The sequence below is a fragment of the Aeromonas sp. ASNIH7 genome (assembly GCF_002903485.1).
Lineage (GTDB): Bacteria > Pseudomonadota > Gammaproteobacteria > Enterobacterales > Aeromonadaceae > Aeromonas > Aeromonas caviae.
This window is the reverse complement of sequence record NZ_CP026226.1, coordinates 4,182,868-4,240,538: the sequence shown is the minus strand read 5'-3', so window position 1 is coordinate 4,240,538 and position 57,671 is coordinate 4,182,868. Positions and strand designations below refer to the sequence as shown.

49 protein-coding genes and 1 pseudogene (2 of these 50 only partly in view) are annotated in these 57,671 nt (G+C 62.0%); 27 read left to right on the top strand and 23 right to left on the bottom strand.

Going from position 1 to position 57,671, the window contains the following annotated elements:
- From ycaO to pflB, 3 genes are all read left to right on the top strand, one after another.
- Positions 1-967: the 3' portion of a 30S ribosomal protein S12 methylthiotransferase accessory factor YcaO gene (gene ycaO, locus C2U47_RS19890; protein WP_010674506.1), read on the top strand. 794 nt of this gene lie to the left of the window's left edge; 967 of the gene's 1,761 nt are visible here — the last part of the coding sequence; its start codon lies off the left edge, out of view; its stop codon occupies positions 965-967.
- A 381-nt stretch (positions 968-1,348) separates the two neighbouring features.
- Complete coding sequence (gene focA, locus C2U47_RS19885; RefSeq protein ID WP_010674505.1) at positions 1,349-2,197, top strand: formate transporter FocA; 849 nt, start codon at positions 1,349-1,351, stop codon at positions 2,195-2,197.
- Positions 2,198-2,238: 41 nt separating this feature from the next.
- On the top strand, positions 2,239-4,521 hold the full coding sequence (gene pflB / locus C2U47_RS19880) for a formate C-acetyltransferase (RefSeq protein WP_010674504.1): 2,283 nt from the start codon (positions 2,239-2,241) through the stop codon (positions 4,519-4,521).
- 657 nt (positions 4,522-5,178) lie between these two features.
- On the opposite strand, the gene C2U47_RS19870 is transcribed toward pflB, so the two are convergent.
- Positions 5,179-5,634 (bottom strand): YcgN family cysteine cluster protein, encoded by a 456-nt coding sequence (locus C2U47_RS19870; RefSeq protein WP_010674503.1) that lies wholly within the window; start codon positions 5,632-5,634, stop codon positions 5,179-5,181.
- Positions 5,635-6,251: 617 nt separating this feature from the next.
- On the opposite strand from C2U47_RS19870, the gene C2U47_RS19865 reads away from it, so the two are divergent.
- Entirely contained in the window at positions 6,252-7,007 is a 756-nt protein-coding gene (locus tag C2U47_RS19865; RefSeq protein ID WP_010674502.1) for an NYN domain-containing protein, read from the top strand.
- Positions 7,008-7,168: 161 nt separating this feature from the next.
- On the opposite strand, the gene C2U47_RS19860 is transcribed toward C2U47_RS19865, so the two are convergent.
- The 10 genes from C2U47_RS19860 to sdhC all read right to left on the bottom strand — a co-directional run bounded on the left by C2U47_RS19860 (position 7,169) and on the right by sdhC (position 18,546).
- Positions 7,169-7,576, bottom strand: a complete 408-nt coding sequence (locus C2U47_RS19860; protein ID WP_125117235.1) for a hypothetical protein — start codon at positions 7,574-7,576, stop codon at positions 7,169-7,171.
- A gap of 142 nt (positions 7,577-7,718) precedes the next feature.
- The gene (locus C2U47_RS19855; protein ID WP_052815317.1) at positions 7,719-8,759 is read right to left on the bottom strand and encodes an IS481-like element ISAs19 family transposase; all 1,041 of its coding nucleotides are present in this window, start codon (positions 8,757-8,759) and stop codon (positions 7,719-7,721) included.
- 204 nt (positions 8,760-8,963) lie between these two features.
- Positions 8,964-9,836, bottom strand: coding sequence for a succinate--CoA ligase subunit alpha (gene sucD, locus C2U47_RS19850; RefSeq protein ID WP_005300222.1), 873 nt, complete (start codon positions 9,834-9,836; stop codon positions 8,964-8,966).
- Positions 9,836-11,002 (bottom strand): ADP-forming succinate--CoA ligase subunit beta, encoded by a 1,167-nt coding sequence (gene sucC, locus C2U47_RS19845; RefSeq protein ID WP_005300220.1) that lies wholly within the window; start codon positions 11,000-11,002, stop codon positions 9,836-9,838. The genes sucD and sucC overlap by 1 nt, the downstream gene beginning before the upstream one ends.
- Before the next feature lie 107 nt (positions 11,003-11,109).
- A complete protein-coding gene (gene odhB, locus C2U47_RS19840; RefSeq protein ID WP_010674499.1) occupies positions 11,110-12,303 on the bottom strand; it encodes a 2-oxoglutarate dehydrogenase complex dihydrolipoyllysine-residue succinyltransferase in 1,194 nt (397 codons plus the stop codon).
- An 88-nt stretch (positions 12,304-12,391) separates the two neighbouring features.
- Positions 12,392-15,202: a 2-oxoglutarate dehydrogenase E1 component gene (sucA, locus tag C2U47_RS19835; RefSeq protein ID WP_010674498.1), complete on the bottom strand. Its 2,811-nt coding sequence runs from the start codon at positions 15,200-15,202 to the stop codon at positions 12,392-12,394.
- 114 nt (positions 15,203-15,316) lie between these two features.
- The gene (locus C2U47_RS19830; protein WP_010674497.1) at positions 15,317-16,033 is read right to left on the bottom strand and encodes a succinate dehydrogenase iron-sulfur subunit; all 717 of its coding nucleotides are present in this window, start codon (positions 16,031-16,033) and stop codon (positions 15,317-15,319) included.
- 17 nt (positions 16,034-16,050) lie between these two features.
- Complete coding sequence (gene sdhA, locus C2U47_RS19825) at positions 16,051-17,817, bottom strand: succinate dehydrogenase flavoprotein subunit (protein WP_029314421.1); 1,767 nt, start codon at positions 17,815-17,817, stop codon at positions 16,051-16,053.
- A 1-nt stretch (position 17,818) separates the two neighbouring features.
- The gene (gene sdhD, locus C2U47_RS19820; RefSeq protein ID WP_010674495.1) at positions 17,819-18,163 is read right to left on the bottom strand and encodes a succinate dehydrogenase, hydrophobic membrane anchor protein; all 345 of its coding nucleotides are present in this window, start codon (positions 18,161-18,163) and stop codon (positions 17,819-17,821) included.
- Positions 18,157-18,546: a succinate dehydrogenase cytochrome b556 subunit gene (gene sdhC / locus C2U47_RS19815; protein WP_029314418.1), complete on the bottom strand. Its 390-nt coding sequence runs from the start codon at positions 18,544-18,546 to the stop codon at positions 18,157-18,159. The genes sdhD and sdhC overlap by 7 nt, the downstream gene beginning before the upstream one ends.
- A gap of 423 nt (positions 18,547-18,969) precedes the next feature.
- Here sdhC and C2U47_RS19810 point away from each other — a divergent pair, with 423 nt between their 5' ends.
- The 3 genes from C2U47_RS19810 (at position 18,970) to C2U47_RS19800 (ending at position 21,286) form a co-directional block, all read left to right on the top strand.
- Positions 18,970-20,256, top strand: coding sequence for a citrate synthase (locus C2U47_RS19810; protein ID WP_010674492.1), 1,287 nt, complete (start codon positions 18,970-18,972; stop codon positions 20,254-20,256).
- A gap of 93 nt (positions 20,257-20,349) precedes the next feature.
- Positions 20,350-20,664, top strand: a complete 315-nt coding sequence (locus C2U47_RS19805; RefSeq protein ID WP_010674491.1) for a DUF4377 domain-containing protein — start codon at positions 20,350-20,352, stop codon at positions 20,662-20,664.
- 97 nt (positions 20,665-20,761) lie between these two features.
- Entirely contained in the window at positions 20,762-21,286 is a 525-nt protein-coding gene (locus tag C2U47_RS19800; RefSeq protein WP_010674490.1) for a GNAT family N-acetyltransferase, read from the top strand.
- A 69-nt stretch (positions 21,287-21,355) separates the two neighbouring features.
- On the opposite strand, the gene fabB is transcribed toward C2U47_RS19800, so the two are convergent.
- Positions 21,356-22,567: a beta-ketoacyl-ACP synthase I gene (gene fabB, locus C2U47_RS19795; RefSeq protein ID WP_029314417.1), complete on the bottom strand. Its 1,212-nt coding sequence runs from the start codon at positions 22,565-22,567 to the stop codon at positions 21,356-21,358.
- A 90-nt stretch (positions 22,568-22,657) separates the two neighbouring features.
- Here fabB and mnmC point away from each other — a divergent pair, with 90 nt between their 5' ends.
- Entirely contained in the window at positions 22,658-24,673 is a 2,016-nt protein-coding gene (mnmC, locus tag C2U47_RS19790) for a bifunctional tRNA (5-methylaminomethyl-2-thiouridine)(34)-methyltransferase MnmD/FAD-dependent 5-carboxymethylaminomethyl-2-thiouridine(34) oxidoreductase MnmC (RefSeq protein ID WP_174217469.1), read from the top strand.
- 118 nt (positions 24,674-24,791) lie between these two features.
- On the opposite strand, the gene C2U47_RS19785 is transcribed toward mnmC, so the two are convergent.
- Complete coding sequence (locus tag C2U47_RS19785; protein WP_010674487.1) at positions 24,792-25,397, bottom strand: DUF922 domain-containing protein; 606 nt, start codon at positions 25,395-25,397, stop codon at positions 24,792-24,794.
- A 323-nt stretch (positions 25,398-25,720) separates the two neighbouring features.
- Between C2U47_RS19785 and dcuC the strand changes: the two genes are divergently transcribed.
- The 5 genes from dcuC to C2U47_RS19760 all read left to right on the top strand — a co-directional run bounded on the left by dcuC (position 25,721) and on the right by C2U47_RS19760 (position 32,204).
- The gene (gene dcuC / locus C2U47_RS19780) at positions 25,721-27,073 is read left to right on the top strand and encodes an anaerobic C4-dicarboxylate transporter DcuC (RefSeq protein WP_010674486.1); all 1,353 of its coding nucleotides are present in this window, start codon (positions 25,721-25,723) and stop codon (positions 27,071-27,073) included.
- A gap of 90 nt (positions 27,074-27,163) precedes the next feature.
- Positions 27,164-28,813: a bifunctional metallophosphatase/5'-nucleotidase gene (locus C2U47_RS19775; RefSeq protein ID WP_029314413.1), complete on the top strand. Its 1,650-nt coding sequence runs from the start codon at positions 27,164-27,166 to the stop codon at positions 28,811-28,813.
- Between the two features lie 279 nt (positions 28,814-29,092).
- On the top strand, positions 29,093-30,736 hold the full coding sequence (locus tag C2U47_RS19770) for a hypothetical protein (RefSeq protein WP_043154071.1): 1,644 nt from the start codon (positions 29,093-29,095) through the stop codon (positions 30,734-30,736).
- A gap of 131 nt (positions 30,737-30,867) precedes the next feature.
- Positions 30,868-31,371: a M48 family metallopeptidase gene (locus C2U47_RS19765; protein ID WP_010674483.1), complete on the top strand. Its 504-nt coding sequence runs from the start codon at positions 30,868-30,870 to the stop codon at positions 31,369-31,371.
- A gap of 83 nt (positions 31,372-31,454) precedes the next feature.
- A complete protein-coding gene (locus tag C2U47_RS19760; protein ID WP_010674482.1) occupies positions 31,455-32,204 on the top strand; it encodes a DUF2927 domain-containing protein in 750 nt (249 codons plus the stop codon).
- A gap of 230 nt (positions 32,205-32,434) precedes the next feature.
- Here C2U47_RS19760 and C2U47_RS19755 read toward each other — a convergent pair whose 3' ends face one another.
- Positions 32,435-32,689, bottom strand: coding sequence for a DinI family protein (locus C2U47_RS19755; RefSeq protein ID WP_010674481.1), 255 nt, complete (start codon positions 32,687-32,689; stop codon positions 32,435-32,437).
- A 225-nt stretch (positions 32,690-32,914) separates the two neighbouring features.
- Here C2U47_RS19755 and C2U47_RS19750 point away from each other — a divergent pair, with 225 nt between their 5' ends.
- Together C2U47_RS19750 and ykgO are read left to right on the top strand one after the other, a co-directional pair.
- Positions 32,915-33,184 (top strand): type B 50S ribosomal protein L31, encoded by a 270-nt coding sequence (locus tag C2U47_RS19750; RefSeq protein ID WP_010674480.1) that lies wholly within the window; start codon positions 32,915-32,917, stop codon positions 33,182-33,184.
- On the top strand, positions 33,181-33,306 hold the full coding sequence (ykgO, locus tag C2U47_RS19745) for a type B 50S ribosomal protein L36 (RefSeq protein WP_010674479.1): 126 nt from the start codon (positions 33,181-33,183) through the stop codon (positions 33,304-33,306). Before C2U47_RS19750 ends, ykgO begins: the two co-directional genes overlap by 4 nt.
- Before the next feature lie 68 nt (positions 33,307-33,374).
- Here ykgO and araC read toward each other — a convergent pair whose 3' ends face one another.
- From araC to C2U47_RS19725, 4 genes are all read right to left on the bottom strand, one after another.
- Positions 33,375-34,286 carry an arabinose operon transcriptional regulator AraC gene (gene araC, locus C2U47_RS19740; RefSeq protein ID WP_010674478.1) on the bottom strand — a complete coding sequence of 304 codons (912 nt, stop codon included), beginning with the start codon at positions 34,284-34,286 and terminating at the stop codon, positions 33,375-33,377.
- Positions 34,287-34,418: 132 nt separating this feature from the next.
- Positions 34,419-35,420, bottom strand: a complete 1,002-nt coding sequence (gene araH, locus C2U47_RS19735) for an L-arabinose ABC transporter permease AraH (RefSeq protein WP_010674477.1) — start codon at positions 35,418-35,420, stop codon at positions 34,419-34,421.
- Positions 35,421-35,468: 48 nt separating this feature from the next.
- Positions 35,469-36,965: an L-arabinose ABC transporter ATP-binding protein AraG gene (araG, locus tag C2U47_RS19730; protein ID WP_010674476.1), complete on the bottom strand. Its 1,497-nt coding sequence runs from the start codon at positions 36,963-36,965 to the stop codon at positions 35,469-35,471.
- A 66-nt stretch (positions 36,966-37,031) separates the two neighbouring features.
- Complete coding sequence (locus C2U47_RS19725; RefSeq protein ID WP_010674475.1) at positions 37,032-38,015, bottom strand: arabinose ABC transporter substrate-binding protein; 984 nt, start codon at positions 38,013-38,015, stop codon at positions 37,032-37,034.
- A 360-nt stretch (positions 38,016-38,375) separates the two neighbouring features.
- Here C2U47_RS19725 and C2U47_RS19720 point away from each other — a divergent pair, with 360 nt between their 5' ends.
- Genes C2U47_RS19720 through araA form a run of 3 tightly spaced genes read left to right on the top strand, consistent with a single transcriptional unit; the run spans position 38,376 to position 42,261 of the window.
- Positions 38,376-40,052 (top strand): ribulokinase, encoded by a 1,677-nt coding sequence (locus C2U47_RS19720; RefSeq protein ID WP_010674474.1) that lies wholly within the window; start codon positions 38,376-38,378, stop codon positions 40,050-40,052.
- Positions 40,049-40,747 (top strand): L-ribulose-5-phosphate 4-epimerase, encoded by a 699-nt coding sequence (locus tag C2U47_RS19715; protein ID WP_010674473.1) that lies wholly within the window; start codon positions 40,049-40,051, stop codon positions 40,745-40,747. The genes C2U47_RS19720 and C2U47_RS19715 overlap by 4 nt, the downstream gene beginning before the upstream one ends.
- A gap of 14 nt (positions 40,748-40,761) precedes the next feature.
- Complete coding sequence (araA, locus tag C2U47_RS19710) at positions 40,762-42,261, top strand: L-arabinose isomerase (protein ID WP_010674472.1); 1,500 nt, start codon at positions 40,762-40,764, stop codon at positions 42,259-42,261.
- A gap of 95 nt (positions 42,262-42,356) precedes the next feature.
- Here the strand turns inward: araA and C2U47_RS19705 are convergent, their stop codons facing one another.
- Positions 42,357-43,247 (bottom strand): LysR family transcriptional regulator, encoded by an 891-nt coding sequence (locus C2U47_RS19705; RefSeq protein WP_010674471.1) that lies wholly within the window; start codon positions 43,245-43,247, stop codon positions 42,357-42,359.
- Between the two features lie 115 nt (positions 43,248-43,362).
- On the opposite strand from C2U47_RS19705, the gene C2U47_RS19700 reads away from it, so the two are divergent.
- From C2U47_RS19700 to C2U47_RS19690, 3 genes are read left to right on the top strand one after another with little or no spacing between them, the layout of a single operon-like run.
- Positions 43,363-44,514 (top strand): methionine aminotransferase, encoded by a 1,152-nt coding sequence (locus C2U47_RS19700; protein ID WP_010674470.1) that lies wholly within the window; start codon positions 43,363-43,365, stop codon positions 44,512-44,514.
- 8 nt (positions 44,515-44,522) lie between these two features.
- Positions 44,523-45,338, top strand: a complete 816-nt coding sequence (locus C2U47_RS19695) for a carbon-nitrogen hydrolase family protein (protein WP_010674469.1) — start codon at positions 44,523-44,525, stop codon at positions 45,336-45,338.
- Positions 45,339-45,391: 53 nt separating this feature from the next.
- Complete coding sequence (locus C2U47_RS19690; protein WP_010674468.1) at positions 45,392-46,162, top strand: ABC transporter substrate-binding protein; 771 nt, start codon at positions 45,392-45,394, stop codon at positions 46,160-46,162.
- 91 nt (positions 46,163-46,253) lie between these two features.
- Here C2U47_RS19690 and C2U47_RS19685 read toward each other — a convergent pair whose 3' ends face one another.
- Positions 46,254-46,967 carry an AcvB/VirJ family lysyl-phosphatidylglycerol hydrolase gene (locus C2U47_RS19685; RefSeq protein ID WP_103261876.1) on the bottom strand — a complete coding sequence of 238 codons (714 nt, stop codon included), beginning with the start codon at positions 46,965-46,967 and terminating at the stop codon, positions 46,254-46,256.
- 10 nt (positions 46,968-46,977) lie between these two features.
- Positions 46,978-49,532 (bottom strand): annotated as a pseudogene (mprF, locus tag C2U47_RS19680) (bifunctional lysylphosphatidylglycerol flippase/synthetase MprF).
- 219 nt (positions 49,533-49,751) lie between these two features.
- Here mprF and C2U47_RS19675 point away from each other — a divergent pair.
- From C2U47_RS19675 to C2U47_RS19665, 3 genes are all read left to right on the top strand, one after another.
- Complete coding sequence (locus tag C2U47_RS19675) at positions 49,752-50,462, top strand: metallophosphoesterase (protein ID WP_010674465.1); 711 nt, start codon at positions 49,752-49,754, stop codon at positions 50,460-50,462.
- A 178-nt stretch (positions 50,463-50,640) separates the two neighbouring features.
- Positions 50,641-52,068 carry an exodeoxyribonuclease I gene (sbcB, locus tag C2U47_RS19670; protein ID WP_010674464.1) on the top strand — a complete coding sequence of 476 codons (1,428 nt, stop codon included), beginning with the start codon at positions 50,641-50,643 and terminating at the stop codon, positions 52,066-52,068.
- 148 nt (positions 52,069-52,216) lie between these two features.
- Complete coding sequence (locus tag C2U47_RS19665) at positions 52,217-52,723, top strand: hypothetical protein (protein ID WP_010674463.1); 507 nt, start codon at positions 52,217-52,219, stop codon at positions 52,721-52,723.
- A 58-nt stretch (positions 52,724-52,781) separates the two neighbouring features.
- Here the strand turns inward: C2U47_RS19665 and C2U47_RS19660 are convergent, their stop codons facing one another.
- Entirely contained in the window at positions 52,782-54,497 is a 1,716-nt protein-coding gene (locus C2U47_RS19660) for a glycoside hydrolase family 36 protein (RefSeq protein WP_010674462.1), read from the bottom strand.
- A gap of 130 nt (positions 54,498-54,627) precedes the next feature.
- Here C2U47_RS19660 and C2U47_RS19655 point away from each other — a divergent pair, with 130 nt between their 5' ends.
- The 3 genes from C2U47_RS19655 to cdd all read left to right on the top strand — a co-directional run bounded on the left by C2U47_RS19655 (position 54,628) and on the right by cdd (position 56,778).
- The gene (locus C2U47_RS19655; RefSeq protein ID WP_010674461.1) at positions 54,628-54,987 is read left to right on the top strand and encodes a CidA/LrgA family protein; all 360 of its coding nucleotides are present in this window, start codon (positions 54,628-54,630) and stop codon (positions 54,985-54,987) included.
- The gene (locus C2U47_RS19650) at positions 54,984-55,670 is read left to right on the top strand and encodes an LrgB family protein (RefSeq protein ID WP_010674460.1); all 687 of its coding nucleotides are present in this window, start codon (positions 54,984-54,986) and stop codon (positions 55,668-55,670) included. Before C2U47_RS19655 ends, C2U47_RS19650 begins: the two co-directional genes overlap by 4 nt.
- 226 nt (positions 55,671-55,896) lie before the next feature.
- A complete protein-coding gene (gene cdd / locus C2U47_RS19645) occupies positions 55,897-56,778 on the top strand; it encodes a cytidine deaminase (protein ID WP_010674459.1) in 882 nt (293 codons plus the stop codon).
- 605 nt (positions 56,779-57,383) lie between these two features.
- On the opposite strand, the gene C2U47_RS19640 is transcribed toward cdd, so the two are convergent.
- A protein-coding gene (locus C2U47_RS19640) for an AMP-binding protein (RefSeq protein WP_102948329.1) crosses the window boundary here: on the bottom strand, positions 57,384-57,671 show its end. It continues 1,377 nt past the right edge of the window; 288 of the gene's 1,665 nt are visible here — the last part of the coding sequence; its start codon lies off the right edge, out of view; the stop codon is at positions 57,384-57,386.

Sequence of the window (57,671 nt, the reverse complement as noted above, 5' to 3'; positions counted from 1 at the left end):
GAGCAATGGCACCTGCTTTGCCTCCTTCGGCGCCCACCCGCGCTTCGAGGTCGCCTTCGAGCGTACCGTCACCGAACTGCTGCAAGGGCGCAGCCTCAAGGATCTGGACGTCTTCGTGCCGCCGTCGTTCGACAACGAGCAGGTGGCGGATCACCACAACCTGGAGACCCACTTCATCGACTCCTCCGGCCTCATCAGCTGGGATCTGTTCAAGGAAGAGTCCGACTTCGAGTTTGCCGACTGGGACTTCCGTGGCACCTCGCAAGAGGAGTTCGACCACCTGATCGGCATCTTCCACGAGCTGGAGCAGCCGGTCTACATCGCCGACTACGAGCATCTGGGTGTCTACGCCTGCCGTATCCTGGTGCCCGGCATGTCCGACATCTATCCGGTGGAAGATCTGCTGCTGGCCAACAACACCATGGGGGCCCACCTGCGGGAGACCATCCTGGCGCTGCCGGCGCTCGAGTGGGACGCAGAGCAGTACATGGCCCTGTTCGACCAGCTGGATGAAGAGGGGCACGACGAGCGGACCCGGGTGCGCGAGCTGCTCGGCATCGCCGCCGCCAAGGGCACTGCCCTGCACACCCTGCGCGTCGGTGAGCTCAAAGCCATGCTGGCGCTGGCCGCTGGCGACCTGGAGAGCGCCCTCGACCTCATCGACTGGACCATGGAGTTCAACCAGTCGGTGTTCCCGGCGGATCGCGCTGCTTACTACCGCGCCCTGCGCGCCTGCGTCGAGCTTTTCCTCGACGAGGAACGCGACCCCGAGCAGTACCGCCCGGTGTTCGCCCGCATGTTCGGGGAAGAGACCCTGGCACAGGCGTGGGCCAACGCCCGCGGCGAGGCGCGCTTCCACGGTCTGGAAGCCGCCGATCTCTCCCTCTCCCAGTTCCCGCTGCACCAGAAACTGCTGGCCGCTTACGAGAAATTGCAAAAAGCCAAACGAATCCATACCTGGAACTGATATGCTAGCGTGACGAAGGGGCCTTATGGCCCCTTCTGTTTTATGGTCTACGCTTTGGCTGGCCGTGCCACAAAGATGAAATAAAAGACAAAAAATACCTCTTAGGGGGTTGTTAATTTGGCACTCATGGTGCAGTGCGGCTGCACAGGTGCCTTGCCGGTACGTTTTTCAGGGCGCCCTTTATAAGTTCTTAAAAATCATAAAATTAATAACAGACTCATTTCTGTTTCACCTGAAACCTGGTGTAAAGAAACGCTTCCGGATGGCGAAAAATCCTGTAGTAAAATTACATTCACAATCTGTAATTCTTGATCGGAGTCAATTTTGGGGATCAGCCCCTTTGTTATGATTTCCACAGGCAAAATATGCAGGTACTGAGAATTGAAAGCAGAATCTCCCTTTGATTGTCTGAAGCCCGAAGCCATCGCCGCCCTGGCCGAAGACATTACCTATGCCAAGGCCACCAAGCCCGCATACAAGGTCATTCCCCTGGCCATCACTGCTGGCGCCTTCATCGCCATCGCCTTCGTCTTCTATATCACCGTCACCACGGGCTCAAGCGGCATGGCCTGGGGCATGTCCAAGCTGGTGGGCGGCATCTGCTTCTCCCTCGGTCTCATCCTCTGCGTCCTGCTCGGCGCCGAACTGTTCACCTCCACTACCCTCACCCTGGTAGCCAAGGCGGCCAATCGCATCAGCTGGGCCCAGCTGCTCAAGAACTGGGGACTGGTCTACTTCGGCAACCTCATCGGCGGTCTCATCATCGTCGGCCTCATCATCATGTCGGCGGAATACACGGCAGCGGATGGTCAGTGGGGGCTGAACGCCATGAAAGTGGCCCAGCACAAGATCCATCACACCTTCTTCGAGGCCGTGGCCCTTGGCATCCTCTGCAACCTCATGGTGTGTCTCGCCGTGTGGATGGCCTTCGGCGCCCGCAGCGCCACCGACAAGGTGATGGTGATGCTGCTCCCCGTCGCCATGTTCGTGGCCTCCGGTTTTGAGCACAGCATTGCAAACATGTTTATGATCCCGGTCGGTATCGCCATCCACAGCGTCGCGAGCCCGGAATTCTGGCAGGCCATCGGCCAGGATCCGGCGACCTTTGCCGACCTGACCGTGTCCAACTTCGTCCTGCACAACCTCATTCCCGTCACCATCGGTAATATCATTGGTGGTGGCGTCATGGTTGGGCTGACTTACTGGTTTATCTTCCGTCGCCATCATTAAGGATGGCGGCAGACACATAAATACCTTGAGAGGTAATGAAAATGGCAGAACTTAACGAACAGTTCCAAAAAGCATGGGAAGGCTTCGCAGCCGGTGAATGGCAGACCTCTGTCAACACCCGTGACTTCATCCAGAAGAACTACACCCCGTATGAAGGTGACGAGTCCTTCCTGGCTGGCGCGACCGAAGCTACCACCAAGCTGTGGGACAAGGTCATGGAAGGCATCAAGATCGAGAACCGCACTCACGCGCCGGTCGATTTTGATACCGACCTGCCCTCCACCATTACCGCTCACGATGCCGGCTATATCGACCAGAGCCTGGAGCAAATCGTTGGTCTGCAGACCGACAAACCGCTCAAGCGCGCCATCATCGCCAACGGCGGTATCAAGATGGTCAAGACCTCTTGCGAAGTGTACGGTCGCCAGCTTGACCCCATGGTCGAGAAGATCTTCACCGAGTACCGCAAGACTCACAACCAGGGCGTGTTCGACGTCTACACCAAAGACATCCTGAACTGCCGCAAGTCCGGCGTCATCACCGGTCTGCCGGATGCCTACGGCCGTGGCCGTATCATCGGTGACTACCGTCGTGTTGCCCTGTACGGTATCGACTTCCTGATGGCCGACAAACTGGCCCAGTTCAAGTCCCTGCAGGCTGACCTGGAAAACGGTGTCAACCTGGAAGCCACCATCCGTCTGCGCGAAGAGATCTCCGAGCAGCACCGTGCCCTGGCCCAGATGAAGGTGATGGCTGCCAAATATGGCTGCGACATCTCCGTACCGGCCAAGACCGCCAAAGAAGCCGTACAGTGGACCTACTTCGCCTACCTCGCGGCGGTCAAGTCCCAGAACGGCGCGGCCATGTCCTTCGGTCGTACCTCCAGCTTCCTGGACATATACATCGAGCGTGACCTGCAAAAAGGCCTGATCACCGAGCAAGAAGCCCAGGAGCTGATGGACCACATGGTCATGAAGCTGCGTATGGTTCGCTTCCTGCGTACCCCGGAATACGATTCACTGTTCTCCGGCGACCCGATGTGGGCCACCGAGACCCTGGCCGGTATGGGCGTTGATGGCCGTACCCTGGTCACCAAGAACAGCTTCCGTATGCTGAACACCCTGTACACCATGGGCCCGTCCCCTGAGCCGAACCTGACCATCCTGTGGTCTGAGAAGCTGCCGGTCGGTTTCAAGAAGTACTGCGCCAAGGTATCCATCGAGACCTCTTCCGTTCAGTACGAAAACGACGACCTGATGCGTCCGGACTTCAACAACGATGACTACGCCATCGCTTGCTGTGTGTCCCCGATGATCGTCGGCAAACAGATGCAGTTCTTCGGTGCCCGTGCCAACCTGGCCAAGACCATGCTGTATGCAATCAACGGCGGTATGGACGAGAAGCTCAAGATCCAGGTCGGTCCGAAGACCGAAATGGTCACCTCCGAGTACCTCGACTACAACGACGTGATGGACAGACTGGATCACTTCATGGACTGGCTGGCCAAGCAATACGTTGCTGCGCTGAACATCATCCACTACATGCACGACAAGTACAGCTACGAAGCCTCCCTGATGGCGCTGCACGACCGTGACGTCTATCGCACCATGGCCTGTGGTATCGCCGGTCTGTCCGTAGCCGCTGACTCCCTGTCTGCCATCAAGTACGCCAAGGTCAAGCCGGTACGTGATGCCGATGGCGTCTCCATCGACTTCGAAATCGAAGGCGAGTACCCGCAGTTCGGCAACAACGACGCTCGCGTCGATGACATCGCCTGCGACCTGGTCGAGCGCTTCATGAAGAAGATTCAGAAGCTGAACACCTACCGTGGTGCCGTGGCTACCCAGTCCGTGCTGACCATCACCTCCAACGTGGTGTACGGCAAGAAGACCGGTAATACCCCGGATGGTCGTCGCGCCGGTGCGCCGTTCGGCCCGGGTGCCAACCCGATGCACGGTCGTGATCAGAAGGGTGCCGTTGCTTCCCTGACTTCCGTTGCCAAGCTGCCGTTCGCCTACGCCAAAGATGGTATCTCCTATACCTTCTCCATCGTGCCGAACGCGCTGGGCAAAGACATGGAAGCCCAGAAAGCCAACTTGGCCGGCCTGATGGATGGTTACTTCCACCACGAAGCCAACCTGGAAGGTGGTCAGCACCTGAACGTCAACGTGATGAACCGTGAAATGCTGCTGGACGCCATGGAAAACCCGGAGAAATATCCGCAGTTGACCATCCGCGTATCCGGTTATGCCGTTCGCTTCAACTCCTTGACCAAGGAGCAACAGCAAGACGTCATCACCCGTACCTTCACCGCTTCTCTGTAATAGAGTCTCGGAGAACAAAAACCGGCGCCAAGGCGCCGGTTTTTTTATGGCTGTTTGGCAGTGTGCAAGCCGCTTCCCACCTCCCAGGCCGGCTGGCTCGTGGGCTCTGAGCCGCAGGCTCGGCCAGACGTTAGCCTCCTAACGCCCCTCTCTATGATGCCCCTCTCCACTCCTCTCCTGCGCTTGATGCACGGATGTGCCCACCGGCACTCAGGCACTCAGGCACTCAGGTACTCAGGTACTCAGAACAGCAGAACAGCAGAACAGCAGAACAGCAGAACAGCAGAACAGCAGAACAGCAGAACAGCAGAACAGAGAAACGTTATCGTCGCGGACGCTGTAAAACATCCCCCGCCCCCTTCCCTCTCCCCTTGGGAGAGGGCCAGGCTGAGGAGAACAACACTACATCGCCAGAAGACGCCAGAAAGCAACAAGGGCAGCGGAGTGTGGACTCTGCTGCCCTTGTGTCTAAAAGCGATTGAACGAATACAGACGGCGTTAGAGACGGCTTCTCATCCCCCTCACTACGTTCATCTCACAGCAGAACTTTACACTACCTTTATCACAAAAACGCATCCCTTATATCCCAAAAACAACAGGGGCAGCGAAGTCTCACTCCCCTGCCCCTGTAGTAAGCAATAAACGGCGGATTAAGGCTTAGCTCGCCCAGGTAATGATATGGTCGGCCCAGTCACCAGCCTGCGCCTCGTGCACTACCTTGCCGCGCACCGACTGGCCAGCCTGGTGCATGGCGCTGCGGCTGCCGGTGATAAGCGGATGCCACTCTGGCAGGCCCTGCCCCTCCGCCAGCAGGCGATAGGCGCAGGTGGAGGGCAGCCAGTTGAACTCGGCAATCTTGTCGTGGGTGATCTGCAGGCAGTCCGGCTCTTTTTTAAAGCGGTTGCCGTAGTCGGAGCACTGGCAGGTCTTGGTATTGAGCAGGTTGCAGGCCACGTTGGTGAACACCAGCTCCTCGGTGTCCTCGTCGATCAGCTTGTTCAGACAGCACTTGCCGCAGCCGTCGCACAGAGACTCCCACTCCGTCATGGTCATCTGCTGCAGGCTCTTCGCCTGCCAAAAGGGGGCGGTCTGCACGGGTTCACTCTGCTGCATAAAAGTTAGCTCACTCAATACACTGACAAGCGCGTGGTTATACGCCCTATGGCCCGATTTTTCAAGGTTGGTGGCGGTTTCGCCTATGAACTCTAGGTCGGTATTCTGGAACAGATCAACGATCCCCACGTTACTCACATCGTCTTTTACAGCAAGACCGATTTACCCAATCAAGGCTAAGCCTGCCATGCACTGCGAGCAAAGCGAAATGCCGTAAGCCCGGCGCCTTTGCCTGCAACATGCAGACTATTGGGTCCGCATTTTTATGACGCGAGTGATAGCCAGCCCTGATAGCGAGGAACGTTGTGCAAGGGTCAATAAGCGGGAGCTAACCTGAGTTCGGCTTGGCACTTTGCCTCAAATCGGGGGGGCATTGGCCACCAGCGTGGCCAGCGGGTTGCCCCAAACAGCGGCAGGATTGATTCACCAGCGCAACAGCATTAGCCAACTTAGTTGCAGCAGCGTAACAATCTTGGGCTGTTTGTCACTGGTGGCTGGAGACGCTTGTGGCATAATACATTTCCCGAACGTCCGAATACGCTTCATTATTCGAACCTACGGCTAAGTAGTATAATGGAATCACTGCTCATAAAATAAATTTATGCACGGAGGCTTTCATGAAAGATAAAGAAAAAATAGCCGTATTTATTGATGCTGATAATGCACCGGCAGGTAAGATAGATATTGTTCTTTCAGAATTAGCTCGATACGGCGTTGTAAACATTAGAAAAGCATATGGTAACTGGAAAAACCCGAATATTAAACCATGGGAAGATGTACTACACGATTATGCTATACAACCAGTACAACAATTTGATTTAACAAAGGGTAAGAATGCTACAGACATGGCATTAGTCATTGATGTCATGGACGTCATATACACAAAACACATTGACATAATATGCCTTGTGTCATCAGATTGTGATTTTACACCTTTAGTTACTAGAACACTTGCTGATGGAAAATTCGTCATCGGATTTGGAGAGCGAAAAGCACCATTACCATTCGTCAATAGTTGCTCTCGATTTCTATATCTTGATGCAGAACCGGCTCTGGAACAACCCATTCAAAAACAAAGTAAAAATATAAAGGGGGACACAAAACTCATCAATTTACTCAGGCAAGCAATAGATGCTATTGGCGAAGATGATGGCTGGGCCATGCTTGGCGAGATTGGCAACCACATTTCAAACCATGCTTCATTTGATCAACGAAACTACGGATTTAGAAAACTGAGCGATCTATTCCAGTCCATCGATCTCTTCGAGATGAAAAAGACAAATGGTTCAGTTATTTGGGTTAGAGACAAAAGAAAAGCAAAACAACTGAATAAGTCCACGACGCCCTTACAATCCGCAGCAAGTAAAAACTAATCATAAGTCTCTATGGTCGAAGAACGAAACGAGCTCTGACACGCAAAATATACTCCCTAATAAATGCAGCCAATAAGTTGGCATCTTCGTTAGGGAGTTATCTGAAGTGATAAAATAAACCATCACCTCGCTAAAAGATACATTATTTGTCATTAAAAGCTTTAACGTGATTGAACCAACCCTAAAAACAATCTAACGCTAGGATAAGATATAATAGCTCCGAACACAGCGATACCAACCCCCAGCTCCCGACAATAACCAATCGACAGCATATAGTTTGAAAATATCCACAGGAGACCACTCGCTTTCCCACTAAATGTCATTATTTCACATGAATCAGCCAAAACAATATTGGTACCGATAAGCACAAAACCGGCGCCGGCAGAAAAGACCAGCAACGCATGACCAATGACAAAGAGCTGGGCCCGCTTATCGCCATCAGAAAAATAAATGCCAAACCAGAATAAAACCAGAGATAACGGGAACAGGTTAAATGCAATCCAATCAATCACTCTGGTAGAGGATGAACTATCAAAAATGACTGCATTGCCGGTAACAACAAGCAACATGATAAACAGCAGAAAAAACCACCTCATTGTTTCACCCAAGCACCAAGAACGACGATATGATTGTTATATCCTCATCTGCTGAACTTGCGAAGCTGTACAGATCTAGTTATCACCTGACACCGGCCTCAAACCGGTGTCTTGTTTACGCTACTTTAGTGCGCACTTCCTTCGGTATCAATTTCAGACCCTTTTTGAACATGCTGTAGGGGGTTTGACCCTCCATCATCCTGCCCTGATGTGGCCGCTGGGTGTTGTAGTGATCCAGATAGCTGTCCAGGTCTGTCTGCATCTGCTCCACTGATTCATACCAGATCGTCCTCCCCTTGATACGGAAGTGTTCATCCAGCAGGGTGCGATGTAGCCGCTCGATAAAGCCGTTGCTCTGCGGCCTGCGTACCTTGGTGGTCCGGTGCTCAATCCCCTCCAGTTGCAGGAACAGCTCGTAGGGGTGATGGTCAGGGCGCCCGCAGAACTCGCGCCCATTGTCCGACAGGATGGTATAGACCCGCGCCTCGTGAGCCTCGAAGAACGGCAGGACCGTTTCGTTGAGCACATGGACCGAGGTCACCGGCAGCTTGCTGGTGTAGAGCCGTCCCCAGGCGTGGCGGCTGTAGCAGTCCAGTACGGTTTGCAGATACACCTTGCCCACCCCCTTGAGTGCGCCGACGAAGAAGGTGTCGACCGCCACCAGTTCCCCGGTGTAGTGAACCTCAATTTGGCGTTCGCGAAACTCGGGGCTGAAGCGCTCGAGCAGGCGGATCTGCTCGTCATTGAGCTCAATCGTCTGTTCCCTATGGGTTTTCTCAAGGCGCAACAAGCGGTCATGCTTGGAGAGCAAGTCGTGACGTTGCCACACGCCACGCACACCGCCCGCACTGACGTTGATGCCTTGCAGAGCCAGTTCTTGCGCGACCCGCAGCGGGCCATGGGTTGGTCTGGTGAGGGAGTAATCGAGGATAGCCTGTTCAATCTCGGGAGCGACCCGGTTGGGATGCGCCCCTTTACAGCCGGGGAGTTTGTCGAGCAAGCCCTCAGCCCCATAGGTCTGGTAGTTACGGCGAATCTCGTAGAACTGCTGGCGGCTGTAGCCGATGAGCTTGCAGGCTTTGCTGACATTATTGAGCTCTTTGGCGAGCTCTAGCAGGCTGAGTTTGCGACGTGCTACTTTCTCGTTGGTGGTCATACGGTGACTCCGGATAACACGGTAGGGGTACCGTTTTGTTATCCGGTTTGAAGCCGTATGACCACTCCCTTTTGTGGGCAACTGTCAGGTGAATACCATCTCCATACATTCTGACATTCACGAACACCGATTACTATTTAAGATAGTCAGCCATAAAAAAGCCGCCCATTGGGCGGCTTTTTCAATTAGAGATAATAGGCTGACTTACCAGCCGGTCACTTCACGCAGGGCCTTGCCGATATCGGCCAGGGAGCGCACGGTTTTCACGCCGGCATCTTCCAGGGCGGCAAATTTCTCTGCTGCCGTGCCTTTGCCACCGGCGATGATGGCGCCCGCATGACCCATGCGCTTGCCAGCCGGGGCGGTGACGCCCGCGATGTAGGAGACCACCGGCTTGGTGACGTGGGCCTTGATGTAGGCCGCCGCGTCTTCCTCGGCGTTGCCGCCGATCTCGCCGATCATCACGATGGCTTCGGTCTGCGGGTCATTCTGGAACATCTCCAGGATGTCGATGAAGTTGGAACCCGGGATGGGGTCGCCACCGATACCGACGCAGGTGGACTGGCCGAAGCCCTCGTCCGTGGTCTGCTTGACCGCTTCGTAGGTCAGGGTGCCGGAGCGGGAGACGATGCCCACCTTGCCCGGCTTGTGGATGTGGCCCGGCATGATGCCAATCTTGCACTCACCCGGGGTGATGACACCCGGGCAGTTGGGGCCGATCATGCGCACGCCGGTTTCCTGCAGCTTCACCTTGACGTCCAGCATGTCCAGGGTCGGGATGCCTTCGGTGATGGTGACGATGAGCTTGATACCGGCATCGATGGCTTCCAGGATGGCGTCCTTGCAGAACGGGGCCGGTACATAGATGACGGAGGCGGTGGCGCCGGTGGCTTCCACGGCGTCACGGACAGTGTTGAACACCGGCAGGCCCAGGTGGGTGGTGCCACCCTTGCCCGGGGAGACGCCGCCGACCATCTGGGTACCGTAGGCAATGGCCTGTTCGGAGTGGAAGGTACCCTGACCGCCGGTAAAGCCCTGGCAGATCACCTTGGTGTCTTTGTTGATCAGAACGCTCATTATTTGGCCTCCGCTGCTTTTACCACTTGCTGAGCTGCGTCAGTCAGACTCGTTGCGGCGATGATATTGAGGCCGCTGTCGGCCAGTTTACGGGCACCCAGTTCGGCGTTGTTGCCTTCCAGACGCACCACCACGGGCACTTTCACCCCCACTTCCTTGACGGCGCCGATGATGCCTTCCGCGATCATGTCGCAGCGCACGATGCCGCCAAAGATGTTGACCAGCACGGCTTGTACCTTGCTGTCGGAGAGGATGATCTTGAAGGCCTCGGTCACGCGCTCCTTGGTGGCGCCGCCGCCGACGTCCAGGAAGTTGGCCGGGGAACCGCCGTGCAGGTTGACGATGTCCATGGTGCCCATGGCCAGGCCCGCGCCGTTGACCATGCAGCCGATGTTGCCATCGAGCGCCACATAGTTCAGCTCCCACTGGGCGGCGTGCGCTTCGCGGGGGTCATCCTGGGACGGGTCGTGCATCTCGCGCAGCTTGGGCTGACGGTACAGGGCGTTGGCGTCGATGTTGATCTTGCCGTCCAGGCAGTGCAGGTTGCCCTTGTCGGTGATGACCAGGGGGTTGATCTCCAGCAGGGCGAAGTCGCAGTCCAGGAACATCTGGCCCAGGCCCATGAAGATCTTGGTGAACTGCTTGATCTGATCGCCGACCAGACCCAGCTTGAAGGCCAGCTCGCGGGCCTGATAAGGCTGCGGGCCTACCAGGGGATCGATGGCAGCCTTGTGAATGAGTTCCGGGGTTTCGTGGGCGACTTTCTCAATCTCCACACCACCTTCGGTGGAAGCCATGAAGACCACGCGGCGAGAGCCACGGTCAACCACGGCGCCCAGGTACAGTTCCTTGGCGATGTCGGTGCAGGACTCCACCAGGATCTTGGTAACCGGCTGACCATTGGCGTCAGTCTGATAGGTCACCAGGTTCTTGCCGAGCCAGTTCTGGGCGAAGGCGCGGATCTCGTCCTTGCTCTTGGCCAGCTTGACGCCGCCCGCCTTGCCGCGGCCACCGGCGTGGACCTGGCACTTGACGACCCAGGTGTTGCCGCCAATCTTGTCGGCCGCTTCGGCCGCTTCCTGCGGGGTGGCACAGGCATAACCTTCGGAGACCGGCAGGCCATACTCGGCAAACAGCTGTTTTGCCTGATATTCATGCAGATTCATAGATGCTCTATCCGTGTTGTAGGTATTTCCGTCCGGGGCTCGTGTTTCTCAATCCCCTGTGAATGGGGGGCCTGGGCGGCCCCTCGTTATCTTTCAGTCACGCTTGCTCAGACATCCAGCAGCAGACGGGTCGGGTCTTCCAGGAGCTCCTTGATGGAGACCAGGAAGCCCACGGACTCGCGGCCGTCGATGATGCGGTGATCGTAGGAGAGCGCCAGGTACATCATCGGCAGGATCTCGACCTTGCCGTCGACGGCCATGGGGCGGTCCTGGATCTTGTGCATACCCAGAATGGCGCTCTGGGGCGGGTTGATGATGGGGGTGGACATCAGGGAGCCGAACACGCCGCCGTTGGTGATGGTGAAGTTGCCGCCAGTCAGTTCATCCACGGTCAGCTTGCCGTCACGGCCCTTGCCGGCCAGATCCTTGATGGCCTTCTCGATGTCCGCCAGGCTCATGTTGTCGCAGTCGCGCAGCACCGGGGTCACCAGACCACGGGGGGTGGAGACGGCGATGCTGATGTCGAAGTAGTTGTGGTAGACGATGTCGTCACCGTCCAGCGCCGCGTTCACTTCCGGGTAGCGCTTGAGGGATTCGACCACGGCCTTCACATAGAAGGACATGAAGCCGAGCTTGATGCCGTGCTTCTTCTCGAAGATCTCGCCGTACTGCTTGCGCAGCTTCATGATGGGCGCCATGTTGATCTCGTTGAAAGTGGTCAGCATGGCGGTGGTGTTCTTGGCCTCCAGCAGACGCTCGGCGATGCGCTTGCGCAGACGGGTCATGGGCACACGCTTCTCGGTGCGACCGGCCAGCGGCGCGACCGGTGCGGCAGCCACGGGAGTGGCAGCAGTCGGCGCAGCCACGGGAGCCTTGCCCAGATTCTTGATGAAGGCTTCCACGTCTTCCTTGGTGACACGACCACCCTTGCCAGTGCCGGTCAGCTTGGCGACGTCGATGTCATGCTCGGCCACCATGCGGCGCACGGAAGGGCTCAGGCCATCGGCTGCGTCATCGGCCACGGCTTCCACCGGCTTTTCGCTGGTCGCTTCACCGGCAACGGGGGCCGGCTTGAGCATGGCGATCAGCTGGCGGGAGAGCACGGTGGCCCCTTCGCTCTGCAGGATGTCGCCCAGTACGCCGGCTTCCGGCGCGGGCACTTCCAGCACGACTTTATCGGTTTCGATGTCAACCAGCACTTCGTCACGGGCAACCAGATCACCCGGTTTCTTGTGCCAGGTCGCGATGGTGGCATCCGCCACTGATTCCGGCAGGTCCGGTACCTTGATCTCGATAGTCATGTAATCAGTTCCTTGTTACTTCTTGGCCAGCAGGCTTGTTCCAGGTCAGAGAGGATCCCGACACGGGCCCTCCTCATCCACAACTCGTTCATTCCAGGGTAAGGGCGTCTTCCACCAGGGCTTTTTGCTGCTTGGCGTGGACGGACATGTAACCGACGGCCGGTGAGGCCGAGGCCGGGCGACCGGCATAACGCAGACGGGCATGGCTTGGCAGCACGCTGTCGTAGTGATGACGGGTGCTGTACCAGGCGCCCTGGTTCTGCGGCTCTTCCTGACACCAGACGAAGTCGGTGACATGGCTGTAATCGGCCAGGATGGCGCGCACTTCCTCTTCCGGGAAGGGGTAGAGCTGCTCGATCCGTACCAGGGCCACGTCCTGCTGCTCGGCCTTGCGACGGGCATCGAGCAGGTCGTAGTAAACCTTGCCGGAGCAGAAGACCACGCGCTTGACGCCTTTGGGATCCAGCGCATCGATTTCGCCGATGGCGTTCTGGAAGGTGCCCTCTGCCAGCTCTTCGAGCTTGCTCACCGCCAGCGGGTGGCGCAGCAGGGATTTGGGCGTCATCACGATGAGCGGACGGCGCATGGGGCGCACCACCTGGCGACGCAGCATGTGGAACACCTGCGCCGGGGTGGAGGGCACGCACACCTGCATGTTGTGCTGGGCGCACATCTGCAGATAACGCTCCAGACGGGCAGAGGAGTGCTCCGGGCCCTGGCCCTCGTAACCGTGGGGCAGCAGCATGGTCAGGCCGCACATCCGGCCCCACTTCTGCTCGCCGGAGGAGAGGAACTGGTCCACCACCACCTGGGCGCAGTTGGCGAAGTCACCGAACTGGGCTTCCCAGATGGTGAGACCGGCCGGCTCCGCGCTGGCGTAGCCATATTCAAACGCCAGTACCGCGTTCTCGGTCAGCACGGAGTCGTACACCTCGAACGGGCCCTGCTCGTCGTGCAGGTTGCACAGCGGGGTGTAGGTGCTGGCATCGGTCTGGCTGTGCAGCACGGCGTGGCGATGGAAGAAGGTACCGCGGCCGGAGTCTTCCCCGGTAAAGCGAATGCGGGATCCCTTGTCCACCAGGGTGGCGTAGGCCAGGGTCTCGGCAAAGCCCCAGTCCACCAGTTTCTCACCGGCGGCCATCAGGCGACGGTCTTCGTAGATCTTCTCGACCTGGCGTTGCAGCACATGGGTGGCCGGATACTGGCTGATGCGCTCGCCGAGGGCCTTCAGGTGATCCATCGGCACAGTGCTGTCATAGGCCATGGCCCAGTCGTGACCCAGATAAGGGGTCCAGTCCACGGAATGCAGCTCCATGGGGCGCCATTCCTTGCTCACCCGCTCGCCCCGATCCAGGGTATCGCGATAGTCGTTGACCAGGGTGGTAGCCAGCTCCGGTGCGATGGCTCCTTCGGCGATCAGCTGATCGGCGTAGATCTTGCGCGGGGTCGGGTGCTGCTTGATCTTCTGATACATCAGGGGCTGGGTCGCGCTCGGCTCGTCAGCCTCATTGTGACCGTGACGACGGTAGCAGACCAGCTCGATCACCACGTCGCGCTTGAAGGTGTTGCGGTAATCCAGGGCAATCTGGGTCACCAGTACCACGGCTTCCGGGTCATCCCCGTTGACGTGCAGCACAGGTGCCTGCACCGCCTTGGCGATGTCGGTGCAATATTCGGTGGAGCGCAGGTCACGGATATAGGAGGTGGTGAAGCCCACCTGGTTGTTGATGACGATGCGCACCGTCCCGCCCACGCCATAGGCACGGGTCTGGGACATGTTGAAGGTCTCGGCAACGACCCCCTGCCCCGCGATGGCGGAGTCACCGTGGATGGTGATGGGCAGGACGCTGGAGCCGTCCTTGTCACCGCGACGGTCCATACGGGCACGCACGGAGCCGATGACCACGGGGTTGACGATCTCGAGGTGCGACGGGTTGAAGGCGAGCGCCAGGTGGACGTTGCCGCCCGGGGTGGCGAAGTCGGAGGAGAAGCCCATGTGGTACTTCACATCCCCTGTGCCCCAGGATTCGCCGTGCTTGCCGGCGAACTCGTCGAACAGGTCCTGAGCGCGCTTGCCCAGTACGTTGATGAGCACGTTGAGGCGACCGCGGTGGGCCATACCGATGACGGCTTCCTTGCAACCCTGCTCACCGGCGCGGCGAATAAGCTCTTTGAGCATGGGCACCATGGCATCGCCCCCTTCCAGGGAGAAACGCTTGGCCCCCGGGAACTTGGCACCCAGGTATTTTTCCAGCCCTTCGGCGGCGGTCAGGCTCTCGAGGAAGCGGGTCTTCTCTTCGAGGGTATAGTTGCCCTTCCCTTCGATGGATTCCAGCCTGTCTTGCAGCCAGCGCTTCTCCTCGGTGGAGGTGAGGTGCATGTAGTCGGCGCCGATGCTGCCGCAATAGGTTTTCTTCAGCGAGGCATACAGATCGGAGAGCACCATGGTCTCGCGACCGATGGCGTAGGAGCCCACATTGAAGGTGGCCTCCATGTCTGCACCTTGCAGGTTGTGGAAGGCCGGATCCAGCTCGGCGACCGGCTCGCGCTGCCACAGACCCAGGGGGTCCAGGTTGGCGTTCTGGTGACCGCGGAAGCGGAAGGCGTTGATCAGTTGCAGTACGCGAACCTGTTTGGCATCCACCTGGGGATCGGAGACGGGAGCGCTGTAACGGGAGGAGTCCTTGGCCAGGCGGCGGAAATAGTCGCGAACCTGGGAGTGGGGTTGTTCTACTGCATGTCCGTTGACCTGGGGCAGCGACTGGAACAGGCTGCGCCATTCGTCGGCAACGGAGTCGGGGTTTTCCAGGAAGGATTCGTACAAATCCTCAATGTAGCTTGCATTCGCACCAGCCAGGTGAGATGACTCCAACCAGGCCTTCATCACGCCGTTATGCATTTCTATCCCTTGTACATCTTGTTCGCTGCACTGCAGCTTGTAGGGTCATAGCCATCCCGGGGCGGGATGGCTATCCAGAGGTCGGGCCCGGCGCAAGGCGCCCTGGCCCCGATACTACACGGCTCGGTTGAGCAACATCGACTTGATCTGACCGATGGCCTTGGTCGGGTTCAAGCCCTTGGGACAGACGTTCACGCAGTTCATGATGCCGTGGCAGCGGAACACGCTGAAGGCGTCATCCAGGTTGCCCAGTCGCTCACTGGCCGCAGTGTCGCGGCTGTCCGCCAGCCAGCGATAGGCGGCGAGCAGGCCGGCCGGACCGATGAACTTGTCCGGGTTCCACCAGAAGGAGGGGCAAGAGGTGGAGCAGCAGGCACAGAGTATGCACTCGTACAGGCCATCCAGCTTGGCGCGCTCTTCGGGGGATTGCAGGTGCTCACGCACGGGCGGCAGTTTTTCGTCGTTGATGAGGAAGGGTTTGACCTTCTCCCACTGGGTGTAGAACTGGGTCATGTCGATCACCAGATCCCGGATCACCGGCAGACCGGGCAAGGGTCGAATGACGACCTTGCTGCCCTTCTTCAAGAGATCGGAGAGCGGCGTGATGCAGGCCAGACCGTTCTTGCCATTCATGTTGAGACCGTCAGATCCACAGACCCCTTCGCGGCAGGAGCGGCGGAAGGCGAGCGTGGGATCCAGCTCCTTGAGCTGGATCAGTGCGTCGAGTACCATCATGTCGGAACCTTCAGGAATATCAAGACGATAATCCTTCATATACGGGACGTTATCAACGTCCGGATTGTATCTGTAGACAGAGAATGTGACGTTCATTGTGCTTGGCTCCGCAATCAGTAAGTCCGGACCTTGGGCGGGAACGCCTCACGGGTCTTGGGTGACATGTTGACAGCGCGACGGGTCATGGACTCGGTGTCCGGATGATAGAGGCTGTGGCACAGCCAGCTCTCATCGTCACGCTCCGGGAAGTCGAAGCGGCTGTGGGCGCCACGACTCTCGGTACGGAAGTTCGCCGCCACCGCGGTGGCATAGGCGGTCTCCATCAGGTTGTCCAGCTCCAGGCACTCGATGCGCTGGGTATTGAACTCCTTGGAGGTGTCGTCCAGACGGGCGTTCTTGAGACGCTCGCGGATGAGTTTCAGCTCGGCCAGCCCTTCTGCCATGGCATCCCCTTCCCGGAACACGGAGAAGTTGTTCTGCATGCAGCGCTGCAGGTCCTTGCGGATCTGTGCCGGGTCTTCCCCGTCACGGTTGTTTTCCCAGCGGTTGAAGCGCTCCAGCGCCTTGGCGATGTCGGCGTCGGTGGCTTCCACACCGTGCTCCATCGAACCAAGGGTCTCCACCAGGTGCATGCCGGCAGCACGACCGAACACCACCAGATCCAGCAGGGAGTTGCCGCCCAGACGGTTGGCACCGTGCACGGAGACGCAGGCGATCTCGCCCACCGCGAACAGACCGACCACCGGCACGTCGTTGCCATCCTTGTCCTGGGTCAGGCACTGGCCGTTCACGCTGGTCGGCACGCCGCCCATCATGTAGTGGCAGGTCGGGATGATGGGGATGGGCTCTTTGACCGGATCCACGTGGGCGAAGGTGCGAGAGAGCTCGCAGATGCCCGGCAGGCGGGATTCCAGCACCTCTTTGCCCAGATGATCCAGCTTGAGCTTGATGTGCGGGCCCCAGGGACCGTCACAGCCACGGCCTTCGCGGATCTCGATCATGATGGAACGGGCCACCACGTCGCGACCGGCCAGATCCTTGGCGTTTGGTGCATAACGCTCCATGAAGCGCTCGCCGTCCTTGTTCAGCAGGTAGCCGCCTTCACCACGGCAACCTTCGGTGACCAGTACCCCTGCCCCGGCGATACCGGTGGGGTGGAACTGCCAGAACTCCATGTCCTGCACGCCGACCCCGGCACGCAGCGCCATGCCGACGCCGTCACCGGTGTTGATGTGGGCGTTGGTGGTGGACTGGTAGATGCGACCGGCGCCGCCGGTGGCGAGCACGGTGGCCTTGGCCTTGAAGTAGACGACCTCGCCGCTCTCCATGTCGATGGCGGTACAGCCGACGATATGGCCATCCTGGTTCTTCACCAGATCCAGGGCATACCACTCGGAGAAGACGGTGGTCTTGTTCTTGACGTTTTGTTGATACAGGGTGTGCAGCAGGGCGTGACCGGTACGGTCGGCTGCCGCCGCGGTGCGGGCAGCCTGCTCGCCGCCGAAGTTTTTGGACTGACCGCCGAACGGACGCTGGTAGACGGTACCGTTGTCAAAGCGGGAGAAAGGCAAGCCCATGTTCTCCAGCTCATAGATGGCCTCGGGGCCGGTCTTGCACATGTACTCGATGGCTTCCTGATCACCGATATAATCGGAGCCCTTGACGGTGTCATACATGTGCCACTGCCAGTTGTCGTCGTGGGCATTGCCCAGGGCGACCGTGATCCCGCCCTGGGCGGAGACCGTGTGGGAACGGGTCGGGAAAACCTTGGATAACAGGGCGCAGCTCTTGCCGGACTGGGCAATCTGCAGCGCGGCGCGCATACCGGCGCCACCGGCACCGATCACGACCGCATCAAATTCACGAGTTGGAATAGTCACCTTACACACCCCACAGCACGACGAAACCAGTCATCACATAGACAAACAGCACCACCACCAGCACAAACTGCAGCGCACCGCGCAGTCCGACCGGCTTGATATAGTCGGTCAGCACCTGCCACAGACCGATCCAGGCGTGGATCAAGACGCATACGAGCGTCAGCAGGGTGAAGACCTTGGTGAAGGTGTTGGAGAAGAAGCCGGTCCACACCTCGTAGGTGATGTCGTTGAACGCGACAAAGCCAACCAGATAGAGGACGTAGCACGTCATGATGAGGGCGGTGGCGCGGATCAGGATGTAATCATGAACACCGCTGCGCCCGAAAGTTGCAGAATTGGTTACCATACCAGCACCCCCGCCAATACCGCCAAAACCGCGGTGATCACGAAGGCCACACGGGCACTCTGATTACCGGATTCCAGCTCTTCCCAATAGCCCATGTCCATGACCAGGTGCCGCAGACCGCCCACGATGTGGTAAGCCAGCGCGGTCAGGATCCCCCACAGCACGAACTTGACCAGGAAGTTGTCCATGATGGCAACGACCGATTCAAATCCTTCGGGAGAGGCGAGTGAAGTACCAAGCATCCACAGCAAGATGGCCAATGCCACAAAGGTGATGACCCCTGAGACACGATGCAAGATGGAAGCGATGGCGGTGACAGGAAAGCTGATCGTCTGTAGGTCGAGGTTTACAGGTCTCTGTTTGTTTTTCACGGCTTTGCCCACTCAGCTCCATTGAGCACGTTAGTTATTGTTTTCACACGCTTTGAGGGCGAGGAGTGGCATTTGTTAGGTTTTTGTTACCAAAACAACTCAGGAAAGCCAAAAATAACATTTTCGATATCACATCTGGCTTTGCGAAAGCGTTTCAAACACCGACGACCATCACCCACGTGGCGCAGTATATCGGCGGCCTTAACCAATGACAATCAAATAGCTACACAGAAAATCCAAAACCGTAAACCAGATCTCACAACAGCTTTAACAAGTCATTAATGATCATCCAGCAAAATTGACAAAGACATGGTTCTCTGGTTCAAATAAGGCGCTCCAGCCGCCGTGGTACGGGTAAGAACCTTTGCCAGCGTCATAACAGTCGTAATAAAGTAGGGCTGGAACCAAATTATAAAAGAGCAAAGGAGACGTGCTATGGCTGATAAGATAGCCACCCTACATCTGCCCGGAAAAGAGCCGGTTGAATTGCCGATCCTCTCCGGTACCGTTGGACCCGATGTGATCGATGTCAGAAAGCTGGGCACGCAAGGATATTTCACCTTCGACCCCGGTTTCATGGCCACCGGTTCTTGCAAATCATCTATCACCTACATCGATGGCGACCAGGGTGTCTTGCTGCACCGCGGTTACCCCATCGCCCAGTTGGCCACCCAGGCCAGCTACCTCGAAGTCTGCTACATCCTGCTGTACGGCGAGGCCCCCACCAAGACCCAATATGCGGAATTTGAACGTCTGGTCACCCGCCACACCATGGTGCACGAGCAGATCGCCTTCTTCTTCCGCGGCTTCCGCCGCGACGCCCACCCCATGGCCGTCATGTGCGGCGTGGTCAGCGCGCTGTCCGCTTTCTATCACGACGCCCTCGACATCAACAACGAGGAGCATCGCGAGATCTGTGCCTTCCGTCTGCTCTCCAAGATGCCGACCCTGGCCGCCATGTGTTACAAGTACTCCATCGGTCAGCCCTTCATGCAGCCGCGCAACGCCCTCTCCTATGCAGGCAACTTCCTGCACATGATGTTTGGCGTGCCGACCGAAGAGTACAAGGTCAACCCCATCGTCGAGCGCGCCATGGACCGCATTTTCACCCTGCATGCGGACCATGAGCAAAACGCCTCCACCTCCACCGTGCGTCTGGCCGGTTCTTCCGGTGCCAACCCGTTTGCCTGTATCGCCGCGGGGATCGCCTCCCTGTGGGGCCCGGCCCACGGTGGTGCCAACGAAGCCTGCCTCAAGATGCTCGAAGAGATTGGCTCCGTGGATCGCATCCCCGAGTACATCGGCCGCGCCAAGGACAAGAACGATCCGTTCCGTCTGATGGGCTTCGGTCACCGGGTCTACAAGAACCACGATCCCCGTGCCACCGTGATGCGTGAAACCTGCCACGAGGTGCTTACCGAGCTGCAGATCAAGGATCCGCTGCTGGACGTGGCCATGGAGCTGGAACGCATCGCGCTGTCCGACCCCTACTTCATCGAGAAGAAGCTCTACCCGAACGTGGACTTCTACTCCGGCATCATCATGAAGGCCATCGGCATCCCCATGTCCATGTTCACCGTGATCTTCGCCATCTCCCGTACCATCGGCTGGATTGCCCACTGGAACGAGATGCATTCGGACCCGGATCAGAAGATCGGCCGTCCCCGTCAGCTCTACACCGGTCAGCCCCTGCGCGAATTCGTGCCCCTCGACCAGCGCTGAGCCCGATCTGTCATGGTTTGTTACAAAGGCGGTCATTGACCGCCTTTTCTTTTGCAGGTTTAATCGCGCCCTTTTACGCCAAGGACACTCATCATGAAATCTCCCCTGCTCCTCAGCTCCGCCCTCCTGCTCAGCGCCTGCCAGAGCGCCCCGACCACCGAAACCCTCTATATCCAGGACAAACTGGCAGACTGCGTCGGCGTCGCCCCCATGAAGTGCATGCAGGTACGTAGTCAGCCAGGCGAGAGCTGGAGCCTCTTCTATCAGCAGATCGAAGGCTTCACCTTCGAGCCGGGCTACCGCTACCAGCTGGAAGTGACCAAGGAGCAACTTGCCGATGTGCCGGCCGATGCCCCTTCCTTGCGCTACCAGCTGGTCAAGGTCGTGAGCAAGGAACCGGTTCGCTGACGAGTCGCTGACAGGTGACCCGGTTTCGTTTGTGTGCTCTCTGGGGTATGCTGTCACCCCTTTTTGCCACGGTTTGAGTACGGACCCGACCCGCATCATGATCACGATCCGCACCATCCGCACGCCAGACTGGCCCGCCATCATGGCCATCCAGCACGAGTGTTATCACCAGTTCGAACCAGAGCCCCTCGAGGTGATGCAGAACAAAACCGAGCTGGCCCCCGCCTCCTGCTGGGTGGCCGAGCGTCAGGGCAAGGTGCTGGGTTACCTGCTCTGCCACCCCTGGCGTGCCCACCAGCCCCCGCCCCTCTCGGTGCCGATGAAGGCGCTGGCCGGTCACGACGAGTTCTATCTGCACGATCTCGCTGTCTCGAGCAAGGCACGCGGCCTGGGTGTCGGACAGCGGCTGCTGGCAAGGGCGCTCGCTTTCGCGAGCCATGCTGGATATCGCCATGCAGGCCTGGTGGCGGTTCAGGATGCCCCCGCCTTCTGGCGCAAGCAGGGGTTTGTGCCCGCCGACACCGGCAAATCGCTGGTGGAGTATGGTGACGGGGCTGTCTATATGCGGTTGCCCCTGGCAGACAGCGGTCCCAAACCGGGAACCATCAGCAGAATTCAATAAAAAGAGTTCAATAAAAAAGGCGCCTTTCGGCGCCTTTTTCTATTTCGCGTTGTGCTCCCCACGGGGAGATCAAGCCTTGAACTTGCTGAACACCAGAGAGGCGTTGGTACCGCCAAAGCCGAAGCTGTTGGACATGACGGTATTGAGGTCGGCCGCTTCGTATTCACGCACGATGGGCAGGCCCACGGCTTTCTCGTCCAGATTCTCGATGTTGATGCTGGGGGCGATGAAGCCGTGTTCCATCATCAGCAGGGAGTAGACGGCCTCGTGCACGCCGGCGGCGCCCAGAGCATGGCCGGTCATCGCCTTGGTGGCGGAGAGCTTGGGTGCATTGCTGCCAAACAGGGTCTGAATGGCTTCCAGCTCCTTGGTGTCACCGACCGGAGTGGAGGTACCGTGGGTGTTGATGTAATCCACCTTGCCGACCCCCTGCATCGCCATCTTCATGCAACGCACGGCGCCTTCACCGCTCGGGGCCACCATGTCGTAGCCGTCGGAGGTCGCACCGTAACCGGTGATTTCGGCGTAGATGTGGGCACCACGGGCCAGGGCGTGTTCCAGCTCCTCGACCACCAGGATGCCGCCGCCACCGGAGATGACGAAGCCGTCGCGGTCCGCATCATAGGTGCGGGACGCTTTTTCCGGGTTGTCGTTGTACTTGGTGGAGAGCGCGCCCATGGCGTCGAACTGGATGGTGGAAGACCAGTCCAGCTCCTCGCCGCCACCGGCAAAGATGATGTCCTGCTTGCCAAGCTGGATCAGTTCCAAGGCATGACCGATGCAGTGGGCAGAGGTCGCACAGGCGGAGCTGATGGTGTAGTTGACACCCTTGATCTTGAATGGGGTAGCAAGACAGGCGGAGGTGGTGGAGGACATGGTACGCGGCACCATGTAGGGACCCACCCGCTTGACGCCCTTTTCACGGGCGATATCGGCAGACTCGGAGGTGTTCTTGCCGGAGGCGCCGCCGGAACCGGTCACGATGCCGGTACGCTCGTTGGAGACCATCTCTTCCGGCAGGCCGGCATCTTCGATGGCCTGCTGCATGGAGAGGTAGGCGTAGGCCGCGGCGTCACCCATGAAACGCATGACTTTACGGTCGATCAGTTCAGACGGATCGAGTTTGATGTTACCCCAGACACGGCTGCGCAGGTTGTACTGCTCGAACTGCTCGGAATAGGTGATGCCGGATTTGCCTGCTTTCAGGGAGGCCAGCACCTCTTCCTTGTTGTTGCCGATACTGGAGATGACGCCGATACCGGTGATCACTGCTCTTCTCATTAATTCATCTCGTCTGGAAAAACTGGCACCGAGTCTACCCGCTTTCGGCTGCCAAACTGGTCTGCTTTCACGTAGAATGCCCGCGATTTTGTGACGCGAGCCGAGGAAAACGTGAGTCAAACATCCTTACATCATGCCCGATTGGACTGGAACGAAGCGGGAACTCCAGTCTCCAGTGAGTTCGGGGATGTGTACTTTTCCAATGATAACGGTCTAAGTGAAACCCGCTACGTCTTTTTGCAGCAAAATCGACTGCCAGAGCGATTTTCGCACCACGATAGTGACAGTTTCGTGATTGGTGAAACAGGTTTCGGTACAGGACTTAACTTTCTGGCCACAATGGCCGCCTTTCTGGAACAGGCCCCCCTGTCCGGCAACGGATCCCGGCTGCACTTCATCAGCGTCGAGAAATACCCCCTTACCCAGGCCGATCTGCGCAAGGCCCTGGCCGCCTGGCCCGAGCTTGCCCCCTTGAGCCAGCCTCTCATCGACCAGTGGCCGTTGCCGGTCTCCGGCTGCCATCGCCTGCTCTTTGCCGATGGCCGCATCCGCCTCGATCTCTGGTTTGGCGACATCAAGGAGATGCTGCCCCAGGTGCCCCATCCGGCAACCGGTCTGGTGGACGCCTGGTATCTGGACGGTTTCTCCCCTGCCAAGAACCCAGAGATGTGGACCCAAGATCTCTTCGACGATCTCGCTCGCCTCGCCCGCCCCGATGCCACCCTCTCGACCTTTACCTGCGCCGGTTTCGTGCGACGGGGGCTGATTGCCGCCGGCTTTGCCATGAAGAAGGTGAAGGGCCATGGCAGCAAGCGGGAGATGCTGGCGGGTGTTCGGGAAGGCAAAGTGCCGCAGCAGAGCATCGCCCCCTGGTATGCCCGCCCCGCAGGGCGGGAGGGAGAGGTGCTCATCATCGGTGGCGGCATCGCTTCCGCCATGACGGCGCTCTCTCTGGTGGAGCGGGGTCGGCACGTCACCTTGCTGTGCGAAGATGGCGAACCGGCCAGCGGCGCCTCCGGCAATCGACAAGGGGCGCTCTACCCCCTGCTCAACGGCGAGCACGATGCCCTGTCGCGCTTCTATTCGCTGGCCTTTGGCTTTGCCAGAAACCGGCTGCTGGCCCTGGCAAAGCACCACCCCGTCGCCTTCTCCCTGTGTGGCGTCACCCAACTCGGCTACGACGACAAATCCGCCGCCAAGCTTGCCAAGATGAGTCAGGGCCCCTTCCCCCCCGAGCTGATGCACCCACTCTCGGCAGCGGAGGTTGAGCAGGTGGTCGGCCTGCCCTGCGATGCGGATGGTGTGAGCTATCCCCTGGGGGGCTGGCTCTGTCCGGCGGATCTCACCCGCGCCGCCATCAGGGAGGCGCAGGCCAGCGGGCGGCTGGAAGTGGTGTTCAATGCCGCTGCGACCCACATTGCCGAGCAGGACGGTGGTTGGCGAGTGGAGAGCCGGGATGGCCGCCAGTGGCGTGCCCCCAATCTGGTGGTGGCAGCCGGGCATCAGCTGCCAGCCCTTCTCCCCTTTGCCGAGCTGCCGCTCTATCCGGTGCGCGGCCAGGTGAGCCATGTGCCGACCACGGCTGGCTTGAGCCAGCTCAAGACCGTGCTCTGCTACGATGGCTACCTCACCCCGGCCCACAACGGCGCGCACTGCATCGGGGCCAGCTATGGCCGCAACCAGACCGACCTTGCCTACCGCACCGACGAGCAGGAGCAGAACAGGGCGCGGCTGCAAGCCTGTGTACCCCAGCAGCGCTGGCCTGCCGAGGTGGATGTGAGCGGTGCTCAGGCCCGCGTCGGGGTGCGCTGCGCCAGCCGGGATCACCTGCCGGTCGCCGGGCCCGTCGCCCGGTTGGCGGCGCTGGCGGATCATGACGTCAACGCCCCCGCGGATCAGCAGAGCGCACTGCCCCTGCACGCCGGCCTCTACGTGCTGGGGGCGCTCGGCTCCCGGGGGCTCTGCTCGGCGCCCCTGTGCGGCGAGCTGGTCGCCAGCGAGATCTGCGGCGAGCCCCTGCCGCTGGCCGCCGATCTGCTGGAGGCGCTCCATCCCGCCCGCTACTGGGTGCGAAGGCTGCGCAGGGGCAAGCCACTGCGCGACTAGCCACCCAGGAGCCGGGGCTGCCCGCCTCCACGCCATTGGACACACCAACAAAAAACGGGCTCAATCAGCCCGTTTTTTTATGTTTCCCATGAGCGTCCATGGGCCTGTACACGTGTCATCAGCCAGCCCTGGGCCAGACGACCCCCAGCTTGCGCCCCTGATCGGTCTGGCTGGCCAGGGTGTCGAACCGCGCCCGGGTGGCCTCCAGCACCGCCTGCCCTGCCTGCCAGCCCTGATGCTCCAGGGTTGGGCAATCCCGGGTCACCGGCAACTGGGCGAGGCGCGTGCCAAGCTGGCTCACGCTCTCCAGCAGGATATCCTTGTGACGGCTCTCGTAATCAAACATGGCGGCCACCAGCTTGTCCCACTTCTGGCGCTCCTTCGCGGGCGCACGGGCCTTGTCCATCCAGTTGGGCACCCTGACCTGGATGCGGGCACGGACGCTGGCCTGCTCCAGCTCGCAGCGCGCCGCCGTCGCCTTCGTCTGCAACTGCCAGGAGAGCTGATAACTGGCCTTGCCGATGTGCCCGTCCGCCTGGGTGGGCGACAAGGCGGTGATCTGGCGCATCACGGCCCCCACATCGGCCCCGGAGACCCGATAGAACTGGAAGTCGACCTTGATATCGGGGGCGACCTTCACACCGGCATAGTGGGAAGGTACAGCACCGATTGAGGCGGCATAAATGAGGGCCACCGTCACCCCTGTCTTGCTGAAGAGTCCCATCTGTCCGCGGCTTTGCTCCTTGTGAGTCCCGGCTTAATTTCAATTAATAATCAATGCATTAATAACCCGATTGGGAGATTACCCCTGATCCAGCCCCCTGTCATCCGCTCTTGGCACCCGGTTGCTGCAAACGTGCGAGTCATCACCCCGGCTCAGGCGGGGATTTGCAGTCGAGATCACAAGCTGCCATCGAATGGATGGTGAAATACTCCTTAGTGGGTAATATCCGTAGTGTTTTTGTTGGCCGATGCCGGATAGTCCAGCGCAACCCTCTGGTGAGCCCTGGCAGGCCACCCCCTCATTTCAACTCTTGGGAAGGTTTTATGATAGAACTCCTGATCGGCACCCTGGTCACCCTGGCCGTGGGTCGCTACATCTTCAAGGGCTACTCCGCCACCGGGGTACTGCTCAGCGGCGGCCTGCTGCTGCTGGCGATCACCGCCCTGATGGGCAAGGCGGTGCTGCCGGCGAGCGTCCCCTCCACCGGCCACATGGCCACCGACATCTTCGAATACGTGCGCTTCCTGCTGGTCGACAGGGGGGGTGGCCTCGGCATGCTCATCATGGTGCTGTGCGGCTTTGCCGGCTACATGAGCCACATCGGCGCCAACACCATACTGGTGAAGCTCGCGAGCAAACCCCTCGGTGTCATCAAGTCCCCCTACATCCTGCTGGTGGCCGCCTATCTGGTCGCCTGCGCCATGTCGCTGGCGGTGAGCTCCGCAACCGGCCTCGGGGTTCTGCTGATGGCCACCCTCTTCCCGCTGATGGTCAACATGGGGATCTCCCGTGGCGCGGCGGCGGCGGTGTGCGCCTCGCCGGCCGCCATCATCCTCTCCCCCACCTCGGGGGACGTGGTGATGGCCGCCCAGGCCGCGAACATGGAGCTCATCGAGTTTGCCTTCAAGCTGACCCTGCCCATTTCCCTGGTGGCCATCGCCGCCATGGCGGTGACCCACTTCTTCTGGCAGCGTTATCTGGATCAGAAGGCCGGGGAGCACAACGCCGCGGTCGCCCCGAGCGATCTCGTCACCGACGCCCCCGGCTTCTACGCCATCCTCCCCTTCACCCCCATCATCGGTGTGCTGCTGTTTGACGGCAAACTGGGGCCCAAGCTCGATATCGTCACCATCATCGTCATCTGCCTGGTGCTGGCCGCCCTGCTGGAGCTGGTGCGCAAGCGCAACGGCCGCGAGCTGCTGGACGGGCTGCAGGTGTGCTGGCGCAACATGGCCGACGCCTTCGCCGGCGTGGTGATGCTGCTGGTGGGTGCCGGGGTCTTTGCCCAGGGTCTGATGGGGCTTGGTTTCATCGCCAACCTCCTGGATCTGGCCCAGAGCTTCGGTACCGGCGGCATCGTCATCATGCTGGTGCTGGTGGTCATCACCACCCTGGCGGCCTTCACCACGGGTTCCGGCAACGCCCCCTTCTACGCCTTCGTTGAGCTCATCCCCCATTTGGCCACCAGCCTCGGCGTCAACCCGGCCTATCTGGTGATCCCCATGCTGCAGGCATCCAACCTCGGCCGCACCATCTCGCCGGTCTCCGGGGTGGTGGTCGCCTGTGCGGGGATGGGCAATCTCTCTCCGTTCGAGGTGGTCAAACGTACCTCGCTGCCGGTGGCCGTCGGCCTGCTGGTAGTGATCCTCGCCACCCAGATCATGGTTCCCGCCTGACTCTTTACCGGCCCGGCTGCCGCCGGGCTGGTATCCCCCCCACCCCATGCAGTAGACTCGGTGCTCTTTTTTCCTAAGGAGGACCGAGCCTTGAGTATGACGGTTCAACTTGCCCACTTCAGCGACTGCCACTCCCATTTCGATGGCGCCCCCATGCGCTTCTCCCCCGATGGCGAGTCCGAATGGCGCACCCAGTGCGGCGGCTATGGCCGCATCCTGACCCGGCTCACCGCCCTGCGCCAACAGGCCGAGGCAGCCGGCCAGACCTGCCTGCTGCTGCATGGCGGCGATACCTTCCAGGGGTCACTTTACTTCAATCGCTTCAAAGGGCGGGCCAATGCGGACCTGCTGGCCCTCTTGCGACCGGATGCCATGGTGATCGGCAACCACGAATTCGATCTGGGCAACGGGCCGCTGGTGGAGTTTTTGCGCCAGCTCGATTTCCCGGTGCTCGCCGCCAACATCGACAACCGTCAGGAGCCCGCCGATGCCCCGCTGCGGCTGCAGGGACTGCCGCAGCTGTTTGACGCAAGCCGCCCCTGGCACAAGCGCGTCATCGACGACGTGCCCTTCGCCCTGCTCGGCATCACGCTGCCGCAGATGGCCGCCATCGCGAGCCCCGATCCCCACACCCGTTTCCACGGTATCGAAGAGACCTTGAGCCGTGCCCTCGGCGAGATCAAGGCCGCCGGCATCCAGCACATTATCCTGCTCAGCCACCTGGGTCTGGCGCAGGACAAGCGACTGGCGACCCGCTTCCCCGAGCTCAGCCTCATCGTCGGCGGACACACCCACAGCCTGCTGGGGGATCTGGCGCCGCTCGGGCTCGACAGCGAAGGCAGCTATCCCCTCATGGTGAACGGGGTGGCCATCCTGCACGCCGCCCACAGCGCCCTCTGTCTCGGGGTGTGCGAACTCACCTTCGACGAGCAGGGACGCGTGTGCCAAAGCCGCGGCCAGCTGGAGTGGTTACCCTGGGATCCCTGGCCCTTTGCTTCCCCGCCTCCTGCGGGGCTGCACTTCTGCGAACCGGCCCCCGAGCTCGAGCAGCATCTGGCCAGACGCTATCGCCCCGAGCTCGAAACCATGACCCGGCGCGTGGTGACCCGGCTCGCTGATCCGCTCCATCACCAGCGCCTGCCCGATGACAGCCTGCCCGCCGGCAGCCAGGTCGCCCCCCTGGTAGCGAGTGCCATGCTGGCCAGTGCCCGCGAACAGGTGGGTCAGGTGGACTTTGCCCTGCACAATGCCGGGGGCGTACGCTGCTCCCTCGAGCCCGGCCCCCTGACCGAAGCAGACGTTGCCGGACGCCTGCTGCCCTTTGCCATTCCCCTCACCCTCTACCGGGTGCACGGCCATGAACTGGCCGAAGCGCTGGAGGGGGCCATCGACAACGCCACCAACAACGGGGGGACGGGCAATGGCAGCGGCAGCTTCCCCTATACCGCCGGGGTGCGCTTCTGCTATCAGGCCGACAGACCCAAAGGGGAGAGGATCACTCGCCTGGAATGGGAAGCCAGCCCGGGTCAGTGGCAGCACGTCGAGCCGGATGCCATCTATCGCGGGGTCTCCAGTGCCTATACCGCCTCCGGCAAGGAGGGCTACACGGCCCTTGCCCGCACCCTGACCCAGCACAATCAGGAGCTCGGCATCACCCTGGCGGATGCCTTCCTGCGCTGGGCACGCCACCTGCCGGAACTCAGCCCCCTGCCGGCCTTGGTGGAGTATCACGGCCAGTGAATCTGGCACCGGCCCATCCCGGGTCGGTGCCGCCTTTCCCCCGCATAGGGGAATCCTGATCCGCTCCCAGGCGCAGGCCCCCTACCATGCAACCTCAGGCTGTGACGCCCGACTGCGCCAGCCCTGTCTTGTGATGGGGCCTGCCAGTGCAGCCAGAGGCGTGAAAACGATACTTTTACGAATTATTTCAGGTGCCTACACTTCTTCCATTGCATCGTGCAGCCCGGCTCGGCAAGATAAGCCCGCTTTTTCAGTCTTTCCCGCAGGAACAGGTCACCCATGAATCATGCCATCCGCTTTACCCCGCACCGCCACAATCCCGGGATCAGGCCGTCGGTCATCTTGCTCACCGCCCTGATGGCTCTGCTGTTCTGTCTGCGCAATCCGCTGTTCCACGGCATGGCCCCGGGATTTGATGCCTCCCTGTTTGCGGTGATGGGCAAGATGTGGAGCGAGGGGGGCGTACTCTATCGGGACATGATCGACATCAAGGGTCCCATGATCTTCGCCCTCGATGCACTGGGCTATGGCCTTGGTGGCTTCTTCGGGATCTGGCTGCTGGAGTGGGTGCTCTGCTGGCTGGGCCTCATGGCGAGCTGGCAGGCTTTTTCGCAGCTCGGGCTCTCGGTGCGGGCGCGACTTGGCAGCATGCTGGCCCTGCTGGCGCTCTACAGCACTCGCTACTACTACGGCAACATGACAGAGGACTGGACATTCCATCTGGCCCTCATCGCCCAGTGGGCTTTCATCACCATGCTGCTGGACAAGCGATTCAGCTGGGGACCGGCCCTGGTCGCCGCACTCACCTTCGCCATCGTGGCCTGGATGCGCACCAACAACGGCGCCTTCTGGGGTGCCTGGTATCTGGTGCTCTTCTGTCACTGGTGCCTGCGCGAGCAGTGGCGCTGCGCCTTTGCCCTGCTCTTTTCCAGCCTGCTTGGACTGGCCCTCGTCGGCGGCCCGCTCTATGCCTACTTCCAGCACCACGACGTGCTGGCCGAGTTCAAATACTACGCCTTCGGCATCTTCTTTGAAGGGAGCTACGGCAACGGCTTCTCTCCTGAGGTGGGCGCCGTCGGTCTGCTGCGCACCGGCCTCATCATGCTGCTGCCCGCCTTCCTCGTGCTGATGCTCGGGCGCCGCCAGGAGTGGTATCTCCCCGCGCTGTGCGCCACCCTGCTGGGGGTGCTGTTCACCCTGATCGCCAACTCGGTCTCCGGCCATGTGTTCGATCACTATGACGTGCTCTATCTGCAGCTTGGCCTGCTGCCGCTCGCCTGCCTGCTGGACAGAAGCGAGCAGCGATCCGATGCCCTGGGGCTACTTTGCATCTCCCTGGTGGTGCTGACCGCCAGCTGGTTGCTGGCCCAGCAGCTCGGCTATGGCTGGAGCACCAAGGAGTGGTCTCTGGAGCGGGTGCGCGAGGTGCTCGGCAACAGCCTGCTGTGGGCCTTGCCCGTGCTCATTCTGGTCCCGCTCTGGCGCGCCTGGGACGTGCGAAGCGCCACCCCCTGGCTCGCCTCGCTGGCCATGCTGGCGCTGCTGGTCAACAACGCCTGGGAAGGCAATCTCAAGGGCAGGCCGTTCAATCCCCCCGCCCAGGTCAGGGTCGATCGTATCCTGGCCGAGACGGCGCCCACCGACAAGATCTGGGTCGATGGCATCCAGCCGCAATACTACCTCTGGACCGATCGCCAGCCGGCCTCCGCCTATCTGTTCTTTGCCAACGTCAACCCGCCCTACGATGTGCGCGAGCGGGTGCTGGCTGACATCCAGCGCCAACAACCCAAATTCATCATCGCCAAACCGGAGCGGGTGGCACAGGAGCTCAAGACTCCGACCTCCCCCTCCCACCTTGCCTTCTACCAGTATCTGGCAGCCCAGTATGAAGAGGTGGACCCGGGCCTGTACCGGCGCCGCTAATCAGGCACACAGAAGGGGCCATCCTGGTGGTGGCCCCTTTTCGTTGTCGTCATAAAGAGGGGGGCCGACCATGTTCAAGGGGCCCCATCCTGACTACAATGGCGCTCTTTTTTGCGGCAGAGGGAAGAATCATGGCGGAGCTGACTTATCTGGGGGGCTATCCGGAGCCACTCAAGGCTCAGGTACAGCAGTTGATTGCGGCGGGCAAACTCGGCGAGATGCTGGCCAAGCGCTACCCGCAAACCCACCTCGTCCAGAGCGACAAGGCGCTGCTCGCCTATACCATGGAGCTGAAGAACCGCTACCTGAAAAGCTCCGCGCCGCTTTCCAAGGTGATCTTCGACGGCAAGATCAACGTGATCAAGGATGCCCTGGGACTGCACACCTATGTCAGCCGGGTGCAGGGCAGCAAGCTCAAGGCCAAGAACGAGATCCGCATCGCCGCCCTGTTCAAGGAGGCCCATCCCGCCTTTCTCAAGATGATAGTGGTGCATGAGCTGGCCCACCTGAAGGAGAAGGATCACAACAAGGCTTTCTACCAGCTCTGCCAGCACATGGAACCGGACTATCATCAACTGGAGTTCGATCTCAGGCTCTGGCTCACCTGGCGTGATATCGAGCGTACCGCCCGCTGATCCCCTTGCAAGGAGGCAAGATGCGCCCATGGCACACACCTGTCCAGCCCGTTCGCCATGGGCACTGGTTGCTCCCGGGGCTGATGCTCTGGCTCTTCTCCCTGCCGCTGTCGGCCACCGAACGCTGGCAACGTGATGACTACCTTGTCCAGAGCTTCATGGAAATCGCCATGAAACGGGAGTATGGCCATGAACAACAGGAGCACTTCTCCCGCTGGCCGGGCCCCGTGCGTCTCAAGCTCGTCAACGAATTCGGCGACAAGCCGCTACAGGCCGAGGTCGTCAAGGTACAGACCCGTCACCTGAGCAGGATCACCGGTCACCCCATCGAGATTGTCAGCGACAACCCCAATCTCACCCTCATCATGACCCGGCACAAACAGATGGCGAGCTGGGCTGCACGCACCATGCGCCAGGACGAGTCGGTGCGCATCGCCCTCAAGGAGGGGATCTGCCTGGCCAATTTCGCCACCAACGCTCGCTACGAGATCACCCGTGCCACCATCATCATTCCGGTGGATTACAGCCGGGCAAAGGGCCGTTTTCTGGATTGCGTGGTGGAAGAGCTGAGCCAGGTGATGGGGCTGCCCAACGACTCGGACAAGGTGTTCCCCTCCATCTTCAATGACAGCAGCATCGACAGCTTTCTGACCGGGCTCGATTACGTGTTGCTCAAGCTTGCCTACCACCCGGCATTGCAACCGGGCATGACGGCGGACGAGGTACGCACGGCGCTCCCCACCGCCCTCAAGGCACTGCGTGCCAATGGCGACATCGCACAGGCCACCCAACGAGTGCAAGTCGACAGCCTCAAGCGTTGGGCGGGACTCTGAGCGCAGCCAGAAACATTACTCTTTCGCCTTTCGCCTTTCGCCTTTCGCCTTTCGCCTTTCGCCTTTCGCCTTCATGGTCATGCGCTTACCCCATCAACGCAACACGCAGCCCATGGCTGCGTGTTTTGAAGAGCGGTTCGGCAAAGCCGGTACAGGGATCATCACCCGACTGGAGGTTCCTCCTCGCGCCCTGGTGGATCACGACGATGTTTGCCGCTGAGAGCTTATCTTCAGGCCTCCAGAGCCTCTTCTTCCGGCATCCAGCTATCGGCGTTTTCCCACACCTCCTGCACCATGGCTTCGGCCAGCTCCTTGTCTTCCTTGCTGGCGCGACTGACCGTCAGAGCCATGGCACTACCCGGTGCCACCCGCACATGCAGATCGGGAAAGCGCTCACCCAGTTGCTTGAGCAGCTCCTGGCGCAAGGCCTCCATGGTCGAGGTGGGGATCTGGTGTTTTCTGTCGATGATGATTTCCAGGCGCATAAGGTACGTCTCCATGATAGTTTACTGTATTTTTATACAGTATTTTTAAAAAGTAAAGATGGTGGCTGCACATAGGCCCTCACCGCTCACACCTTCTCGCTGACGATGTGCAGCCGAACGGCCCCGATTTTCCCCCATCGCTGTCATCATGGAAAAAACAGTTGATATTGATTCTCATCCATCGCATTATCCATCTCTTGTTATAACATAACAAAAGAGGCAATCATGCGCCCCCATATTCACCCTGAATACCGCAAGGTTCTGTTCCGCGATCTCGCCAGCAATACCTACTTTCTGATCGGCTCCACGCTGGCCACCGATCGCACCAGAGAGTGGGAAGATGGCAACACCTACCCCTATGTGACGCTGGATGTCTCCAGCGCGTCCCACCCCTTCTATACCGGCAAACAGAAGCAGGTCGGCAAGGAAGGTCAGGTCGCTCGCTTCGGCCAGCGATTCGGTCAGTTCTTCAGCAAAGGAAAAGAGAAACAATGAAAGTCCTCGCCTCCCTGAAATCCGCCAAGTCGCGTCACCCGGACTGCCAGATCGTGCGTCGGCGCGGCAAGTTGTTCGTCATCTGCAAGAGCAATCCCAGGTTCAAGGCTCGTCAGGGCTGATTGCGCATCCGCCCCTCATGGATAACAAAAGCCCTCGTCATGAGGGCTTTGTCATCTCTGGGCTCTGCTCACAGCGGGGTGGCGCACTTGCGGTACTCGGTGGGGCTGACCCCTACCCGCTTTCGGAACACCCGCGAGAAGTAGAGCTGATCGTCATAGCCCACCTGCTGGCCTATGGTGGCGACCGACAGCGGCGTGGTCTGCAGCAGCAGCTTGGCCCGCATGATGCGCTGATCCTCGCGCCAGCGCACTATGCTCACCCCCACCTGCTCGCGAAACAGGTGCGCGAGGCGCGAGGGAGACAAGAATACCTGCTCCGCCAGCGCTTCCACCGAGATCTCGGCCGAGAGGGACTCGCTCAGGATCTGGCACGCCTCGTGGACCCGGTGATCGATGGCGGGATAGGCATTCTGGGACGATGCCTCGTAGCAGCGGATGAGCAACCGCTCCAAGAGGTTCATGGCCAGTTGCTCCGACATGGGCCGCAGCTGCTTGTGGGTCTCCTCGATGTCGAGGAAGAGGGCGTCGAATTCGGTGAGCAGCTGGTTGTCCGCCAGTTGCAGTCGCCCCACCTGCTCCGTCACCTGGGGCCACTTGAGCCAGTCAGTCCAATAGGCCCGCGGCCGGAAATAGACCCAGCGGTGATACCACTCCCGGGCATCCGGCGCCCGGCCGTAATGGTGCACCGCCGCTGGTGGAAAGAGCAGCAGGTCGCCGGGTTCCACGGTGAAGGCCTTGTCCCCCTGAAAGATCTGCCCCTTGCCCTTGATGGTCAGATTGACGATGAACCCCTTCATGCCGTGGGGCCTGTCGATGGTGAAATCCAGCGCGCTCCCCTGCTCGATGGGAGTCATCCCCGAGACCAGGAAGACGTCGAAGGCGTAGCCAGGCAGCAGGGGATTGAGTTGTTTCGGCTTCTCTTTTTGCATCGAGGACATGGCGGAAAACAGGGTTTCGGTAAAAAAGTCGACATGGGCCATTGTAGAGATCCGGCGTAGGAACCCCCTATGTTCGCAAGCTGTTCGTTGTGAAATTGTTGAACTGGCTCACAGCTTGCCGGGGAAAACACCGGGCCGGCGCGAGGCCGGCCCGGTGACGAGGAAAGACATCGCTCAGATACGGGCTTTGCGCACCTGCTTGTAGCGGTCGAACAGCACGGCGGCGAGCAGGATGAGGCCACGCACCACGTACTGGGCAAACGGGGAGATGTTGAGCAGGTTCATGGCGTTCTCCATCAGCCCCAGGATCAGCACCCCGGCGATGATATAGGATATCTTGCCGATCCCCCCCTTCATGGAGACCCCACCCAGCACGCAGGCGGAGATCACCACCAGCTCGAAGCCGATGGAGGTCATGGGCTGACCCGAGGTCATGCGGGATGCGAGGATGATGCCGGCGAGCGAGGCGATGAGCCCGGTCATGGTGAAGATGATGATCTTGGTGCGCACCACGTTGACCCCGGCCAGACGCGCCGCCTCCTCGTTGCCCCCCATGGCCAGGGTATTGCGCCCGAAGGTGGTCTTGTTGAGCAGCAGACCGAACAACACGAAGCAGACAGCCGTCAGCCAGATGGGCGTCGGGATGCCAAGCAGGGCGGAGTTGCCAAGCTCGAAGAAGCCCTCCTCCACGATGCCCACCGCCTTGCCGTCGGAGATGATGTAGCCCACCCCGCGCGCCATCTGCATGGTGGCAAGGGTGGTGATGAGGGCGTTGATCTTGAATTTGGCCACGACGATGCCGTTGATGAGGCCAAAGACAAGGCCCACCGAGAGACCGGCCAGAATGCCGAGGGGGATGCTCTCGGTGGCGTTGATGCCCACCGCGCAGGCAACCCCGGAGCAGGCCACCACGGAGCCCACCGACATGTCGAACTCGCCGGAGGCGAGGCAGAACAGCATGCCGCAGGCCACCATGCCCGACATGGAGACGGCAAGCCCGAGCCCCCGCATGTTGATCAGGCTGGCGAAGTTGGGGACCAGCACGCAGGCGAGCAGGAACAGGATGGCGAAGATCACCAGCATGCCGTACTGATCCCAGATGCGGGTCAGTTGCAGGCGGGTACCGCTCGCCGCGGTGTCGTTGGCGGCTTGGCCGACCGAGGTCGTTGTTGTCATGGTATTTCTCCTGAAAATTCCGGGTGCTATCTCGTTGCGGTCAGCAGATCAACGGGCCGGCATGGCCAGATTGAGCGCCTTGACCTCGTTGGCCTCGTCGTGGGAAAGCTCGCCGGCGATCTCCCCCTCCCGCATGACCAGGATCCGATCCGCGATGCCCAGCACCTCCGGCAGCTCGCTCGAGACCACCACCACGGCGATGCCCACCTTGGCCAGATCGTAAATCACGTTGTAAATCTCGTTCTTTGCCCCGACGTCGATGCCTCGGGTCGGCTCGTCGAGCAGGATCACTTTCATGTCTTCCGACAGCCAGCGTCCCAGAATGGCCTTCTGCTGGTTGCCGCCGGAGAGGTTCATGATGGCCTGCTGGGGAGACGGGGTCTTGACCCGCATGTCGCGGATCCGCAGCCTCGCGTTCTCGTCCTCCCACTTCTGGTTGATCCAGAAGCCTCCCCACGCGTGGTGGCGGCGGGCGCTGATGTTGATGTTCTCCTGCACCGAATGGATGGGGATGATGCCGAGCGCCTTCCTGTCTTCGGTGCAGAGCATGATGCCGCTGCGAATGGCATCGATGGGGCTCTGAATGACCACCTGTTTGCCAAACACCGATATCTCGCCCCCCCGAGGTGTCTCGGCGCCGAAGATAAGCTTCATCAGCTCGCTGCGCCCGGCCCCCACCAGCCCGAAGATGCCGAGGATCTCCCCTCTCTTTACCTCGAGCGACACCGGCGCCTTGAGGCCGGGTCCCATCAGGTGCTCCACCTTGAGGCCCGCCTCGCCAAGCGGCCTTGGGCTGTAACCATAGATGTCGGTCAGTTCGCGCCCCACCATGGTCTTGACCAGCAGATCCCGGTCCACCTCGGCCATGGAAGCGAAGGTGCGCACGAACTGGCCATCCTTGAACACCGTGATGGCATCGCACAGGGCGAAGATCTCGTCCATGCGGTGGGAGACGTAGAGAATGACCTTGCCCTCGTCCCGCAACTGGCGGATGACCCGAAACAGCTGCTCAATCTCGCGGGACGAGAGGCTGCTGGTCGGCTCGTCGAAGGCGATGACGCTGGCGTCCCGGGTCAGGGCCTTGGCGATCTCCACCATCTGCCACTGACCCAGGGACAGGTACTTGAGCGGCGTCTCGGGGGAGACATCCATCCCGAGGCGTGCCAGCTGCCTGGCTGCATCCTGATAGAGCTTCTCCCGATCGATGACGCCGCGCCGGGTCGGCAACTGCCCCAGGTAGATGTTCTCCGCCACGCTCATTTCAGGGACCAGGTGCAGCTCCTGATAGATGATGGCGATCCCGCTCTCAAGGGCATCGACCGTGTTTTGGAACACTTTCTCCTGACCCGCCAGCTTCACCACCCCGCGGGTGGGCGCCTGAAAACCGCTCAGGATCTTGAGCAGGGTGGACTTGCCGGCCCCGTTCTCTCCCATCAGCGCGTGTACCGTGCCCTGCTGGCAGGCGAAGGAGACGTTCTGCAGCGCCTTGACGCCGGGAAACTCCTTGCTGATGCCGCAAAACTCCAGATATGGAACTTGATTCATGAGATGACTCCAGCCAGCCGGCACGGCGCACTCCGCCATGCCGGCATGGGTATCAAGGGATGGGGATCACAGCCCTTTCTTTTGCAGCTCGGCCTTGAAGTTGTCGCGGGTGATGAGTACCACGTCGGTCACCTCGGTGAACTTGGCAGGCTCGGCGCCGTTGACGACCCAGTCATGGAGCATCTGGATGCTCTTGTAGCCGTGTACGTCCGGGCTGGGCAGCAGGGAGCCGAGGAAGCCGGTGGCGCTGGACTTGGAGAGCTCGTTCACCGCATCCACCCCGTTGATACCGATGCCGATGACGTTCTCCGCCTTGAAGCCCTGCCCTTCGGTAGCGCGCACGCCGCCGAGCACGGTGTTGTCATTCATGCCGACGATGAGCCAGTTCTTGACCTCGGGGTGTTGCACCAGCATGGAGTTGGCGGCATCCAGCGCCCCCGGAATGTCGTTGCTCTTGGTGGGCGCGCGGAAGATCTGGCCCTCGGGGAAACCGGCGGCCTTGAGCGCGCCCAGGGAGCCCTCGACCCGGCGACGGGCGGTGTCGAGCTCGTCGGCGGTGATGGCGAGCACCCCGGTCGCCTTTACGTCCCACTGGCGCTTTTGCATCTCCTTGTAGAGCTCCTGACCCTGACGCTCGCCAATCTTGGTGGCGGCCATCATCACCAGGGGCACTTGCTCCATGGGCTGGCCCTTGGCGTTGACGAACTGGTCATCCACCGTGATGACCTTCAGATCCATGCTGTTGGCCTTGGCCATGATGGCGGCACCGAGTTTGGGATCAGGGGTACAGATGACGAAGCCCTTGGCGCCATTCGCCGCCAGACTGTCGATGGCATTGAGGGTCTTCTCCCCGTCGGGGACGGCTATCTTGATCACCTCGAAGCCCAGTTCCTTGCCCGCCTTGTCGGCGAAGTTCCACTCGGTCTGGAACCAGGGCTCCTCGGGCTGCTTGACCAGGTAGCCCAGCTTCAGCGCTTCGGCCGAGAAAGCAGAATTTGCCATACCAAGGGCGAACCCCATCGCGATCATGCCTTTAACGATTTTGTTCATGCGAATGTCTCCAACGGTTCTATCAATCCATGTATCCACGCAGTGCTGCTCGTTGAGTCAATCAAGTCGCAGCCATATAAAAACATGCTTAAACAGGACGTTATTGTTGTTGCTGATTGAGCGAACCAAGTTGTAATCGTTTTCACAATTAAAAATGGAGAGCAGGATCACGCCATGAGATTGCAGCCATTTCGTCTATATAATTAGCAATTTCGTCACATATTGAATTTTAGAGAGCCGTCACCCTGTCGCACTGACAGCGTTAAAATCCATATTTCCAGCAGCCAATGGCTAACCGCCCCTCCTGCCCATCTCCTATGGTTCCCCCCAGTCACCCCTCATTGATGGTCAGGAGCACTTATGTCTGAGCACATCGTCATCGGACTCGATTTCGGCAGCGACTCGGTCAGGGCACTCGCCGTGCGCTGCCAGGACGGCGCCGAGCTGGCGACCCATGTCGTCTATTACCCGCGCTGGCAGGCAGGCCACTACTGCCAACCGGTCAACAACCAGTTCCGCCACCACCCCCTCGACTATCTGGAGTCCATGGAGCAGGCAGTGGTGGCGGTGGTGAGCCAGCTCACGCCGAGTCAGCGCACCGCCGTGCGCGGCATCGGGGTGGACAGCACCGGCTCCACCCCCGCCCCCATCGACAGAGAGGGGCGCGTGCTGGCCCTGCGTCCGGAGTTTGCCGACAACCCCAACGCCATGTTCGTGCTGTGGAAGGATCACACCGCCATCGAGGAGGCGGAGGCCATCACCGCCCTGTGCCACGGCGGCCAGTTCCCCGACTACAGCCGCTACATCGGCGGCATTTACTCCTCCGAGTGGTTCTGGGCCAAGATCCTGCACGTCTCCCGCGCCGATGCCGCCGTGCGCGCCGCCGCCTGCAACTGGGTCGAGCTGTGTGACTGGGTCCCCGCCGTCCTGAGCGGCACCCAGGCCCCGGCCACCCTCAAGCGCGGGCGCTGTGCCGCCGGCCACAAGTCCCTCTGGCACCCGAGCTGGGGCGGCCTGCCGCCCGCCGACTTCCTCAATGCCCTGGATCCCCTGCTGACGGAGGATCTCGACTTCCCCCTCTTTACCGGCAGCTGGACCGCCGATCTCCCGGTCGGCACTCTGACCCCGGAGTGGGCGGAGCGGCTACACCTCTCCTGCGAGGTGGTGATCGCCGGCGGCGCCTTTGACTGCCACATGGGGGCGGTGGGAGCCGGGGCCGGCAACAATGCGCTGGTGAAGGTGATAGGCACCTCCACCTGCGACATCCTGATCGCAGATGAGGCCACCATAGGTGATCGGGCCATTGCCGGGATCTGCGGCCAGGTAGACGGCAGCGTGGTGCCGGGCATGGTGGGGCTGGAGGCAGGACAGTCCGCGTTCGGTGACATCTATGCCTGGTATCAGCGCCAGCTCGGCTGGCCCCTGGACAGCCTCGCCGCCCAGTATCCGGAGCTTCGCACCGCCATCGAGCGCCACAAGCAGGCCCTGTTACCCAGCCTCGCCGCCGCCTGGGATCAGCAGCGCGACCTGGCGCACCTGCCGGTGGTGCTCGACTGGTTCAACGGCCGGCGCACCCCCTATGCCAACCAGCGCCTGCAGGGCACCCTCACGGGGATCAACCTCGGCACCGATGCCCCCGATCTCTTCGGTGCCCTGGTGGCCTCCACCGCCTTCGGTGCCCGCAGCATCATGGAGTGCATGACCAGTCAGCAGGTGCCGGTGGAGCAGGTGATCGCCCTTGGCGGCATCGCCCGCAAGTCCACCACCGTGATGCAGACCTGCGCCGACGTGATGAACAGGCCTATCCAGGTGGTGGCCTCGGATCAGTGCTGCGCCCTGGGGGCGGCCATCTTTGCCGCCGTGGCGGCCGGGATCCACGCCGATGTGGCCAAGGCCCAGCACCACATGGCGAGCGCCGTGGAGCGCACCCACCAGCCACACCCCGAGCGGGTCGCCGAGTATGAACGCCTCTACCAGCGCTACCTCGCCTGGGGCGCCGCCGCCGAACCGCTCTACAACCGGGGGGTGCCGGCATGAACCTCAAGACCCTCAAGGATCAGGTGCTCGCCGCCAATCTGGATCTGCCGCGCCATGGCCTGGTGACCTTCACCTGGGGCAACGTGAGCGGCATCGACCGAGAGCGCAATCTGGTGGTGATAAAGCCAAGCGGCGTCAGCTATGAGCGGATGCGGGTCGAGGACATGGTGGTGCTGGATCTGGCGGGCAAGCAGGTGGAGGGGGACCTTCGCCCCTCCTCCGACACCGCCACCCACCTGGTGCTCTATCGCGCCTATCCGGAGCTTGGCGGCGTGGTGCACACCCACTCCACCCATGCCACCGCCTGGGCCCAGGCGGGGCGTCCCATCCCCATTTTCGGCACCACCCAGGCCGACTACTTCCACGGCGAGATCCCCTGCTCCCGCCTGCTCACCCCGGGCGAAGTGGAGGAGGATTACGAGGGGCTGACCGGTCATCTCATCGTCGAAACCCTCAAGCAGACCCCCATCCTCACCATGCCGGGGGTGCTGGTGGCCAACCACGGCCCCTTCAGCTGGGGCAAGAGCGCCGAGGATGCAGTGCACAACGCCGTGGTGCTGGAAGAGGTGGCCCGCATGGCCTGGCTCACCGGCCAGATCAACCCGGGGGCCCGCCCCCTGCCCGATTACCTGCTGGAGAAGCACTACCAGCGCAAGCATGGCAAACACGCCTATTACGGCCAGACAAAAGCCTAAAAGAGGACAAACTCATGGAATTGATGAAACAGCTGGAAGTGTGGTTCCTGGTCGGCAGCCAGCACCTGTATGGCGCCACCACATTGAAGCAGGTGGCCGATCACGCCCACACCATCGCCAGCCAGCTCAACGAGGGGGCGAACCTGCCCCTCAAGATAGTGCTCAAACCCACCGGTACCACCCTGGATGAAATCAGCGCGGTGGCCCGGGATGCCAACCACGACGAGCGCTGCGCCGGGCTCATGGTGTGGATGCACACCTTCTCCCCCGCCAAGATGTGGATCCCGGCGCTGAGCCAGTTGCAAAAGCCCCTGCTGCAATTTCACACCCAGTTCAACCGGGATCTCCCCTGGAGCGAGATCGACATGGACTTCATGAACCTGAACCAGACCGCCCACGGCGGGCGCGAGTTCGGCTTCATGGGGGCCCGCCTGCGGCTGCCGCGCACCGTGGTGGTGGGTCACTGGCAAGATGAAGAGGCCAGACAGAAGATTGGCAACTGGATGCGCATCGCCGCCGCCATCCACGACAGCCGCCACCTCAAGATCGCCCGTTTTGGCGACAACATGCGCAACGTGGCGGTCACCGAGGGCGACAAGATTGAGGCCCAGATCCAGTTCGGCTATCAGGTGAACTACCACCCGGTCGGCGATCTGGTCAAGGTGATCGATGCCGTGCCCGAGAGCGACATCGAGGCGCTGCTGGCCGAATATGAAGCGACCTACACCCTGACCGAGGCGGTGCTGGCGGGTGGGCCGCTGCGTGCCTCCTTGTACGAGGCGGCGCGCCAGGAGCTGGGGATGAAGAAGTTCCTCACCGACGGCGGCTTTGGCGCTTTCACCACCACCTTCGAAGATCTCTATGGTCTGCACCAGCTGCCGGGCCTCGCCTGCCAGCGTCTGATGGAGCAAGGCTTCGGATTTGGGGCAGAAGGGGACTGGAAGACAGCGGCCCTCTTGCGCACCCTGAAAGTGATGGGATATGGCCTTGCGGGGGGTGCCTCCTTCATGGAGGACTACACCTACCATCTGGAAGCGGGCAACAACCTGGTGCTGGGGGCCCACATGCTGGAGGTCTGCCCCTCCATCGCCGCAGGCAAACCCGTGCTGGACGCCCAGCACTTAGGCATAGGCAAGAAAGCCGATCCGGCCCGCCTGCTGTTCGCGGCCCCGGCGGGCAAGGCGGTCAACGCCAGCCTCATCGATCTCGGCAACCGCTTCCGCCTGGTGGTCAATCAGCTGGAAGTGGTGGACCTGCCAGAGGCCATGCCGAAACTCCCGGTGGCCAGCGCCCTGTGGAAACCCCTGCCGGACCTGCAGACCAGCGCCGAGGCCTGGATCCTGGCGGGCGCCGCCCACCACTCGGTGTTCACCCAGGCGGTGGACATCGAGCAGCTGCGCACCTTCGCCGACATCATGGGTATCGAGTTTGTGGTCATCGACGAGCACACCCGCATCCCCGCGCTCAAGGAGCAACTGCGCTGGAACGAGGTCTACTACAAGATCTGCCAGTGACCCTTTAATCGGCCAGCGGCCATCACCATGACTGTATGGAGATGGTATTCACCTGACAACAGCCCCGCCCGCGGGGCTGTTTCATTTCGCGTCCCTCAGGGATGACCCTCCCCCTCCAGCAGCCAGTGACAGACTCGCTGCACCCCGTGGCGCTGGCTGTCGGGCCGGGCGATCAGGGCGTATTCGTGATCCGTCTCCAGCACGGGGGCAAAGGGAGCGACCAGGGCGCCGCTCTCCAGCTCCTCGGCCACTATGGTGGGATCCCCGAGAGAGAGGCCAAACCCCTGCAAGGCGGCATTCATCGCCAAGTCCAGGGTATCGAACAGCTGCCCCCCCTGGGGCTGCCAGGGGATGTCGAGGAAGGCGGCGAACCAGTTGCGCCAGTCCCGCCTATCGGCGCTGGCATGGATGAGAGGCAGCAGGGGCAGCTCGTTCAGGTCGCGCTCGAACAGACGATGCTTGGCAGCAAACGCCGGGGCGCAGACCGGGGTCAGCCGTTCCCGAAACAGGGGCTGGCTGTGGGGATAGCGCCCCAGGCAGGGCTGGTAGACGATGGCGAGATCGAAGGGCTCCCGGGAGAAGTCGATGCCATGGCTATGGCTGCCACGCACCTCCACCGCCTCCCCCTCGAACGCCTGCAACCGCCGCAGCAGCCAGCGGCTGGCGCAGGAGGGCACCTTGATGCTGATCGCCTGTTCGTGGGGCAGGGTCTGCAAGGCGCTGAGCCCCTCCCCCATGCGGGCCAGCCCTTCACGAACGAAAGGCAGCAGCCGCTCGGCGGCGGGGGTCAAGGTGAGACAACGGGTGCCGCGCACGAACAGCAGGTGGCCCAGGCGCGCCTCCAGCTGGGCGATCTGCTTGCTCACCGCCCCCTGGCTCACGCACAGCTCGTCGGCAGCCAGGGTAAAACTCAGGTGGCGGGCAGAACACTCGAAGACCTGCAGACCATAGAGAGGCAACTGAGTACGCGGCTGGGTGGACAACATGACAAGCCTCCATGCTTGAGAAAAACTCATGCATACCATGCCGAATAATCCGTTGTCCGGCAAGCCTTGGGGGGGCTAAAAAGGGACCTCTTTCACACACGCAGGTGACGGCCCCATGTCCATCCCCCAGGTTTCCAGCAAACTGCCCCAGGTGGGCACCACCATCTTCACCGTGATCGGGGATCTGGCCGCCCGCCACCCCAGCATCAACCTCTCCCAGGGGGCGCCGAGCTTCCCCTGCGATCCCGAGCTCATCCGGGTGACCCACGAGGCCATGCTGGCCGGTGAAAACCAGTACGCCCCCATGACGGGGCTGCCTGCCCTGCGCGAACAACTGGCGGCCAAGATTGCAGCCAGCTACGGCCATCACTATGACGCGGGCGAGGAAATCACCATCACCGCCAGCGCCAGCGAAGCCCTGTTCTGCGCCATCACCGCCCTGGTTCACCCCGGCGACGAGGTGATCATGTTCGAGCCGGCGTTTGACAGCTACCGCCCCATGATCCAGTTGCAGGGAGCCACCCCTGTGGTGATCGCCCTCAAGGCGCCGGATTTCGCCATTCCCTGGGACGAGGTGGCCGCCCGCATCACCCCCCGCACCCGCATGATAGTGCTCAACACCCCCCACAACCCCACCGGCACCGTCTGGCAGGCAGGGGATCAGGAGCGCCTCGCCCGCCTGGTGCGCGGCACCGACATCCTGATCCTCTCGGACGAGGTGTACGAGCACGTGGTGTTCGACGGCGCCCTGCACCAGAGCGTCATCCGCTATCCGGAGCTGGTGGAGCGCTCCGTCGCCGTCTTCTCCTTCGGCAAGACCTTCCACGTCACCGGCTGGCGGGTGGGCTACTGCGTGGCTCCCCGTCCCCTGATGGAGGAGATCCGCAAGGTGCACCAGTTCGCCATGTTCGCCGCCGACACCCCCATGCAGTACGGCTTCGCCCACCTGTTGCAGCAACCGGCCCACTATCAGGGGCTGGCAGCCTTCTACCAGCGCAAGCGTGACCTGCTCGCCTCGGCCCTGGTGGATTCGCGCCTGACCCTGCTCCCCTCGGCGGGCAGCTTCTTCATGCTGGCGAGCTACGAGCGGGTAAGCGACGAGCCCGACAGCCTCTTCGTGCAGCGGCTCATCCGCGATCACGGGGTCGCCACCATTCCGGTCTCCGCCTTCTATCACGACGGCACGGATCAAAGAGTCATCCGCCTCTCCTTCTCCAAGGATGACGACACCCTGCTGGCGGGCGCCGAGCGCCTGTGCGCCGTCTAGGGGGCACCATGGATTCACTGCGCGTTGCCGTCCTCCAGATGGTCTCCGGGGATGACCTTGACCACAACCTGACCCAGGCCGAGGCGTTGCTGCGTCAGGCCGCGGCCGAGGGGGCAGAGCTGGCCCTGCTGCCCGAATATTTCTACCTGATGCCGGTCGATGAGCGGGCGCGCGTGGCCCTGGCCGCCCCCGTTGGCGATCACCCCCTGCTTGCCTGGGCACAAGGCTTGGCCCGGGAGCTCGGGCTCTGGCTGCTGGCGGGCACCCTGCCCCTTGAAAGCGAGGAGCCAGGCAAGATGCACAACAGCAGCCTGCTCATCGACCCGCAAGGGCAGCTCGCAAGCCGCTACGACAAGCTGCACCTGTTTGGCTTTTGCACCGGGCAGGAGCAGTATGACGAGGCCGCGACCATGACCCCGGGCCGGGAGGTGGTGAGCCATCCCCTGCCCTGGGGCGTGCTGCGCCTCGGGATCTGCTACGACCTGCGCTTCCCGGAGCTGTTTCGCCTGGGGCCCGCCCCCGATTTCATCGCCCTGCCCGCGGCCTTCACCCACACCACCGGGCTCGCGCACTGGGCGCTGCTGCTGCGGGCCCGTGCGGTGGAAAACCTGGCCTTCGTGTTTGCCAGTGCCCAGGGGGGACATCACCCCGGTGGGCGGCGCACCTTCGGCCACAGCATGATCATCGATCCCTGGGGCCGGATACTGGCCCAGGTAGAGGAGGGTCAGGGCATGGCCATCGCCACCCTGGATCTGGCAGCACAGCGCACGGTGCGCAGCCAGTTGCCGGCCCTCACCCATCGCAAGATAGCCGTCGGCCCTTGAGGCCGGCACCCTTTAGCACGCTAGGAATGACACCACACTTCAAGGGACTGACCATGAAACTCAACACACTGATGATGCTGATGGCCCTGGCCACCGCCGGCCAGGCCGCCGCCAAACCCCTGGTGATCGCCACCGATGCCACCTATCCCCCCTTCGAGATGGTCGACAGCAGCGGCAAGCTCGGCGGCTTCGAGGTCGATCTCGCCTATGCCCTGTGCGCGGCCATGAAGACCGAGTGCGAGGTGATCAACCAGCCCTGGGATGCCCTGCTGCCGGGCCTGCAGGTGCGCAAGTACGACGCCATCATGTCCTCCATGAACATCACGGACGAGCGGCGCCAGAAAGTGGACTTCAGCCAGGTCTACTACATGATGCAGAACCGCTTCGTGGGGCGCAGCGACAAGGCGGCCGACTTTGCAGACGATCCGGCCCACTTCAAGGGCAAGGTGATCGCGGTGCAGGAGGGCACTCCCCAGGACAACTTCGTCACCGCCCGCTATGGCGAGGTGGCCAAGATCAAGCGCTACGTCAACGCCCAGTCTCCCATGCTGGATCTGCAGTCCGGCCGCGCCGACTACACCTTCGGCAACATGGTGCAGTTGAAGGTCGGCTTCCTCGACAAGGAGATGGGCAAGCAGTTCGCCTTCGTCGGCCCCCAGTTCAACGGCACCCAGGACAAGATCCTGGGAGAAGGGGTGGCGGTAGCCCTTCGCAAACACGATGACAAGCTCAAGGCCCGCTTCGATGCCGCCATCGAGAGTGTCAAGGCCGACGGCACCTTCAACACACTGCTCAAGAAGTACCAGCTCGAAGATCTGCTCTGATCCCGGCATGCCGGCCCCCTGGACAGTTGCAAGGGGCCACGGCAACAGGGCGGCCATTGGCCGCCCTGTGTCGTTTCCCGGCCTCTCGCCGTTATTGGGCCAGGCCCAGGTGTCCGGCAATCTCCTGATACAGGGTCTGGTAGTTGTCGTCGAAGTGGTGGGAGCCCGGCAGGGTCACCGTCGTCACGTTCGGCTGCTGCAAGCGCGGACAGAGTTTGACCGGGGAGTCATCCTCCGCCCCCTGCACGCAGAGCAGCGGCAGAGTCTGAATGCGTGTCACCTCCGGCAGGGTGGGATAGCTGCCCCCCTTGTCGTGCACCACCATGTCGTTGACGTGGATTTCGAAATCCGACGCCGTCGAGGGGGAGAGCATCACGGCCCCCGCCAGGCTGCCGCGATAGGCTGGCGGCAGACGATTGATGACGAAGGGCACTATCTCGGCACCAAAGGAGAAACCCACCAGCAACCAGCGCTGGCGCCCCCAACGGGACTGGTACTCGGTGAGGATGCGCACCAGATCCGCCGTCGCCTGCTCCGGCGTCTTCTTCTTCCAGTAATAGGAGAGCGAGCTCCAGCCCACCACCGGCATGCCGTGGGCCTGCAACTGGGCGCTGAGCCCCTTGTCCAGCGCCGCCCAGCCGCCATCCCCGCTCATGAAAACCACCATGGGGGCAGACGAGGCTTGCGCCACCGGCAACTCCACCAGCCCCAGCTCCGCACCGACCCGGCCCGGCTGGGCGGCCACTGCCGGCAAGGTGAACGAAGAGACGAAACAGCAAATCAACAGCAACAACATGGCTCTCATGGGCCAACTCCTATTTTTTCATGAGCCCGAAGGGGCCGCGACTGATGAGGGAGACGAGATGGGTCAAGGTGCGGGGCAGCACCAGATGGCCGGTACAGAGCAGGTAGCGGGGCTCCCACCTTGGGCCGAACTTCTCCTTGTAACGCCGCAATCCCTGGAAGTTGTAGAAACGGCTGCCCCGGGTGAACAGGGTGTTGCCAAGGCGGGCCCAGTAACCGCCGAGGGGGTTGTCGTTGAAGCCCGACATGGGGGCCATCCCCAGGTTGAAGCTGGCATAACCCTCCTGCTTGCCCCACAGCAGGAGCTCGACAAACAGGAAATCCATGACAGGCGCCGCCCCTGTGTCGAGGCTGTAGCGCATCAGATCGATGGAGAGGCTCTCCTTGTTGTCGCTGGTCCATAGGTTGGCAAACCCGACGATCTGCCCCTCCCGCCGCACCAGCGCCATCGGGTTGAGGGTGAGGTAGGCGGGATCGAAACTGCCCACGGAGAAGCCCTTCTCCCTGCCCTGCTTGCTGTGCAGCCAGCTGTCGGAGATCCCCTTCAACTCGGGCAGCAGGGGGGCAATCTCACCGGGGGCCACCACCTCGAAGCGCAGCCCTTCCCGCTTGCCCTTGGCGTGACTCTGGCGCAGGTTGCGCAGGCGACTGCCGGCGAGATCGAAGCTCGGCAGATCCACGATGGCCTCCTCCCCCAGCTTGAAGGGGATGAGCCCGAGATCCAGATAGACAGGCAGATAACGGGCCGACACCTGGTAGAAGACAGGGCTGACGTCGTGCTCGTCACAGCGCTCGCGAAACTGCCAGAGCAGCTCCTCCACCAGAGAGGGCTGACCGACGGGATCCCCCATCACTATCCAGCTACTGCCCTCGGCCCCGTACATGAGTAAGGCCTCGCCGCTGGGGTGGAACAGCAGGGACTTGTCCCCGAGCTGGGCCAGGTAGCCGTGGCCTCCCCCTGCCCGCATCACCAGCCCATGGGCACGGGAGAGCGCCTCGGCATCCGGCTTGCCGACGGGCAGGCGCAAGGGGGCCAGCAGATGGGCCACCCCGACCACCGCCAGCACGCCGATGACGCTCCCCATGGCGCGCAGGGCACGGGAGGCGGCCCCGGGCCCGTGGGCCGAGACGTGCAGCCAGAGGGAGGGGTCGTACTCCACATGGCGGTAGGAGAAGAGCAGCAACCACAAGGCCCCCAGCAGCACGGCCCCCACCGACATCAGCCAGGAAGGGGTGAACCGGGCGTGAAGCAGGGAACCCTTGCGATAAAAGAGAGGGCGGCAGGGGGTGATGATGAGCAAGAAGCCCCCGAGCAGCAGGGCGGACTCCCAGTCAAACCCCTTGAACAGGGAGAACAGCATGCCAAGCCCCAACAGCCACTGGGTGATCCTGAATGCCCCGTCATGACGGCGGTAGAGGCTGTGGGCCAGCAACAGCAGCAACACGCCGCTGACGCTGCCGAGCACATGGGAGAGCTCCAGCAGGTGCAGGGGCAACACCTCCAGGAAGGCTTCGATCCGCCCCCTCATAGTCGGGATCATCCCGGAGCAGAGCAGCAGGGTGCCCGCCGCGAAGGTACCCATGCTCACCAGGGCGGGCACGAACTCCCGGGTCGCCATCATCACCCCCTGCAGCCGGTGCAGGCGGGCCCGCTGTTGCAGCAGCTCCTGACCTGCGAACAGCAGCAGGGCACAGAGGAAGGGCAGGAAGTAGTAGACGCAGCGGTAGATAAGCAGGGAGGCGAGCAGCTTGTCCACCGGCAGATAGTGGGTGAGCAGCAGGCTCATGCTCGCCTCGAAGACCCCGATGCCCCCCGGCACATGGGCCAGCACCCCGAGCAGGCTGGAGAGCACGAAGGCACTGAGCAGCACCGGATAGGGCACGCTGCCCGATGGCAGCAGCACATAGAGCACGGCGGCGGCGGCCATCCAGTCGAGCAGGGCGATGAGCAGTTGCAGCAGGCGGTATCTGATGCGCGGCAGGAACAGCGGGTGTCCGCGCCAGACCAGGGCTGTCCCCGGCCACACCAGATACGCCAACACCGTCAGCAGGGCCAGGCCCCCCGCCAGTTGCAACAACCCGGTCGCCCAGCGGGGCCAGTCCACCAGCAGGGCCGCCCCCTGCCCCAGCAGCAGGGCACTGCCCCCCCAGCCCAGCAGACCGAGGAAGAAGGTGATGGAGCAAAAGAGAATTACCCTGGCCACCTCCCCGGTGCCAAGCCCCAGGGAGGAGTAGAGCCGGTAGCGTACCGAGGAGCCGGTGAGCAGCGCAAAGCCCAGGGTGTTGGAGAAGGTGTAGGCGATGAAGGAGGTCATCCCCACCTGCTGCCAGGGCAGGCGTTTGTCCAGCACCTTCAGTGCCAGCAGATCATAGCAGCAGAGGCAGCCATAGCTGAGCAGGGTGAGCAGCAGGGCGCCCCCCAACTGCGGCAAGGGTTGTGACCAGATGGCCTGGCGGATGTCGTGCCAGTGCCACAGGTGGGTCAAATGATAGAGGACGGTCAAGGCCGCCCCCAGCAGCAGCAGGCTGCACAGGGGCCTATCCAGATCAACAGCTGACGCCGCATTCAAGATTCCTGTCAAAAAGCGTGGAGAAAGAGAGCCTCCGAAAGCGGGCGGACAAGGCGCCCTCCCGGAGTGACTCCCCCACAGGCGGCGCGTGACGCCGCACGTTCACGGGGGCAATCCTATGATTTACCAGGCCCTGCCCGCTCGCCACTTTTCTTCTGTAACCTTATGTACAGGCAGACAAAACATCCCCGTCCGGGATAGAGGCAGGAGACGCCATGACACCCTCCCCCCTGATAAGACGCTTCCCCCAAAACGCCCTGGGGCGCGATCTGGCCGTCGGCGACATCCACGGCCACTTCGCCCTGTTGCAGCAGGCCCTCGACACCCTGGATTTTGATCCCGCCCGGGACCGTCTCTTCAGCGTCGGGGATCTGGCGGATCGCGGGCCCGAGTGCAGCGAGGTGATCCACTGGCTGGCCAGACCCTGGTTTCACCCGGTCTGCGGCAATCACGACGACTACGTCTGCCGTTACGAGAGCTGCGATCGGGAGAACTGGATCCGAAACGGCGGCGGCTGGTTTCAGCACCTGACCCCTGCCGAGCAGGCGGCGTTCGCCGTCCACTACCGCAGCCTGCCCCTGGTCATCGAGGTGGCCACCCCGGCCGGTCCGGTCGGGCTGCTTCACGCCGATTGTCCCTTCTCCTCCTGGCAGGGGCTGCTGGACCAACTCGATGCCGGGGTGAGCGGCGGACGGCTTCGGGCCATCAAGAACGTCTGCCTCTGGTCAAGGCGCCGTATCGAACGGCTGGACGAGAGCGGGGTCGCGGATCTCGCCGCCCTGGTGGTGGGCCACACCCCGGTGAGGGAGCCGGTGCGCCTTGGCAACGTCCACTACATCGACACCGGCGGCTGGTATCCCGAGGAGGGCGGCTACTTCACCCTGCTGGACCTCAATACCCTGACCCCTCACTTTCCCCTGCCCTGAGCCGGACCGATGGGATGATCAGGCTCACGGACAACGCCCACTGCCCATTAAAGCGCCAGGCGAACGCCCCGGACTTCGCTCTGCCAGCGCGATGGTTTACCATGCAGGCAATTGCGGTGCATGGCACCCCCACCCAGGCGCCAGGCGCCGCCGTCATCGGACACTCCTTTCGAGCAACATGAGCACATCAGCGCACCCGGCCAGCGGGCCCACGTTCTATTTCCACGACTACGAGACCTTCGGCATCAGTCCGGCCAAAGACAGACCGGCGCAGTTTGCGGGCATTCGCACCGACGGGGATTTCAACGTCATCGGCGAGCCGCTGGTGATTTACTGCAAGCCGCCGGCGGATTACCTGCCGGAGCCGGAAGCCTGCCTCATCACCGGCATCACGCCGCAAAAGGCGATGAAGGACGGCCTGTGCGAGGCGGACTTCATCCGCCAGATCCACGCAGAGTTCGCCACCCCGGGCACCTGCGTGCTCGGCTACAACAGCATCCGCTTCGATGACGAGGTGACCCGCTACACCCTCTATCGCAACTTCTATGACCCCTATGCCTACGCCTGGCAGAACGGCAACTCCCGCTGGGACATCCTCGACATGCTGCGGGCCTGCTACGCCCTGCGCCCGCAGGGGATAGAGTGGGCGTTTGACGACGAGGGCAAGCCGAGCTTCAGGCTGGAGAAGCTCACCGTCGCCAACGGCGTGGCCCACGCCAACGCCCACGATGCGCTCTCGGATGTGCTGGCCACCATCGAGATGGCCAGGCTGGTGAAAAAGGCTCAGCCCAAGCTCTTCGAGTACCTCTTTGATCTTCGCAACAAGAACAAGGTGAAGGCCCTCATCGACGTGGTGACCATGAAACCCCTGGTGCACGTCTCCGGCATGTTCTCCCCCTGGCAGGGGTGTGCAAGCTGGGTGTCGCCGCTCGCCTGGCACCCCACCAACCAGAACGCGGTGATCATGGTGGATCTGACCCGTGACCCCACTCCGCTTATCGAGCTCTCCTGCGAGGAGATCCGCGAGCGCCTCTACACCAAAAAAGAGGAGCTGGGGGATCTGGCCGGCATTCCGGTCAAACTGGTGCACATCAACAAGTGCCCGGTGCTGGCCCCGGCCGCCACCCTGACGCCGGAGCGGGCGGACGAGCTGGGCATCAACCGGGCTCAGTGCCGCAAGAGCCTGGATCTGCTGCGGGCCCACCCCGAGGTGCGGGAAAAACTGGTGGAGGTGTTCAACCAGGAGTTTGCCGGCAGCAATGACGGCGACCCCGACACCCAGCTCTACGCCGGTTTCTTCGGCCACGGCGACAAGTCCACCATGGATCTGGTGCGCGCCACCCCGGCGGATCTGCTGGGGGAGCGGGAGTTTGCCTTCACGGATCCCCGTCTGCCCGAGATGCTGTTCCGTTACCGCGCCCGCAACTGGCCCCACACCTTGAGCGAAGCGGAGCAGAAGCGCTGGCGCCTGCACTGCAGCGACTACTTCAGCCGCCGTCTGCCGGATTATGTGCCGCGCCTGGAAGCCCTGGCGGAACAGAACCAGGGGAACGAACGGAACTTTGCGATTCTAAAGAGTCTCTATCACTACCTTGAAAATCTATGAGATGTGAGCCGTTTCACAGTTAAAAACCGATGCGTTTCCCCGGCTCGCGACATAATGGGCAGGGAGCCCAAGCTCCTGATAGTGTGAATATTTAGATGCGCTGACGGCATGGATGCCGTGCTTTCGACTGTTGGGGAACTCTCGTTTTATGCGTTCAGCTCTGCCTGCTTTGACACTCGTCGCCTGTGCCCTGCTGCCCCAGGCCGCCCTCGCTGGCGCCCGGTTCGAGGTGCCAGACTACCTCTTGCGCCTGCCGGAGCAGACCTACCGGCTCATCGAGCACAACTTCAGCACCCTCTACCAGCAGACCGACTTCACCCCGCAAATCACCAACAGCTATTTCAACCACTCGGATCTCTACCGCTTCGCCGGCATTCCCCTGGCCATCACGCCGCAAAACGGCTTCCAGATGGAGGTGTTCGGCCAGCTCTACAACAAGTCGTCCCAGATCTATGCCCAGATGAGCCAGGATCTCTCCCTCTATCGCACCCTGCGGGTGGACATGATGGGGGATCAGAGCGACGAGATCGCCATCGGCATGGGGCTCGGCATCCCCCTGACAACTCGCCTCACCGTCAAGGCGCTCGCCTCCAGCAACGAGATCCCGGGCTATGGTTCCGCCAATTACGCCATCGGGATGGAGTGGCACTTCTAGAGACCATTTCGCCACATAAAAAAGGCTCCCGAGGGAGCCTTTTTGCAGTGCAACGCCATCAGGGGTAGCGGATCACCGCCCCCTGCCCCCCTTGCAGCACCAGGGTGCTCCCCAGGGGCGTCTCGTCCCAGAAGTCCGTGCCCCCCGGCGCCAACGGGAACTCGCAGGGGTGCTCCCCCCAGTTGAACAGGCAGAGCAGCTCGCCGCCCCCGGGCAGCGCCACCCGCCCGCGCTCGAATGCCATCCCCTCGAAGCGGGCCGCCGGGGTGCGCGCGGCGCACAGGGCGAGCAGCTTGCCAAGGCGCGCCCCTTGCGCCGCGTCCAGATCATGCAATCTGTCCCCCGCCAGCACCATGCCACCGCTCGCCACCAGGGCGGCCAGGTGGAAGTCGTACTCGGCGCAGCTCCCGTGCTGGCCCGGAATATCCCGCAGGCAGACGCAGTCGGGGTCCAGCACCCAGAGCCGCTCGTGCTGCCAGGCGCGGCAGAAGGCTTCTCGCGCTATCTGGCGAAAACGGGGGCCCTGGCGCTCTACGTCATCGCTCACCCGCATGCCATGCACCAGGCCGAGGCTCGGCCACAGCGGCGCATTGCAGCCGAGCAGGAAGGCCCCCTCCCCGGCGCCGCGCAGGATGGCGGCCATACCGCGCCGATAGGCCTCCACCCGGGTGGCGGCGGGGTCGTGGAAGCGACCACCGTGGATGGCCCCCCAGAAGTTGGCATCGAGCTTGAAGTAGTGAATGCCCCACTGGGTACGCAGGGTGCGAAATACCTGCTCCAGGTGCGTCTGCACCTCGGGGTGGGTGCCATCCAGCACGTACCAGGGGGTGCAGCGCCAGCCCCCGTAGGTGACTCGCTCCGAGGGGAGCGGCAGGCCATCCTCCCCTTTCACGAACCAGTCAGGGTGCTGCTGGAACACTTGCGAGCCGGGCTCGGCGATAAAGGGGGCGACCCAGAGCGCAGGCTCGCAACCGGCGGCGCGGATCTCCCCTGCCAGGGCCGCCACCCCCTCCTCGAACTTGGCGGAAGGGGTGAGCCAGTCCCCCATCCTGGCCTGATAGCCATCGTCTATCTGCACGTAGCGCAGGGCCGGGAAACGCTCGGCCCGCACCGCCAGGTTCTCGCGAATGTCCGCCGCGCTCACGTTCGCGTAGTAGTGATACCAGGAGCACCAGCCGCTCGGGCGCGTGGGCACCTCCCCCACCAAGGAGCCGTGCTCGGCGGCGATATGCTGCGCCAGCGTCGCGAGCAGGGCCTCCCTGTCCGGCCCCTCCAGGCAGATCAGCGCCTCGCTCTGCCAGTGCGCACCCGGCGCCAGGGTGCGCCCTTCGGTGTTCATCACGATCTCGAGGCGCCCGTCGGGATGGAGGCGAAACTCCCCGCCAAAGCGCTGGCAGCTCGCAAAGGCCAGCAGCAGCCAGCCCCCCTCCTGCGCCACCAGCAGCAGGTTGTGCACCGTGTGGTAGCCATGGTCGGCGGTGATGCGATAGACAGACGCATCGGGGCAGCGGCCCAGGTGCTCGGGGGCATTCCAGCGTCCCCCGGTCTGGGCCAGCATCTGGAACCCCTCTCCGTAGATGGCCGCGTCGGGCGCAAGTCCGAGATCCCCCTCAAACAGCCGCCAGTGGTGGACGGCCTCGGACTGCCTCCCGGTGTTGTCGAGCCTCACCCGGCAAAGCGGCCCCTCCCATTGGCGGGTTTGCAGCAGGGTGTCAGGGAGGGCGGGATCGGCGGGCAGTTGGCGCAACCGGGCCAGGAGAGAGGGGGTCGACATGGGAACTCCTTCTTGTGAATGGGGATGAAGCCGGGGCCATTGTATCCCCTGCGGGCCAGTTGACCCTGTTCCCTCCCCCCCGTGCCTGTTAAACTGCGACCTCGCTCACACTTGCCAAGATGAGGCCCCCGTGCTGCTGCAACGCACCCTGCGCTACCTTCGTGATTTTCTGGTCATCATCGCCTGTCTGCTGGCAGGCAAGGCCGTGGCGGCCATCCTGCCCTTCGCCTTCCCCGGCAGCATCATCGGCATGCTGCTGCTGTTCGTGCTGCTCTCCTTGCAGATCGTCCGCTTCTCCTGGGTCGAGCTGGGGGGCGGCCTGCTGCTGCGCCACATGGGGGTGCTGTTCGTGCCGGTGGCGGTGGGCCTGGTGGCCTGGCTCGAGCCCCTGCGCCAATCCTTCGGTCTCATCATGCTCTGCGTCGTGCTCGGCATCGTGCTCATCCTGGGCGCGGTCGGCCACCTCTATCAAAGGATGAACAAGCCATGATCCTCTGGTTCGCCCTGCCCCTCACCCTGGCCCTCTATTTCATGACCCGGGCCCTCTACCGCCGCCTGCCCTGGCCCGTCATCAATCCGGTGCTGATCCCCACCGCCGTCATCATCGGCCTGCTGCTCTGGCTCGATCTGCCTCTGGATCAGTACCAGCAGGGGGCCTCACCCCTGACCGCCCTGCTGGAACCCGCCGTGGTGGCCCTGGCCCTGCCGCTGTACCAGCAGGCGCGCCAGATCCGCGACAAGCTCACACCCATCCTGGCCTGTACCCTCACCGCGGTGCTCATCTCGGTCTGCACCACCCTGGGGGTCGGCCACCTGATGGGGGCGGATCCGGCGCTGCTCGCCTCCATCGCCACCAAGTCCATCACCACGCCGCTCGCCATGAGCGTCAGCCAGTCCCTCGGCGGCATTCCCGCCATCGCCGCCGCCGTGGTGGTGGTGGTGGGGATCCTGGGGGCCCTGGTGGGCTACCCCCTGCTCAAGCTGATGCGGGTCACCGACCCCGAGGCTCAGGGGCTCGCCATGGGAGCCTGCGCCCACGCCATCGGCACCGCCGCCTCCGCCGAGCAGGGGGTGACCCAGGGCGCCTTCTCGTCGCTGGCCATGGTGGTGTGCGGCGTGCTGACCGCGGCCATCGCCCCCCTGCTGTTCGCCCTCTACCACTGGCTGACCTGATCCCCGTTGCCATGGCCGCCCTTGCGGCCATGGCCTCTGTGCCCTTTCACCGTTTCCATCCGATACCCTCGCCTCCCTGATGCCGGGAGCTGGCGCACAGATTGCGAAAGACAAACGTTTCCTTTACCATCCCCGCCCCTTTACCCATCAAGGCGTGAGCGCGCTCACACAATTCGCCGCGCTTGCTCCCTACAATGGCCCCCCAATTGGCCTTTGAGGACACAGTATGCATCCCCGCTTTGCCAAGCCATTCGAGACCCTTTCCGCCCCGCTCCAGGCCGCCCTGCTGCCCATGCTGGGGGACGATTTCCAGGCCCGTTTCACCCCGGACCAGGTCGCGACCCTGAAAGCCGCCACCGGGCTGGATGACAGGGCCCTGCGTCTGGCCTTGCTGCCGCTGGCGGCCGCCTGCTCGGTGGCCCCCATCTCCAGGTTCTTCGTCGGCGCCATCGCCTGCGGCCTGAGCGGCACCTGGTACTTTGGCGCCAACATGGAGTTCGCGGGCCAGGGGCTGTTCCACTCGGTCCACGCCGAGCAGTCCGCCATCTCCAACGCCTGGCTGGGTGGCGAGACCGGGATCTCCGAGATCACCGTGAACTACACCCCCTGCGGCCACTGCCGCCAGTTCATGAACGAGCTGAGCACCGCCAAGACCCTGAAGGTCTCCCTGCCGGACGATCTCAGCGAGCTGCAATCCTTCCTGCCCCACTCCTTCGGCCCCGCCGATCTCGAGATCACCGATGCCCTGATGAGCCCCCAGGCTCACGACGAGCTGGTGCTCGAGAGCGACGACCCCCTGTGGCAGGCTGCGCTCGCCGCCGCCCGCCAGAGCTATGCCCCCTACAGCCAGGGCTATGCCGCGGTGGCGCTGCAGTTCGAGGACGGGCGCATCTTCTGCGGCCGCTATGCCGAGAACGCCGCCTTCAACCCGAGCCTGCCGCCGATGCAGATGGCCTGCGCCCACGCTGTGCTGGGTGGCGAGGATCTCGCCACCGTGCGCCGCGCCGTGCTGCTGGAGAGCAAGGATGGCCAGATCAGCCAGCGGGACTCCGCCCAGTCCACCCTGAAGGCGCTGGGCTCGGTCGAGCTTGAGTACAAAGCCGTCTGACCCCGGCATCCGCCAACGGGAAGGGGAGCTGCGGCTCCCCTTCTTGCTCTCTGCCCCTCACCCCCTTTCTCTGCGCCTCTGGCGCCGTGCATCAGATGCCCTCTTGCCCCATGTGAGGGCGGCCTCCCTCCGATGACCTTATTGGCAGACCTCCTCTGCGGTGGCGGGAAGCCCAGGTTAAGGGGCCAAGACCCCACCCCGCCCCTTGCGGTCCCCGTGTGTGACCCCACAATGCATTTGCCAAGCCACTGGGATCCCGCCTTTCCATGGATTTTGCAAATGCTGTTCCCTCGATGCGGAGAGGTATGGCGGCGGCGGGAAACGTCGGGGAAGGGGTCAATGCCCCGCCCCCGCCCCTTGCAGCCCCCGTGTGTGACCCCAAGATGCATTTGCCAAACCACTGGGATCCCGCCTCTCCATGGATTTTGCAAATACCTTTCCCTGCCGTTCCCTCGACGCGGGGCGGTATGGCGGCGGCGGGAAACGTCGGGGAAGGGGTCAATGCCCCAGCCCCCTGTCGGCTTGCTTCCCCCTGAAATACAGCGGGGGAGCCACTGGCTCCCCCGCTGTCATTGATGTGGCCGATATGGCGGTACCGACCCCTGTCAGGACTCCCACAGGATGCGCTGGCTGCCGGACCAGCGTTCGCCGATGTCCGCGTATTTTTGTTCCAGCAGGTGGCGGCGGATCTTCATGGTGGGGGTCAGCACCCCGTTCTCGATGTTCCAGGGGCTCTTGACCACCAGGATGCCCCGCAGGCGAGCATGGGATTCCAGCTTGTCGTTGACCCGGTTGAGGGCGGCCTCCAGCTGGGCTTCCACCCCGGCTTTGTCCCCCTTCATGGCGCTCTCGGCGAGCTGCACCAGGGCAACCGGCTGCGGCATGCCGTAGCC

Coding starts and splice junctions, on each gene's coding strand:
- pflB (WP_010674504.1), top strand. CDS start 2,239: ATGGCAGAACTTAACGAACAGTTCCAAAAAGCATGGGAAGGCTTCGCA.
- C2U47_RS19870 (WP_010674503.1), bottom strand. CDS start 5,634: ATGCAGCAGAGTGAACCCGTGCAGACCGCCCCCTTTTGGCAGGCGAAG.
- C2U47_RS19865 (WP_010674502.1), top strand. CDS start 6,252: ATGAAAGATAAAGAAAAAATAGCCGTATTTATTGATGCTGATAATGCA.
- C2U47_RS19860 (WP_125117235.1), bottom strand. CDS start 7,576: ATGTTGCTTGTTGTTACCGGCAATGCAGTCATTTTTGATAGTTCATCC.
- C2U47_RS19855 (WP_052815317.1), bottom strand. CDS start 8,759: ATGACCACCAACGAGAAAGTAGCACGTCGCAAACTCAGCCTGCTAGAG.
- sucD (WP_005300222.1), bottom strand. CDS start 9,836: ATGAGCGTTCTGATCAACAAAGACACCAAGGTGATCTGCCAGGGCTTT.
- sucC (WP_005300220.1), bottom strand. CDS start 11,002: ATGAATCTGCATGAATATCAGGCAAAACAGCTGTTTGCCGAGTATGGC.
- odhB (WP_010674499.1), bottom strand. CDS start 12,303: ATGACTATCGAGATCAAGGTACCGGACCTGCCGGAATCAGTGGCGGAT.
- sucA (WP_010674498.1), bottom strand. CDS start 15,202: ATGCATAACGGCGTGATGAAGGCCTGGTTGGAGTCATCTCACCTGGCT.
- C2U47_RS19830 (WP_010674497.1), bottom strand. CDS start 16,033: ATGAACGTCACATTCTCTGTCTACAGATACAATCCGGACGTTGATAAC.
- sdhD (WP_010674495.1), bottom strand. CDS start 18,163: ATGGTAACCAATTCTGCAACTTTCGGGCGCAGCGGTGTTCATGATTAC.
- C2U47_RS19810 (WP_010674492.1), top strand. CDS start 18,970: ATGGCTGATAAGATAGCCACCCTACATCTGCCCGGAAAAGAGCCGGTT.
- C2U47_RS19805 (WP_010674491.1), top strand. CDS start 20,350: ATGAAATCTCCCCTGCTCCTCAGCTCCGCCCTCCTGCTCAGCGCCTGC.
- C2U47_RS19800 (WP_010674490.1), top strand. CDS start 20,762: ATGATCACGATCCGCACCATCCGCACGCCAGACTGGCCCGCCATCATG.
- fabB (WP_029314417.1), bottom strand. CDS start 22,567: ATGAGAAGAGCAGTGATCACCGGTATCGGCGTCATCTCCAGTATCGGC.
- C2U47_RS19785 (WP_010674487.1), bottom strand. CDS start 25,397: ATGGGACTCTTCAGCAAGACAGGGGTGACGGTGGCCCTCATTTATGCC.
- dcuC (WP_010674486.1), top strand. CDS start 25,721: ATGATAGAACTCCTGATCGGCACCCTGGTCACCCTGGCCGTGGGTCGC.
- C2U47_RS19770 (WP_043154071.1), top strand. CDS start 29,093: ATGAATCATGCCATCCGCTTTACCCCGCACCGCCACAATCCCGGGATC.
- C2U47_RS19765 (WP_010674483.1), top strand. CDS start 30,868: ATGGCGGAGCTGACTTATCTGGGGGGCTATCCGGAGCCACTCAAGGCT.
- C2U47_RS19760 (WP_010674482.1), top strand. CDS start 31,455: ATGCTCTGGCTCTTCTCCCTGCCGCTGTCGGCCACCGAACGCTGGCAA.
- C2U47_RS19755 (WP_010674481.1), bottom strand. CDS start 32,689: ATGCGCCTGGAAATCATCATCGACAGAAAACACCAGATCCCCACCTCG.
- C2U47_RS19750 (WP_010674480.1), top strand. CDS start 32,915: ATGCGCCCCCATATTCACCCTGAATACCGCAAGGTTCTGTTCCGCGAT.
- ykgO (WP_010674479.1), top strand. CDS start 33,181: ATGAAAGTCCTCGCCTCCCTGAAATCCGCCAAGTCGCGTCACCCGGAC.
- araC (WP_010674478.1), bottom strand. CDS start 34,286: ATGGCCCATGTCGACTTTTTTACCGAAACCCTGTTTTCCGCCATGTCC.
- araH (WP_010674477.1), bottom strand. CDS start 35,420: ATGACAACAACGACCTCGGTCGGCCAAGCCGCCAACGACACCGCGGCG.
- araG (WP_010674476.1), bottom strand. CDS start 36,965: ATGAATCAAGTTCCATATCTGGAGTTTTGCGGCATCAGCAAGGAGTTT.
- C2U47_RS19725 (WP_010674475.1), bottom strand. CDS start 38,015: ATGAACAAAATCGTTAAAGGCATGATCGCGATGGGGTTCGCCCTTGGT.
- C2U47_RS19720 (WP_010674474.1), top strand. CDS start 38,376: ATGTCTGAGCACATCGTCATCGGACTCGATTTCGGCAGCGACTCGGTC.
- C2U47_RS19715 (WP_010674473.1), top strand. CDS start 40,049: ATGAACCTCAAGACCCTCAAGGATCAGGTGCTCGCCGCCAATCTGGAT.
- araA (WP_010674472.1), top strand. CDS start 40,762: ATGGAATTGATGAAACAGCTGGAAGTGTGGTTCCTGGTCGGCAGCCAG.
- C2U47_RS19705 (WP_010674471.1), bottom strand. CDS start 43,247: ATGTTGTCCACCCAGCCGCGTACTCAGTTGCCTCTCTATGGTCTGCAG.
- C2U47_RS19700 (WP_010674470.1), top strand. CDS start 43,363: ATGTCCATCCCCCAGGTTTCCAGCAAACTGCCCCAGGTGGGCACCACC.
- C2U47_RS19695 (WP_010674469.1), top strand. CDS start 44,523: ATGGATTCACTGCGCGTTGCCGTCCTCCAGATGGTCTCCGGGGATGAC.
- C2U47_RS19690 (WP_010674468.1), top strand. CDS start 45,392: ATGAAACTCAACACACTGATGATGCTGATGGCCCTGGCCACCGCCGGC.
- C2U47_RS19685 (WP_103261876.1), bottom strand. CDS start 46,967: ATGAGAGCCATGTTGTTGCTGTTGATTTGCTGTTTCGTCTCTTCGTTC.
- C2U47_RS19675 (WP_010674465.1), top strand. CDS start 49,752: ATGACACCCTCCCCCCTGATAAGACGCTTCCCCCAAAACGCCCTGGGG.
- sbcB (WP_010674464.1), top strand. CDS start 50,641: ATGAGCACATCAGCGCACCCGGCCAGCGGGCCCACGTTCTATTTCCAC.
- C2U47_RS19665 (WP_010674463.1), top strand. CDS start 52,217: ATGCGTTCAGCTCTGCCTGCTTTGACACTCGTCGCCTGTGCCCTGCTG.
- C2U47_RS19660 (WP_010674462.1), bottom strand. CDS start 54,497: ATGTCGACCCCCTCTCTCCTGGCCCGGTTGCGCCAACTGCCCGCCGAT.
- C2U47_RS19650 (WP_010674460.1), top strand. CDS start 54,984: ATGATCCTCTGGTTCGCCCTGCCCCTCACCCTGGCCCTCTATTTCATG.
- cdd (WP_010674459.1), top strand. CDS start 55,897: ATGCATCCCCGCTTTGCCAAGCCATTCGAGACCCTTTCCGCCCCGCTC.